Here is a 50683-nt window from a genome sequence, read left to right on the forward strand (position 1 = left end):
GCCCCGCCGACAGCGCGCCACCGGGCCGTCGCAGCCACCCCGTGCGGCCCGTACGCCCCGTACGCCCCGCCGCTCATGCCGCGCTGCCCGAACGCGCCGCGGCGACGTCCTGGGGCAGCAGCAGGCTGAGGTCGGCCAGGTCGGAGACGTCCAGGCGGCTGAGCCGGCCCGCCTGGCGGGTGATCATGCCCTCCAGGGTCTGCCGGGCGGTGCGCCCGTTGCCGAAGGTCCGGTCGCGCGGCATCGCGGCGAAGGCCCCGGTGAGTGCGTCGACGGTGTCCGGCGCCAGGACGTACCCGGCCTTCCGGGCGTGCAGGCCGACGATGGTGACGAGTTCCTCGTCGGTGTAGTGCCCGAACTCGATCTGCCGGGAGAACCGGGAGGCCAGGCCGGGGTTGGAGGCGAGGAAGCCGCGCATCTCGTCCTCGTAGCCGGCCACGATCACCACCACCTCGTCGCGGTGGTCCTCCATCAGCTTCATCAGGGTGTCGACGGCCTCCTGGCCGAAGTCGTTGCCGGCGCCGCCGCGCGGGGTGAGGGTGTAGGCCTCGTCGACGAACAGCACGCCGCCGCGGGCCCGGTCGAAGGCCTCCTTGGTGAGCTGGGCGGTGTGGCCGACGTAGCGGCCGACCAGGTCGGCGCGGGCGGTCTCGACGAGCTGGCCGGTGGGCAGCACGCCGAGTTCGGCGAGCAGCCGCCCGTAGAGGCGGGCGACGGTGGTCTTGCCGGTGCCGGGCGGGCCGGCGAAGACCAGGTGGTGGCTGATCGCGGCGGTCGGCAGGCCGGCCTCCTCGCGGCGGCGGACCTGGGTGATCAGGTTGACCAGGTCCTCGACCTGCTCCTTGGCAGCCGGGAGGCCGACCATGGCGCGCAGTTCGGTGAGGATCTCGGCGCGGTCGACGGCGCTGGCCGGGGCGGCCTCGGGCTCCCCGGTGTCGGCCGCGACCAGCAGCGCGAGGTCCTCGTCGGCGATCTCGGCCTGGCCGGCGAGGCGGGTGGCCTGCCGGTCGACCATCTCCTCGAAGACCTTGCGGGCGGCCCGGCCGTTGCCGAAGTCCGGGCCCTTGGGCATCCGTTCGAACAGCGTGGTGAGCGCCTCCCGGGTGCCGTCGGCGAGGTGGTAGCCGTGCGCGGCCGCCGCCGTCCCGACGATCGTGACCAGCTCGTCCACCGCGTAGTTGGCGAACTCGACGGTGCGGCTGAACCGGGAGGCCAGGCCGGGGTTGGAGGAGAGGAACTCGCGCATCTCGTCCGAGTAGCCGGCCACGATCACCACGATGTCGTCGCGGTGGTCCTCCATCAGCTTGACCAGGGTGTCGATCGCCTCGCGGCCGAAGTCCGGTCCGGTGCCGCCGCCTCCGGCGGACAGGGTGTACGCCTCGTCGATGAACAGCACACCGCCCAGCGCCTCGGTGAACACCTCGGTGGTCTTGATCGCGGTGCCGCCGATGATCGAGGCGACCAGGTCGGCCCGGGCCACCTCGGTCAGGTGCCCGCTGCGCAGCACGCCGAGTTCGGCCAGGATGCTGCCGTAGAGGCGGGCGACGGTGGTCTTCCCGGTACCGGGCGGCCCGGCGAAGATCAGGTGCCGGCCCATCGGGAGGGCCGGCATGCCGGCGAGTTCGCGGCGCCGGGCCAGCCGGTTGAGGTTGACCAGGGTGGCGACCTGCTCCTTCACGGCGGACAGGCCGACCAGCGCCTCCAGCACCTCCAGCGGGCCCTGGGGGGCTGCCGGGACGGGCGCCGGGGCGGCCTGCGCCGCCTCGACGGGTGCTCCCGGCTCCCCCTCCGCGACCTCGGCGGCGGCCTGCGAGGCACCGGAGGCGCTCGCCGACCCGTGCGCGTCGGGGTGGCCGTTCGCCCGGCTGTGCAGGCTCTCCACCGACAGCCGGGTGCTGGGGGTGGTCTGGCGCAGGCCGGAGCCGCGGTTGCCGGTGACGGTGCAGTCGGTGGCCCGGACGGCGTCGGTGGAGTCGACCCGGATGCCGTCGGCCGCGTTGTCCGCCGCCTCCAGCTGGGTGAGCGCGGCACGGGCGCCGGCGCCGATCCGGATGCCGTGCCGGCCGTTGGCGCGGGCCCGTACCCGGGTGCAGGTCAGCTCGCCGCCGTCGTCGACGGCCAGGCCGTCCCCGGTGGACTCGGCGATCTCGCAGTCCCGCAGGGTGGCGACGCCGCCCGCGCCGACCTGGACGCCGACGCCCTCGGCGCCGCGTACGGTGGTGCCGCCGACGAAGGTGTTGGCGCCGTCCTCGACCAGCACGCCGGCCCGGCCGGCCGCCAGCACGGTGGAGTCCTCCAGGCGGCCGCGCCCGTCCCGGAGCACCTCGACGCCGTTGCCGCGCGCGGAGCTGACGGTGATCCGGCGCAGCAGCGGGTTGGCGCCGTCGCCGATCCGCACCCCCGCGCCGCCGACGTCGGAGACCTCCAGGCGGACCAGTTCGGCGGCGCTCTCCCCGCCGAGGTCCACCCCGGTGTCGCCGCAGTCGCGGACGGCGAGGCCGGTCAGCACCGGTCCGGCGGAGTCGTCGACGTGCACGCCGACCGTCTCGGCGCCGCTCACCTCGCAGTCCTCGAAGGTGCCGCGCGAGCGCCCGGTGACGTGGATGCCGTGGCCGCGGGTGCGCACCGCGCGGCAGCGGCGCAGCAGCGGGTCGGTGCCGTTCGCGAGCACGATGCCGTGGCCGGTGGTGGCGGTGACGGTGCAGTCCACCAGCTCCACCCGGGCGGCGGAGCTGAGGTAGACGCCGAGCGCGGTGTCGCGCACGGCGGTGCGCAAGACCCGGGTGGTGCTGTGCTCCTCCAGGGCGATGGCGGGCTTGTCCGTGGTGGAGATCTCGCAGTCCTCGATGGTGCCCCGGGCCTCGCCGTTGGCGCAGACGCCGTTGCCCCGGGCGTCGCGCAGCACGCAGTTGCGCACGACCGGGTTGGCGCTCTCGCCGATCACCAGGGCGGAGGTGCCGAGGTGTTCGATGACGGTGTCCTCGATGACGCTGGCGCCGGTCGAGGTCTCGACGATGCCCGCGCCGGCCGAGTTGACGATCCGGCAGCCGCGCATCGCGAGCGCCCCCTGCTGGCGGGTGAGCACGGCCGTCCAGGAGTTGCCGACCACCTCGCAGTCCTGGAGCGCGGCCTGGCCGCGCGGCACGTCGACGGCGGGCAGCTCGTCGTCCCGGCCGTGCAGCACCAGGCCGGTGAGCTGGACGGCCTCGGCGACCACCTGGACCACGCAGCCGCGCCGCGGGGCGATCCGGACCGTCCCGCGGACGTCCTCGGCGGTGATGGTGACCATCTTGGTGATCACCAGGTTCTCCTCGTACCGCCCCGGCCGCACCGAGATCACCGCCCCGGCGCGGGCGGCCTCCAGGGCCTCGCCGATCGTGCGGTAGGTGCCGCCGGACCCCTGCTCCTGGCACACCGTCAGCACATGGCGCGACATGGCTCGCCTTCCCTTCGCTCTGCTTGCTTCGTACGCTCGGCCGGTCTCCCGGGCTCGGCTGGTCTCCCGGGCCGCGCGCGGTCGTCCGGTGCGGCGCGGGTCATCCGGTGCAGTCGGCCTTCACGGTCGAGGCGGCGAGGTGGGCGCCCGCGGTGCCGCCCCAGTCGATGCCCCGGGTGTGCAGCTGGACGCCGATCCGGCCGCCGCCGAGCTGGAAGGTGCCGACGTCGACCCACTGGCCGCGGTGCTGCGGCTGGTTGACCGTGAAGGAGCCGGCCGTACCGCCGCCGCTGTTCTGGACGGTGTAGTAGGCGGGGGCGCCGCCGACCGCCTTGAGGTCGCCGCTGTTCGGGACGTACACCGAGATCCGGCAACTGCCGGAGGAGACCGGCCCGGTGGAGAAGGTCCAGGACACCGAGTTCTCGTCGTCCTTGTTGCGGTCGCCGGACATCGGCACCGACGTGTAGTCGCCGCCGCAGCCGGTACCGCCGTCGTGGTTGGTGACCCAGTCGCGGGAGCCGCCCGAGTGGCCGTTCTCCCGGTAGCCGGTGCCGCTGCCGGAACAGCCCGGACCGGCCAGCGCGGAGTAGCTCGGCGCGGCGGGCTGCTGCGGGGGCTGTTGGGGCTGCTGGGGCACCGGCTGCGGGGCGGCCGGCTGGGCCGGGGGCTGCCCGGCGGGGCCCTGCGGGGCGGGGCCGGTGCCGGGCTGGGGGCCGGCGGCCGGGCGGTTGGCGGTACCGGTCCCGGTGCCGCTGCCGGTCCCGCTGCGGGCGGCGGGGGCCGGGTCGGCGGCCCGGTCGAGCGGCGCCCCGGCGGCCACCACGGCCCCGGGGGCGGGCTGCTGCTCGGGCGTGCCCGGGGCGGGCGTGCCGGGAGGCGCGGTGGCGGCCGGGTCGGTCGGCGTGCCGCTCGGGGTGGCGGGCCCGGTGGTCGCGGCGGCGGGGGTCCCGCTCGGGGTGCCGGGGCCGGCGGGCTGCGGGACGGGCGTGTCGGGGCGGCTGGTGCCGGTGCCGCCCAGCGGCTCGACGGCGTCGGTGCCGACCTCGCCGTGGCCCATCACCAGCGGCAGGCCCATCAGCACCACGCCGACCGCCGCGGCCGCGACGGCCGGGCGGGGCACCCGGCGGCGGCCGGAGCGCTCCTCGGCGGGGTGGGGCGCTCCGGCTTCGTCGGTCCCGCTGGTGCCGGACCCGGTGGCGGCCGGGCCGGCGGCTGAGGGGGCGACCGAGGCGAGGTGCCTCGCCGCCCGGGACGGGACCTGGGTGAGGGCGCGCTTCAACGCGCCGAGCCGGGCGGGGGCGGGTCGGGCTTCCGGCTCGGGCTCCACGGCGGACGTGGCCGCCTCGACGGACGCGGCAACAGGCTCGGCGGCCTCGGCAACGCCCTCGGCGGGAACGGCGGAGCCGCTCAGCTCCTCCGGCGCCTCCTCCTCCATCCCCCAGGCCACCGTCGGCAGCTGGTACCCGGTCGTCCCGCCGCCGTTCTCGTCCTGGCTCGTGCCCACCACAGCTCCCCGGCTCCCGTCGTCGTCCCGCTGCTGTCCCGTTCCCGGGAGGCCCCGACGGCGTGCCGCCGACGTCTCCGCCACGGAGCACGGACGGACCCCCACCCGCGGTTCACGACCACGGCGGGAAATTTCCGCAGTCCCGCGCACAGCACTGAACCGCCCGGCCGGGGCGGGGCGTTCACCCTGTCGTCCCGTTTCCGGGCCCCGACCGAGGAGTGTCCATGACCCCTGCCCGTGCCGGCCGGCGAACCGCCCTGCGCGCCGCCGTCGCCGTCTCCGCCCTGGCCGGACTGGCCGGACTGACCGTCGGCTGGGCCGCCCCGGCCGCCCTCGCCGCCGGACCGCGCCCGGCCCCCGGCACCGCCGCGCCCGACGCGCCGGCCGGTGACGGGACGGACTGGCTGCACGTCGCCGACGGCCGGCTGGTCTACGGCCACGACGCCCAGGGCAACCGGATTCCCGACTTCTCCTACGCCGGGTACCGCAACGGCACCGCGCCGCTGCCGACCGCCAAGGCGGCCGTCACCCTGGACCCGGCCGCCTCCGGCGACGACGCCGACCGGATCCAGCAGGCGCTGGACAAGGTCGCCGCGCTGCCGCTCGGCCAGGACGGGCTGCGCGGCGCCGTCCAGCTGTCGGCCGGGACGTTCCGGGTCGGCAAGCCGCTGCGGATCAAGGCCTCCGGCGTGGTGCTGCGCGGCGCGGGCAGCGGCACCGGCGGTACGAAGCTGGTCGCCTCCGGCGAGCCCCGCCCGCTGGTCCAACTGGCCGGGGAGGGCGCGCCGCAGAAGACCGGCGCCGAACACGCCGTCACCGACGACTACGTCCCGGTCGGCGCGACCACGCTGACCCTGGACTCGACGGCGGGCCTCAAGGTCGGCCAGCAGATCGTCGTCCAGCGCCCCCAGGAGGACGCCTGGATCAAGGCCGTCGGCATGGACCGCATCCCGCCCCGGCCGGACGGCACGCCGTCCAAGCCCTGGACCCCCAACGACGGCCTGCAGTTCCAGCGCACCGTCACCGCGATCGACGGCGACAAGGTCACCCTGGACGTCCCGCTGACCAACGCCCTGGAGAAGCAGTACACCCACGCCAAGGTGTGGGCGTACGACTTCCCCGGCCGGATCTCCCGGGTCGGGGTGGAGGGGTTCAGCGCCGACGGCTCGGCCTTCGTCTCCGCGCCCGGCTACGAGGAGAAGGGCTACTTCGCCGGCCGCTTCGTGGACTTCGCCGCCGTCCAGGACGCCTGGGCGCGGGACATCGCCGCCGACCGGTTCGGCGCGGGCGTCGGCTCGATCGGCGCCACCGCCTCCCGGGTCACCGTCACGGACACCAGCGCCACCGGCATGGAGCACGCCGTCCCCCAGCGCGCCCCGTTCGCCCAGCCCGGCGCGTACAGCATCGACGGCCAGCAGAGCCTGGTCGTCAACTGCAAGGTCAGCGGCAGCAACGTGCACGCCTGGCTGACCGGCGCCCGGGTCGCCGGGCCCAACGTGTTCTCGCACTGCACCTCGGACAACACCGGCGGCTTCCGCCTGGACGCCGGCCCGCACCAGCGCTGGGCCACCGGCACCCTGTACGACGACATCACCATGCTCCACTCGCGCGGACCGAGCGACGACCTCGCGCTCACCAACCGCGCCAACGCGGGCTCCGGCCAGGGCTGGGCCGGCGCCAACCAGGTGATGTGGAACGCGAACGTCGGCTACTACGGCGTGGAGAACCCGCCCACCGCCCACAACTGGGCCTTCGGCACCCGGGGCACCCCGGTCGAGGGCCGCCAGACCGGGGTCCTGGTCTCCACCGGCACCCCGATGAGCCCGGACAGCCTGTACGCCCAGCAGCTCGCCGAACGCGGCGGCAGCGCGCCCGCCCCGGCCCCGACCGGCGGCCCGACCACCGCACCCGCCACCGCACCGGCCGCCACCCCGGCCCCGAAGCCGAGCGGTACCGGCACCGGCACCGGCACGACGACCGCCTCCCCGACCGCCACCACGACCACACCGACCGGCACCCCCGGCGCCACCCCCTCCGCGAGCCACAGCACCACCCCCGCGGCCGCGCCCGGCTCCTCCGGCAGCAGCCTGGCCGCCACCGGCTCGGAGGGCCTCTCCACGATGCTGACCGTCGCGGGCGCCACCATGCTCGTCGGCGGCATCACCCTCGGCCTGGCCCGCGAACGCCGCCGCACCCGCCACACCGGCCACACCGGCCACACCGGCCACACCGGCTGACCGACGGACCGGCCGGTGAGCTCCTCACCGGCCGGGGCCGGTCAGGCGGCGGGGCCGAAGGTGCGGCGGTAGGCCTGGGGGCCGACGCCCAGGGACGCGTGGAGCTGCTGGCGCAGCGCGACGCCGGTGCCGAAGCCGGCCCGGTGGGCGATCAGGTCGACGGGCCAGTCGGTGGTCTCCAGATAGTGCCGGGCGAGGTCGACCCGTTGCCGGATCAGCCACTGACGGGGAGTGGTGCCGGTCTCCTCGCGGAAGCGCCGGGAGAAGGTGCGCACGCTCATGTTGGCGTGGGCGGCCAGCTCGGCCAGGGTGAGGGGGTCGGTGAGGTGTGCCATCGCCCACGCCTGGGTGGGGGCGGTGCCGGTGGCCGTCGGGTCGGGGACGGGGCGCTGGACGTACTGGGCCTGCCCGCCGTCGCGCCAGGGCGGCACGACGCAGGAGCGGGCGACGGTGTTGGCGATCCGGCTGCCGTGGTCGCGGCGGACGAGGTGCAGGCACAGGTCGATCCCGGCGGCGACGCCGGCCGAGGTGCAGATGTCGCCGTCGTCGACGAACAGCACGTCCGGGTCGATGCGGGTGGTGGTGAACATCCGCTGCAGCCGGTCCGCTTCGCGCCAGTGCGTGGTGGCGGGGCGGTGGTCGAGGAGCCCCGCGGCGGCCAGCACGTAGGCGGCGGTGCAGATGCCCACGATCCGGGTGCCCGGCCGGATGGTGGCGAGGGCGTCGCGCAGTGCGGCGGGCAGCCGGCCCTCCTCGCGAATGGCTCCGAGGTCGTGGGAGGGCGGGATGACGACGGTGTCGACGCGGGCCAGCAGGGAGGCGTCGTGGGTGACGGTGAGGCCGTAGTCGGCCTCGGCCCGTACCGGGCCGCCGTCGAGGCTGCAGGTGCTCACCGTGTAGAGCCGCTCGCCCGCCTCGTCACGGGCCGCGCCGAAGATGCGCGCGGGGATGGCGAGTTCGAAGGGGACGACGCCGTCGAGGGCCAGAACGCCGATGCGGTGCATGGCCGGATCCTTTCAGTCGATGGCCGTCGAGCCGCTACTGGGGGCCCTCCGCTCCCGGCAGTCTTCCGACGTGCCGGGGAACCGGCACGAACAGCGGGCGGAGCCGGGAACGGCCGAGCGGAGCACCGTGGAAAGAGAACACGTCATCATGGACCGCACCACCACCCCCACCATGCGCGCCGTCTCCCAGGAGACCGCCGGGGCCCCCGAAGTCCTCAGGATCACCGAGGTGCGGCGCCCGGCGCCGGGCCGGGGCGAGATCCTGGTCCGGGTGCACGCGGCGGGCGTGAACCCGGCCGACTGGAAGATCAGGGAGCGGGGGGTGTTCGCGGACGGGACGCCGCTGCCCTTCCGCCTGGGGTTCGACGTCTCCGGGGTGGTCGAGGAGACCGGCGACGGCGTGACCGTCTTCCGACCGGGTGACGAGGTCTTCGGGATGCCCCGCTTCCCCCACCCGGCGGGCGCCTACGCCGAGTACCTCGCCGCCCCCGCCCGCCAGTTCGCCCACCGCCCCCGGGGCCTGACCCACGTCGAGTCGGCCGCCCTCCCGCTGGCCGGCCTGACCGCCTGGCAGGCGCTCGTCGACACCGCCGACGTCCGGCCCGGACAACGCGTCCTCGTCCACGCCGCGGCGGGCGGCGTCGGCCACCTGGCCGTCCAGATCGCCAAGGCCCGCGGCGGCCACGTGATCGGCACCGCGAGCGCCGCCAAGCACGACCTGCTCCGCTCCCTGGGGGCGGACGAGCTGGTCGACCACCGCACCCGGGACTTCACCGAGGCCGTCCACGACGTCGATGTCGTCCTGGACGCCGTCGGCGGCGCCGACTGGGCCCGCTCGCTGCGCGTCCTGCGGCCCGGCGGACGGCTGATCTCGCTGCTGCCCCTCGACGGCACCTTCCCCCACGAGCAGGCCGAAGCGGCCGGGGTGCGGGCGGAGTTCATGCTCGTCGAGCCCGACCGGCAGGGCCTGCGCGAGATCGCCGGACTGGTCGAGGACGGCCGACTCCGCGTGATCGCCGACGCGGTCTTCCCGTGGGAGGAGGTCGCCGCCGCCCACGCGCTCGGCGAGGCCGGCCGCACCACCGGGAAGATCGTGCTGTCCGTCACCCCGTGACCAACCGGCTTCGCCCGGGGCCGGGTTGTGCGACCGGCTACGCTGGACGGTGCCGACGACGGAGCGCGAGGCGGGGGCCGATGCAGCAGCGCGGGGGTACGGACGCGGAACGGCAGTTGACGCAGGCCCGGCTGGCGGTGCAGCGGGCCAGGGAGCGGCTGCGCGAGGGCGGCCGGGCGACGGGGGAGGTGCGGTCGCGTCTGCGGTCGGAGCTCGCGGCGGGCCTGGACCAGCTGACCGACCTCCTCAGTGGCCCCGCCGAACTGCCGCGCCGACTGGACGAGTTGGAGGCAGTGCTGGCCGAGCGCGTCGCCCTCGGGCGGCTGGTCGTCCGGGAGGAGGACTGCCGGCCCTGGCTCGCGCAGGCGCTGGTGGAGCAGGCCAGGCTGCTCGGTGTGCGGCAGCGCCGTACGGAGGCGCTGGCGCCCGCCCGCGAGGGCGTCGCGCTCTTCCGGGCGCTGGTCGCCGAGGAGCCGGACGAGTACCGGCGCCTGCTCGCCGCCGCCCTGGAGAACCTGGCGAACCAGCTCTCCCCGTCCGCGACCCGCGTCGAGGCCCTCGCGACGGTGCGGGAGGCCCTGGAGCTGCGCCGGGTCGAGGACCGGCTGCGGCCGGGGCCGGTGAGCGGGAACGGGCTGGCCTCCGCGCTGGCGGACCTCGGCATGCTGCTCGACGAGGCCGGCGCCGCCGCCGAGGCCGTCCCCGTCCTGCGCGAGGCCGTGGTCCGCTACCGGACGCTCGACGCGACCCGCCAGGCGGCGGTGGAGGAGTACTGGATTGCCCTGTCGACGTTCGCGCAGGTGCTGCGGCGCACCGGCGCGGGCGAGGGGGCCGAGGCCCACGTGTGCCGGGAGCTGATGGCGTCGGTCCACCGGCGCCTCGCCACGGAGAACCCCGAGGGGCTGGCCGCCATCGACGCCCTGCTGGCCGGCCGGGGCGCGGTGACGGCGGAGGACGGCATCCGCGCGACGCAGCCCGGCCCCCGGGAGGCGTCGGCGGCCCCGTGGCCGCGGATCGAGGAACTGACCCGCCGCGCGGGCGAGCAGAGCGCGCGGGGGGACGTCGCCGGGGCGCTCGCCACCCACCGCGAGGCGGTGACCTACTGCCGGGGCCTGCGCCAGGACGACTCCCGGGCCGTCCTGGGCCTGGCCGCCGCGCTCCACGACCTGGGGCTGTTCCTCGGGACGATCGGCCGCCCGGCGGAGGCGATCCAGCCGCTGACCGAGGCGATCGGCCTCCACCGGCGACTGCTGCAGTCCTCCCCCGGGCCGATCCGCCCGCTGCTCGCGAACTCCCTCGACGCGCTCGGCACCCGCCTGGGCGCCTGCGGCCGCCACCGTGACGCGCTCGCCGCGACGGCCGAGGCCGTCGAGCAGATGCGCCTCGTCGTCGACGCGCCGCCCGGCCCTCCGCTGCCGGACCCCGACGCGCCGACCCGGGAACTGGCCCGGATCCTGAACAACCTGAGCATCCACCACGCCGACCTCGAGCGCCACGAGGACGCCCGCACCGCCTCACGGGAGTCGGTGGCCCGCTACCGCGGCATCACGGTCCCGGAGGACGAGCTCAGCGGGCTGGTCCACGCCCTCGCCAACCTGGCGCTGCGCGAGGCCCGGCTGGAGCACACCGCCCCGGTCCCGGCGCTGCTCCAGGAGGCCCTGGCGCTGCTCGACCGTCCGGTGCGCTTCCCGCCCGGGGTCCGCCAGGACGCACTCGCGGACTCCCTGCACTGGCTGGCCTGGTACCTCAAGCGCCACCAGCACCGCCGCGAGGGCCGCGCCGCCGACCGCGCCGCGTCCGCCCTGCGCCGACGGCGCTGAGGCCGGGGCGGGGCCGGGGCCGGCCGCTGAGGCCGGGGCGGCGGCGCTGCTCAACTGCCGTCGGAGACCTCCCACACCGCCTCCTGCCCGGCCGCCGGCGGGGCCAGCAGGAAGGCCGCCGCCCGCTCCTGGACGTCCGGCGCGAGCACCCCGGGCGCGCCGGACGCCTCGCCGGACGCCGCGCCGGACGCCGCGAGCCGCGCGCGGACGTGGGCGAGCAGGCCCGCCTCCGGGGCGAGGCCGTAGTGGTGCAGGTAGTGGGTGACGGTGTCGGTCCAGATCCACCGGCCGTCGCAGCGGTAGTTCATCGGCACGCTGCCCGGGCGGTCCGGCGCGAGGACGTCGTCCATCAGCATCGGCGTCATCAGCACCGGCGTCGCCGCCTCCAGGTACCCGACCAGGGCCTCGCGCTCCGCCGCGTCCTCGATGACCGGGTGGTCGTCGGCGAACGCCGGGCCGGTCAGCGGGTCGACGGTGTCGAACACCGCAGCGACGGTGAACTCCTGCGTCATTTCATCAGCTCCTGGAAGATCTGGTCGGCCAGCCCGGCGTCCGGGGGGCCTTGGCGGAACGGTACCGAACCGCGGATGTCGCCGTTCCGGGCGAAGTCCTTCGGGTCGTCGACCCCGAAGTAGTTCTCGGGGCGGGGCGCCGAGTCGCCGCCGGGCGGCAGGTACGGGCCGAGCTTGTGGACGACCGGGGTGAACGTGCCGTCCGTGGGCCGTTCGAACCGGTACCAGTTGGCCCCGGTGCTGATCCCCGGGCGGCCGGTGGTGGTCATGCCCACCTTGTCCGCCACCACCAGGTAGCCGCGGGCCGACTCGTCGACGGTGCCGGTCTGGTCCACCTTCGGCACGAACCAGACGACGCCGTCACCGGCGTAGCCCGGGGCCGTGATCGACGGGTCCTTCCGCCACAGGGCCTCCATCACCTCCGCCGCGAAGCTGGCACCGACCCCGTACCCGAGGCGGCAGGCCACGAACTGGACGGGCTTCGTACCGTCCCAGTCGCCCGTCGTCTTCTGGGCGTGCAGGAGGTCCGCCACGGTGTCGGCCAGCACGGCGCCGCCCCGGTAGGTCGGGACGCCGTCCGAGGTGTGCATGGAGACGGTGAGGAAGCGGGTGTCGTGCGGGAACAGGCTGATCGCCGCCTGCATCTGCATCCGGCTCGCCAGGTCGATCGGCGCGCTGAGACTGAGCACGGTCCGCCCGTGGTCGGCCGGGGCGTCGAGGTCGTCCGGCAGCCCGAGCTCGTGCCCGCTCGGTGTGCCCGGCGTCCCCGGGGTCAGCGGCAGGCCCGGGGTACCGGGCGTGTGCGGGGTGCCGGGGGTGTGCGGCGTTCCCGGGGTGCCCGGGAAGTACGAGCCGCCGCCGAGGCGCGGGGTGCGGGGCGTACCGGGGGCCGGCGCGGCGGACCAGGCCTTGGCCACCGCCTCCGAGGTGACCCGGGTGTGCGACTCCGGTTCCTTGAGCGACTCGACGAGCCTGATCAGCCGCAGGCGCTCCCCCGGTTCGACCTTCGCGGTCTGCTCGGCGCCCTTCAACTTCCGGACGTAGTCGTCCAGGTGGTCCTTCTCCACGACCGTTCCGGCCTTCAGGCCGAGCCCCTCGCGCACCACGTCGGTGACCCGGCGCATGGTCGTCAGCCGGGGGACGTCGAGCATCCTGGCGCCGCCGTGGATGTCGGCGGTCAGCCGGGCGACGTGCCAGGTCCGCAGGCCGATCTCCTTCTGGTCCTTCTCACTCGTGAACAGGAAGGTCCGGGCCGTGGACGGGAGGTGGTCGGCGTTCGGGACCCCGATCGCCAGCCCCAGGGCCCACAGGTTCTTGTGGTTCTCCAGCTCCCGTTCGCCGCTGAGCTGCGCCAGTTGCGCCCGCAGCTCGGCGTCGGTCGCGCGCAGGGCCGCCGACCGCGGCGTGCCGGGCTGGGTCGGCGAGGCGAAGGTGGTGGAGGAGGAGGCCTCCAGCGCGTCGATGTGCAGCTCGCCCTTGCGGCCGAGCCGGCGCTGGATGATCGTGTGCTTGGCGCCCGGGACGCCCAGTACCTCGTCCTCCTGGATCTGGACGGAGAAGACCGAGATGTCCTTGCCCGCGCCGTGGCCCTTGAGGGTCATGTTGACCATCGTCTTCTGCAGGCCGAGGTGGGTCTTCCGAGTGTTCATGAACTTCTCGGCGGTGCCGTACCTGCGACTGGCGCTGGAGAAGTCCTTGTTCACGAGCTCCGAACCCCGGAAGACCGGCGAGAGGCCGGTGAACTTCTTGAAGGAGATCGACGCGGTGCCCCGGTAGACCCGGCCCTCGGCGCCGGGCAGCTGGTCCAGCGCCTCCTTGAGCATCCGGATGTGCTCGCGCATCTCGGCCTTGAGCCCCGGCAGGACCTGCGTCCTGACCAGCCCCGTCAACTGCTTGTAGTGCGCCGCCTCGTCGGCCTTCGAGGCGAAACCCAGCCGCCCGACCAGGTCGCGGATCGCCGGGTGACCGGCGAGCGACTGGGGGAGCTCGGTCCCCCGCAGCACGTGCTCGATCTGGATCAGCAGGACCCGGTCGAGCGAACCGCCGGGCCTCATCATCACGTTGATCAGCGGGAACGCCGGACCGGTGTACGCCGCCACGGCGTAGAAGTGGGCCGGGGTGAGCGACTCCAGCACCTCGGCCGGGGTCCTCCCGTTGACGTCGAGCCACTTCCTGACCCGCGCGACGTCGTCGCGGTCGTAGCCCGAGGGCTCCTTCCCCTCGGCCAGCAGCTCGAAGATCCGGCGCCGCTCGTCCAGGGTGTTCAGGTGGAAGACCCCGGGCTCCCCGAAACCGCCGCCGGGCAGCGTCGCCCGCACCTTCGCCGCGTAGACCTGCTCGTGCGGCAGCATGTTCTCCGCGTCGCCGAGCAGGCGGCGCACCTCCTTGAGCGGGATGCCCGGCAGGTTGCGGTACATCCCCTCCGCCGACTTCAAGGCCTTCGGGTTCAGCGGCAGGGTCGCGCCGACGGCGTCCACGCCCTTGAGGATCTCGTACACCGAGTGGTCGCTGACCGGCAGCATCCAGCCGAACAGCGCCTTGACCATGTCGTCGGCGTGCGACGCGTCGATGCCGAGCAGCTTGAACGCCGTCATCATCTTGGCGGCCGTCGCCGAGACGCCGGCGACCACCCGCATGCCCTGCTCACCGTTCACCGAGCGGTACCACGCCGTGTCCTGGTTCAGCCGGTGGACCGCCTCGCCGGTGCGCCAGCTGAGCGGCTGGTCCGGCCCGATCTCCCCCGGCCGCAGCGGGTCGCCCTCGTGCTCGACCAGCTTGATCACCCGGCCCTCGCCGGTCTCCGGGTCGGTCTCGACGTACACCCCGAGCACCCCGGCCTCCGCGCGGAGCGGGGCGAGGTCGTACTCACCGCTCGGCAGCAGGTGCAGGGACTCGGTCGGGACCTCCTCCGGCCGGATCCCGACCAGCTCCCAGGCCATCGGGTTGACCTTGAGGAACTCCATCTCCCGGCGGCTCAGTTGGAGCCCGAGCCGCTCCAGCTCGCGGGCCGTCGGAGCGGGCACCTCGTGCTCGGGGCGCGGCAGCCGGGACCGGATGCTGCTCACGTAGTCGACGCCGTCGGAGAGCCAGGTCTTCGACTGGGCGAACACGTTGCCGGTGGCGAAGACGTCCTTCTCGAACATCGTGGCGAACCCGGGCTTGGCCAGGCCGAGGCCGTCGTGCAGCGACTTGCGCAGCGGGCCGTCCAGGAACTCCGCCTGCTTCTTGAGCTCCGCCACGTTCAGGCCGAGCGCCTCGGCACGGTCCCACTGCTTGTGCTCGACGATCGTGTTGAGCAGGGACTTGAGGTTCATCGGGGAGTCCTTGAAGAACACCCCGTTGAAGAAGGCCGTCATCACCTCGCGCAGGTTGCCGCTCGCGAGGAGCTGGTCGAACTGCCGCTCGGTGAGCGCCGTTCCGACCTGCCCCGCGGAGGTCGGGTCGTCCTTGAGCAGGGCGGAGAGGTGCTCGGCCGGCGACGCCTCCGGGAAGGCATCCCTGATCACGTCCCGCAGCCGGCCCAGGGCGGTGGCCGCGGCCGCCTTCGCCCCGGGCAGCTCGTAGCAGTACTCCCCCAACTTCCGCTCCAACGAGGCCGTCGCGGCGGCGTACTCCGGCGTGCTGTACAGCAGGGGTTTGGGACCGAACGCGGTCGCGCCGGGGATCTCGTGCAGCACCTCCGGGCCGGGCGACCAGTGCAGGCCCTCCGGCAGCGCCTCGTGCGGGGCCGGGGCGGACAGATCGGACGGCAGGTGGGCGCCGAACTCCTCGACCTGCGGCGCGGGGTGGGGGTGCTCGCCGGATGCGGCCTCCGGTTCTTCCCCCAGCGAGACCTTGAGCCACTTGCCGCCCGGCACGACGACCGGCAGGCCGTTGGCGTCGAAGCCCACGGCGTTGGCCACCACCAGGTGACCCGGGCCCTCCGCCTCCACCTTGAACGGGCCGGTGGGCTTCGGCACGAACCACAGCTTGCCCTCGGGGACGTACGCCTCCAGCGGGCCCTTCACCTTCCCGCGCAGCGCGCGCAACACCTCACCCGCGTACGAGGACGCCCCGCCACTGCCGAACTCACAGGCCGGGAACCGGAGCGGCTCGCCCTCCGCCCAGACGCCCCGCGCGCGCAGCTCGGCCAGGACGCTCGCCAACTCCTCCGGGCCGACCCGCTCACCGTGCCAGGTGGGGGCGCCGTCGGCCTGCTCGGTGTGGAACGCGACGGAGAAGAAGCGCGGGTCCCGGGGGAAGCGGGAGACGGCGCCACCCGTCTCGTGCAGCTGCGCGGCCGGGCTGTCCGGATCGGCCAACCACCGTACGTCGGAGCCCTCGTGGGCGTCGACCAGGGCATCCACCATCTCGTGCACCCGCTCGGGGCCGGGGCCCGGCTGCGGGTCGGGCTGCGGGTCGGGGCGGTGCTCCGGCGCGACGGTCGGCTGCGGCTGCGGCTGCGGCTCGGGGTTGTGCTCGGGGTTGTGCTCCGGTCCGGGCTCGGGCTGCGGGTGGACCGTCGGGTCCGCCGCCGGGTGGTGCACCTCCAGCTCCTGCGGGGCGCCGTGGCGGCCCGCGTCGTCGAAGCTCACCAGCCGTACCGCGCCCGCGTGGTCGGCCAGCAGCAGATCGACGGGCGTCATCAGCATGTCCGCCGTCTGCCGCACCACAGCGAGCGGATCGGGGCCGAGCGCGCCCTCCTCCGCCCGCAGCACCAGCCGGAACGAACCCAGCTCCAGCGAGGACAGCTTCGGCATCAACTTCTCCGCCAGGCCGTCGGCCGTCAACGGGGCACCGTCGGACAGGTCATGGACGTCGAAGCGCTCCGGGGTCCTCCCGTCGGCCGGGGGCTGGTACTGCACCGCGTCCCAGCGCGCCTTCGGACCGCCGGGCGACGCGGGGGCGGGTGCCGGGGCGGGCTCCTCCTCGGCGAGGCCGCGCATCCTGCGCAGGTCGTCCGCACTGAGCAGGTCGGTCGTGGTGACCGGCCGCATCCGGCTGCGGATGTTGTCCTCGGTGAGCGGCCGGCCCTCAGCGAGGTTGTCCCGCACGGCGTCCGCGACGGAGCGCAGGTGCTCGGTGGTCATCCCCTCGCCGGGGGCGCCGGTCCCGTGCAGGTGGTGGGCATAGCTCGCGACGGCCGTCGGGGTCGGCACACCGGGGAACTTCGCGGTCGCGAGGTCCGACAGGGTGCTGACGGTCCGCAGGGTCCGCACGCCCGGGGCGTCCAGCGAGGGCACGCCGTCGCCGTACAGCGAGCGCCCGAGCCGGACCAGGTCGAGCACCTGGTGGTGCCGGACGGCCGCGTCGCCGGGCGCGGTACCGGCGGGCAGGCCGAGGGCGTCGCCGAGGCCGGTGACCAGGGTGTGGTCGGCGGGCCCGGCCGCGGTGTTGAACTCGTCGCCGACCGACCCGGCGGCATACTCCTCGAACCGCTCCATGCCCTCGACCAGGTGGTCGGCGATCTCGTGCACGGTGTAGCCGCCGAGGAACAGCTCGAAGGAGTTGGTCAGCACGGCGGGCCTGAAACCGTTCTCCAGCAGGAACTTCTGCATCAGCACGCTGACGTTGACCCGGCTGTTGGCATCCGTGAACGGCTGCATCATCTGCAACGCCCGGGTCACCCTGCCGATGGCTACGAGCTTCGCGCGGTCGTCGGTCGCGGCCGCGACCTCCGTGTAGTAGCGGTCCAGGACGGCCTGGACGTGACCGGGCGCCTCGCCGTGCGCGTAGTTGATCGAGATCATGCCCTCGCCGCCGGGCCCGCGCTGGAACGCCACCAGCGGTGGCTTCACGTCCCGGAGGGGGCCGGACTTGACGGTGAAGTCCACCATCAGCGGACGGCCGTTGATCACGTCCTCGTGCAGGTCGGAGGCCATGGTGGTGCGGCCGGTGCCGCGCATCGTGGTGAGCAGGCCGTCCCGGCTGCCGGACCACACCGTGGCGACGTTCGAACCGGAGCCCTCGACCAGGTGACGGGTGGCCAGGTCGTGCAGCTGCTCGTAGGCGTGGACGTCGACCACCGACCAGTCGCGGCCGCCGGGCGAACCGTCCAGCACCTCGCGGAACAGCTCGGTCATGCTCTGCCGGAAGCCGGGGTACTTGGTGCGGTCGAGGTGGTTCGCGGCGTCGGCGGGCGAGTGGGCCAGCGCCTCCTGGTGGACGTTGGCGTCGATGAACAGCCGCCACCAGGACGACTCGGGGATCGCGTCCGAGAGCCGCGGGGCGGCCCGGACCGGCTCGGGCTCGGGCACGGGGACGTGCTCGGGCACCGGATCCGGCGTGGGGGCGAGGGAGTTGAACACGTCCTCGGCCGCCTTGCCAAGGTGGTCCGGCACTGGCTGCGGCACGGGCTGCGGCTGCGGATCCGGCTTCGGAGCGGGCGTGACCTCGGGTTCCGGCTGCGCCTCCGGCTTCGGCGCGGGCTGCGCCGCCGGGTACTTGGGCAGCGCCTCGCCCCCCGGCCGGTCCGCGCTGAACGCCAGGTAGTGGTCGCTCATCACCGTGGCGGCGGTGGTCTCCCGCTCGGGGATGTCGACGGTGATCGGGATGACGCCCTTCTCGACGACTTCCTTGTCGCCCTTGAAGAAGACGACCTCCACCTCCGCGAAGCCCTCGTACCGCGCCATCGGCGTGTTGAACTTCGCGTGCGAGACGACCTGGCCCGAGTCGCCGAGCGCCAGGCCCTCCCGGCTCCGGTGCGAGCCGCCCACGACGGCCTGGAACGTCCCCTCGGCGTCGCCGAGCTCCGTCTTGACACCGCCCTGGGCCTGGCCGCCCCAGAGCGACCAGTCCAGCCGGGTCTTCGTGGAGCTGGTGGAGGTCGCGTTGGAGGGGCTGAGCTCGACCTTGCCGTCGCTGCGGTCGTATTCCAGTTGCAGCACCTTGAGGTTGACCTTCACCCCGCCGTCCGACACCAGCAGCCGCCGCCCCGGCGAGGGGGTGCCGAGTTCCTCGCCGCGGGTGGCCGGGCCGAAGTGGCTGGAGAGCTGGGCGTGGTCGGCGGTGGTGCGGGCGAGGCTCTCCATCCGGTCCCAGGTGCGGGCGCCGAAGAACTCGGGCCCGCGAAGTCGCAGGATGTCCTGCACGCCGCCGGTGTCGCCGAGCCAGCGCATGACGTCGATGTCGCGCAGGCCCTCGTTCCAGACCCGGGCGGGCGGCGCCTTGACGGTCGTCTCGACCGGCGGCCCGCTGGGCGCGGGGGCCGGGGCGGGCGCGGTGCGGTGGTCCGGCGCCTCGAAGGCCGTGGGCTTCGGCCCCTTGGCCGGGCGCCCCTCCCCCGCCTCCACCGAGGCCTCGAAGCCGACCTTCGCGGTGTCGACGGTGTGGATCGTCGTACCGAGCTTGCGCATCCCGCGCCAGGCCTGTCCGGCGGCCGACTTGACCTGCTCGAAGGCCGTCCCGGGCGCGTGGCCGCCGCCGGGCGGCACCAGCCGGTTCGGGTCGCCGAGCGGGAGCAGCGGGCGGCGTTCCATCCGGAAGTACAGCGTCGCCTCGCCGGTGTAACTGCTGCCGGCGAGCTTGGTCTTGGTGGCCGCGCCGGCGGTGCTGCGCTGGGCCTGGACGTCGAGCTGGTCGTGTCCCCGGGAGTGGGTGACCGAGCCGCCCGCGGTGACGGCCGGGCCGATCGGCAGCGGGTTGCTGGTGCCCTGGAGGGAGACGGTGACGGTGTTGCCGTTCCCCGCGCCGTAGCTGGTGACGCCGTCCGAGCTGGCGACGGTCTTCTGCACCTGGGTGCCGGTGTTGAACTCGGTCTGGGCCGTCTCGCCGGTGTGTTCCAGTCGGGAGACGGCGGCGGTGATCCGGACCGTGCTGCGGCCGTGCTTCACCACGATCTCGTGGCCGGCCGTCATCGACTTGAGCTGCGGCTGGAGCCTGGTGACGTCGAGTTCGGCGAGGAGCTTGCGCTTCATGCCGCCCCAGTCGGAGCCGAGCGCCTTGGCCCCGCGCCGGTCGAGGCCGGCCACGGCCGTCTCGCCGACCGAGCGGTGGTCCTCGACCGGGTTCCCGTGAGCGTCGCGCGGGCGCAGCGGGTGGACGTCGGTGACGACGTCGGAGGAGCCGAGGCGGTGGGTCCGCTCGATCCGGGCGGGCACGTCGAGCGGCTGCTTCGGCGGTGCGGGCTCGGTCTCGCCGTGTTTCGGGGTGTCGCGAAGCGGGACGGCGACGGTGGTGTGCACGGGCACGGTGAGGTCCGGTGCGGTGACCTGCTGACCGAGCTTCCTCGACTCGATGTGGACGGTGAACTCGGCGGTGCCGCTGAACAGTCCGGCGGGTTCGACGGTCTTGCCCTTGCTGACGGTGGTGCCGGTGGTGTCGACGGCGGAGCCGTGCACGAAGTCGTTGCGGTGGGCGAGGTTGAGGCCGAGGTCGACGTAGGGCAGCTTGAAGCGGAGCGGGGCCGAGACGGTGTCGCGGATGCGCCGGTCCTTGCTGGCGCCGGTCGTCGCCCGGGTCTGGGTGCCCAGCTCGAACTCGAACTTGTCCACCGTGTCGGTGTGCCGGAAGTCCTTGGCCAGACCGGCCGTGACGGTGACGGTGGTGTCCCAACCGTGGACGGTGACATGTTCGGTGAGCCGGCCGCCGCGGGACAGCTTGGAGAGCTGCGGTTTGAGGGCGATCGGGTCGAACCGCCCCTTGATCTTCATCAGGACGTCGTCCGGGACGGTGCCGAACTCCCGCCGGAGGGCGCGTTCGATGCCGTCCAGGACGGCGGTGTCGCCGTTGCCGAGGCTGTGGACGACGTCGGAGGCGCTCAGCGCGCCGCGGTCGGTGATCCGGCGCGGCGGGTCGTGCGGCTCGGCGGGGCCCTGGTGGGTGACCGGGGTGCCGGTGCCGGGGCCGGTGAAGCGGGCGTGGCCGTCCGCGCCGACGGTGTAGCGGCCGGTGTCCTTGGCGTCGAGGCTGATCTCGGCCCGGATCGGGACGGTGATCGTGTGGTCCCTGCCGTCGACGGTCAGCTTGACCTCGACGCCGATCCCGGCGTCGTAGATCTCCTGCGGGCGGGCGTACTTGCCGTTGGCGTAGACCTTGTGGGAGCTGCCGTCCCGCCAGCCGTCCCGGTCGCGGACCTGCCGGGAGTAGCCGCCGCCGACGTCCATCGAGGTCTTGCCGGGCAGCGGCACGGTGCCGCCGCCCGCGAACTGGACGGACTTGGTGTCCGAGAGCAGGGTGCGGCCGGAGGTGAAGGAGGTGGTCTCGTCGACCGGGTTGAGTTCGGCCTTGGCGTTGGGCCGCTGGTACGCCAGCTCGGTGACGTGGGCGGTGGCGGACACCTTGACGCCGTGCCTGAGCAGGGCGGCGGCGGTCTGCTCGGGCAGTTCCAGCCGGGTGCCGCGGGTCATCGCGGTCAGGTGGGAGGCGACCAGGGGGTGGCTGAACAGCTGCTGGACGTCCTGCCGGACGTCCTTCCAGGCGCCGCCGAGCACCTCCTGGCCGAGCAGTTCGACCTGGTGGTGCAGCGGGGCGACGGTGGGCAGGTCGCGGACGGTGGCGGTGTCGCCGAAGCCGCCGCCGGTGCCGTCGGGGCGCCGCCAGACGGCGTCGGGCGGGCTGGGGACGGTGCTGCCGGGCTCGAACGCCTCCGTCCGGTGCGGCGGCGGGGCCTCGGTCGCGACGAAGAGGGTGGGGTCGCCGGTTCCGGTGTCCTGGACGCGGCGGGCCTCGGCCTCCTCGATCAGCGCCCGGAAGTCGACCGAGGTGGTCGCGGTGCCGCCGGCCTTCCCGAGCGGGGAGTCCTTCGCGAACGTCAGAGTGAGTTCCGCCCGGCCGTCGTAGACCACGCCGGGGCCCTTGGTCTTGGTGGTGAGCAGCACCTCCTGGCTGCTGCCGGAGATCCGCACCCTGTCCTTGATCAGCTGGAGGCCGCCACCGCCCGAACCGGTCGACTTGTCGACCGCGCTGCCGGAGACCACGCCGGGCAGCGGGAGTTGGAGGCCGTTCCCGTCCCCCTCCTGCTCGGTGCGGACGCGCTGGACGCCGGTACCGACGTTGAACTCGGTCTGCGGGGTGTTCCCGTGCTGCCACATGGCCTTGACGGTGGCGGTGACCTCCACCGAGCCGGTCACCAGGCCGGTCCGGTCGACCACCTCGATCCGGGTGGGCTCGCCGGACATCATGCTCTTGAGGTCCTGCTGGAGCCGGGTGGTGTCCAGCTCCGCGGTGAGCTTGTCGCGCAGCGCCGGCCACAGGCCGCCGAGCACCTCCTCGGCGGTCTGCTCGACGCCGTCCAGGACCTCCTGCATCGGCTGGTAGGCGTCCGGGCGGCCGTGCCGGTGGGTGGAGACGTCCAGCACGATGTCGGAGCCGCCGAGCCGGTGGCCCTCCAGTACGCGCCGGGGCGGGGCGAACAGCTTCTCCTTCGCGAGCGGTACGGGCGCACCGTGGACGTCCAGGGTGTCGCGGACCGGGATGCCGACGGTGGCGCCGATGTCCAGCCGCCGCACCCGCTCGCCGGGCTCGGCCGGGACGGGCTCGCCGTGGTGGGTGAGTTCGGTGAAGTCGATCGCCAGGTGGAGCTTCCCGGCGAACAGGGCGCCCGGCTCGACGGTCTTGCCGCGCGCGATCGACCGGCCGACCTCGACCGTGCTGCTGCCCTTCACCGTGTCGTGCTGGTAGCCCAGGGTCTCGGTGACGTCGGCCTTGCCCGCCTTGACCTTGGCCTGGAGGGCCACGTTGAGGCGGTCCAGGGTGTCGCCCTGGAGGCCCACGGAGGCGTGCCGGTCCGAGCCGTTCTCGAACTCGACGCTCTTCGCGGTCTCCTGGTGGACCAGGCCGTCCACGTCCACCCGGACGGAGATCCTGCCCTTCCACCCGTTGGTCTCGAACGGCGCCTCCCAGACGTCGCCCCGGGAGAGGGCGGTCAGCCGGGGGCGCAGCGCGGCCGGGTCGAAGAAGTCCTTGGCGACGGTACGGGCGGCGGGCAGGTCGTCGCGGAAGGCGTGCTCGAAGAGCTTGACGATCTGCTGGTGGACGGCGGTGTCACCGTGGTGCAGGCCGACGACGAGGTCGGAGGCGGAGAGCCGGCGGTGGTGGGTGATCCGGGTCGGCGGCAGGCGCAGCTCGTCGGGGCCGAGTGGCTTCGCCGGGGTGAAGGCGGGGTCCTGGAGGGCGTGGCCCTCGCCGGACTCGGAGGAGAAGACGGACATGGCGAGCACCGAGGCCGGCGGGGACTCCGGCGGGGAGGCCGGCGGGGCGGGGTGGAGCAGCGGGTCGTGGTCCGCCTCGGTGATGACGATGCTCGGCACCTCGGGGCGGTGGGGCTCGGGCTTCGACTCGGGCTTCGGTTCGGGCTTCGGTTCGGGCTTCGGTTCGGGCTTCGGTTCGGGCTTCGGTTCGGGCTTCGGTTCGGGCTTCGGTTCGGGCTTCGGCTCCGGCCGGTCACCGACGCCCCCGCCCCCGCCCCCGCTGACGGTGCGCACGCCGTGCGGGACGGGCGGCAGTACCGGCCCGTCGTGCCCGGCCGGGCCCTTCGGCCCGGGGCTGCTCACCGTCGGTGCCGCCACCGGCGGGCGGCTGCCGTCGTAGTGGTCGGTGCCGTTGTAGTAGACGGTCACCGGGTGGCCGTCGGTCGGGCCGTACCGCAGGTACTCGGTGTGGCCGCCGAGCCCGTCCGGGCCGAGGATGCGCAGCCGCAGGCCGAGGGCGTCGGCCAGCAGCGGCGGGAAGGCCTCGCCGTAGCCGAGCCACCAGGACCGCTCCCAGTTCCGGACGGCGTCCCGCAGCCCCGCGAACTCCTCCGCCGAGAGCGGCGCGTCGGAGATCGTCCGGTGCCGGACCTGGAGGTCGGCGAGGCCCGCGTCGGAGAGGTCGTGCAGCCCGATCCGCTCCGGGCGGCCGAGCAGGAACTCGAACTGCTCCCGGGAGCCGACGGCGCCGTCCGCGAGGTTCCAGCCCACCTCCTGCTCGACCTTCGTCCGGTCCTCGCCCTGCGCGACCCGTTCGTCGATGTACTGCCGGCGCAGGTCGTGCGGGTCCGCCGCGGGCTCCTGTCCGTGGTCGCGCAGGTACGTCTCGGCGGCCCGCCGGGCGGCCGGGTCCTTGAACTTCCAGGGGACGGTGCGCTCCGCCTGTGCCGTGGCCGCCGCCAGGTCGCCGTCGGGGCCGGCGAGTTCCTTGGCGAGCGCGGTCACGTAGCGGTCGCGCAGCAGCGGCGCCGGGACGACCTCGTGGGTGTCGACGTCCGCGACGCCGAGGTCCCGCAGGCCGTCGAGCAGTTCGGGGCGGCTCCGCCCGGCCAGTTGCTCGCCCAGGTCCTCGGTGGCGGTCCTGCGGTAGCCGCGCACGACCTCGGGCGGCAGCTTCCCGGGGCCCTGCTTCGCCAGGTGGTCGGCGACGGCGCCGCGCATGGCCTCGGGCGTCATCGGGTGGTCGGGGCGGCTGACGGCGACCGAGTTGAGCAGGCAGAGGCCGTCGCCGTCGACCCGGACCCGTTCGCCCGGCGGCGCGAACGCCGTCTCCGGGCCGACCGGTTCGGGGCGTACCGGCGTGGGGTGTACCTCTTCGGGGCGCACCTCGTCGGGTGCGGAGTGCCCCGGGCCGTCGGTGCCGGTGAAGGCGTTCGCCGGGGTCGGGTGGGCCGACCGCTCGTCCGGGTGCTCGGCGGCGGAGTTGAACGGGCCGTCGCCGCGCAGCGGCCAGGTGTCGGCGTCGTGGGCGATCGCCCAGACCCGGGTGACGTCCTGGGGCAGCGGGCGGTCGCCCGGGGAGTGCAGGCCCTGCTGGGCGTCGACCCAGACCAGCCCCTCGCCGGGGACGTTGACCAGGTTCCAGGCGTGGCCGCGGCCGTCCCCGGTCCAGGCGAGGACGATCGCCGCCGAGCCGGGCCCGCCCGCGGCGACGCGCAGGGCCACCTCGTCGAGGGCCGCCCCGCCGAGGCCCAGGTACTCGGCGGACTGCCCGGCCCAGTGCTGGAGGTCGCCGGCCGCGCCCGGGTGGGGCTCGGACAGGGTCGGCGCGACCTGGGGTTCGCCGCGGAAGGTGGAGTGGAAGGCCATCGCGGCCGCCACGCAGTTGACGTCGCCGAGCAGGCTGTGGTCGCCGTCGGGGTTGACCAGCTCGACGAACTCCCTCGGGTGGGCGAACTTCTTCGGTCCGTCCGGGCCGGTGACGGCCTGTTCGAGGGCGTGCCGGGCCGCCGGGCCGGGCTCGCGGTACCCGCCGTCGGAGAACTCGCGCAGGAAGGAGTCCAGTGGGCGCGGGGGCTCGTCCTGCCCGGTCCTGGGGCGCTTGGGGGGCTCGGGCGGCAGCGGGAGGTCGCTGCCGCCGTGGTCGGCCTCGTACTCGTCCCGCCCCCGGCGGCGGGGGGACGGCTGCGGCGTGGCGGTGGCCCCGGCGGTGGCGTGCTCGGCCCCGTCGACGCCGCCGACCGTCCGGCCCGGCCGCGCCGGGCGGACCGGGTCGTCGACCAGGGTGGTGCCGCTCCCACTGTCGTCCGTACGAACGGGCTTCGGCCGCCCGGCGGGGTCCTTGGCCGTCCCGCCCTCGGTCCGGACGGGTGCCGGTCGGTCGAGCTTCGTACCGCCCTCGTCCGGCCGGCCCTTCGCGGTGGTGGCGGCGCCGCCCCCGCCCGAGGTGGTCGGGACGGGCTTCGGCGCCGGGTCGGCGAACAGCGTCTCCAGGTCGGCGTGGCCGAAGGCCTTGGCGAACAGCGCGGCGTACTCGACGTCCGGTGCCCCGCCCAGCCCCCGGGAGTAGGCCAGGACGTGGCCCGCGTTGACCACCTCGTCGGTCGGCCCGCGCCGGGGGACCGGGAAGGGCGCGGCGTGCCCGGCGAGGTTGCTCGCCAGCGAGAACAGCGTCAGCGGGTGGTAGGCCGGGTAGTAGGCGCCCTTGCCGTCGTCCACGGCCTTGGTCTGGATGTGCTCGATGTAGGAGGCCCATTTGTGCCCGACCCCGCTGAGGTGGACGAGGTGGTGCACGCCCTTCCCGACCAGGCCCATCGCCAGGCCCGCCCCGAAGGTGTTGAAGCCGGTCGTGAACTGGTGCTTGTCGTCGAAGACCAGGTTGTACAGGCCCTCGGAGAGGTTGCCCTGTCCGGCCTCCACCAGCTGCTCGCCGAGCATGGCGCCCAGCCGGTAGAGCCGGTTCCCCTCGCCCAGGTGGGCGGCCAGGTTCGGCAGGTGGTCGGCCAGCGCGGAGATCCCGTGCTCCCCGAGGTCCGCGCCGCCGTGGTCCAGGACGCCGCGCAGCACGGTGCTCAGCGAGTCGTTGGCGGCGCCGTGCTTGGTCCACCCGGCGACGAACGCCTCGGCGTACTCCTTGCCGAGGTTCCTGGCCGCGTCCTTGCCCAGCACGCCGCCGAGGTGCTTCTCGAAGCTGCCCGCGAGGTTCCCGGTGAACTTCTCGACGAGGGAGTCGGCGCCTCCCTTGCCGAAGCCCGCCTTGAGGAAGGGTTCGATGTGGTTCATCTCCTGGCCGATCGACTTCGCGAAGGCCTTCGCCTCCGCGTCGCCCAGGCCCGTGCCCGCGCCCTTGCCCGCGCCCTTGCCGAGGCCCTTCCCGAGGCCCTTGCCCGCGCCCTCGCCCAGGCCGTCCCCGACGCCCTTGCCGAGCCCCTTCCCGACCCCCTTGCCCACGCCCTCCCCGACACCGTCCCCGAGGCCCTTGCCGATCGCCTTGGCCCCGGCCTTCTCCAGGTCGGCGAGCGCCGTGCCGCCCACGTGCCGGGTCGCCGTGTCCAGGAGGTGCTTGAGCGCCTCCTGGTCCCCGCTCTTGAGGACCGTCTCCAGTTCCTTGGCGAGCACCGACCCGCCGCTCTTGCCGACCAGACTGCCGATCAGCTTGCCGAGGCCCATCCCGAGCACGCTGACCGGGCCGGAGATCAGTCCGCCGACGAAGCCGTTCAGCACGCTCTGCTTGAACGCGTCCAGGTCGTAGCTGTGCCGGTCGCCGTCGGCCATCTGGATGCCCTGGATGATCGAGTCCATCAGCGCGCCCTTCACCAGGCCGGTGAAGGTGTGCATCAGGATCGTCTTGAGCAGGTACTTCAACAGCAGCGTCAGCGCTTCGCGGGTGAAGAAGTACTTGAGCGACAGCCCGGCGAAGTCGGCGCCGAACGTGAACGGCGCCCAGAACGTGGCCATGGCGATCTCGAAGAGCAGGTCGACCAGTTGGGCGATCGCCATCCACTTGGTGTACTCGACCTGGTTGGCGACGTCCCCCGCGCAGTCGGCGAGCGCCTGGGCGGTGTCGGCGGCCGCCGAGACGTAGTCGGATCCGCCGCCGACGCCGATGAACTGGTTCATCGCCAGGCTGAACTGCTGGGCGGCCTGCCCCTCGAACTCCTGCCGGGCCTTGACCGCGACCGTGGCGATCAGCCGGCGCAGATCGGGCAGGTCCTTGGCCAGTTGCTCGTACGCGTCGCGGATCTCCCGCATGTCGCCCTCGTTCGCGGCCGGCCAGGGCGAGCCCGAGACCACACCGAAGAAGTCGGCGAGCCTGGGGCCGGGGTCGATCGACGAGTACGACAAGGGGGCTTCTCCTAGAGGCTGTTGATGATGTCCGTCGCGGTGTCCTCCGCGTAGTCGAGGTCCGCGACCAGGTTGATGCCGTTCTCACCGGCCTTCGCGACGACCTCGCTGATCTTCTGGACCAGGTCCTCCAGGTCCTTGGTGGCCTGGTCCACCTGCTGGTGGTACTGCTTGCCGATCTCGTCGTCGCCGCCGACCTTCTTGTTGGCGTCGTTGATGTGCTTGACCTCGTCCGAGATCTTGTCGATCAGGGTCTTCAACTCGCCGAACTCCGCGAACCGCCGCTTGAGGTCCTGGGTCTTGGCGAAGACGTTGTCGGAGGAGCTACTCACGGAACTCCTCCTGACGCCCGGCCCGGCGGCGCTGCGACTCGGCGTCCGCCCCGTACCCGGGCCGCATCGAGCGCAGCGGCTCCAGCAGCCGGTCCAGGTCGCTGCCGCCGGTCATCGACATCCGGAGCATCTCGCCGACGCCCTCGAAGCCCTTGATCGCCTGGACGACCTGCTCGCCCATCTTGGCCCGGGCCTCGTTGAGCAGGTCGGTGAGCAGGCTGCCGAGCTGGGCGGGGGCCAGCTCCTGGTAGGCGGTGGTGTGGAAGGTCAGCGCGAGGACCTGGCCCTGGGGGCCGACCTTGGCGGTGACCATCCGGTCCTTGGAGGTGACCGTGGCGGAGGACGCGGCCAGTTCGGCCTGGGCGGCCTCGGCCTTCTCCTTCTGCACCCGCAGGGCCTCCATGGCCTGTTCGAACTCGGCGCTCATCGAGCCGAACAGGCCGTCGGGGCCGAAGGGGTCGGCGGTGGCGGGCATGGTGCTTCCTTTCGCGGTGGCGGGGGTGGCTGGTGGTCAGCGGCCGATGACGCCGCTGACGGCGGTGCTCTCGGTGCCCCAGACCTCTTCGTCCTCGGCCAGCCAGGTGGTGCGCTGGCGGTCCTTCTCCTTCTGGCCGGGCGCGCCGGCACCGGCGCCCGCGCCGGGCGGCATCATCGGCGGCATCCCGCCGGTGGTCGACATGCCCTTGCCGGTGAGCGCGGCCCGTTCCGCCTCGGCGGCCGCCTTGGCCGCCGCGGCCTTCTCCGCCTCGGCGGCGGCCTCCGCGGCCGTCCGGGCCTGGAGGGTGTTCGGATCGCCGCCGGCGGCCAGTGACTTGGCGCTCATTCCGCTGCGGCCGCCGGGCAGCAGGCCGCCGCCGGGCAGGCCCCCGCCGAGACCGCCGAGGCCGCCGGAGGAGTCGCCGAACGACAGGCCCGACGGGTGGTAGCCGCCCGACCCGAAGTCGCTGCCGGGGAGCAGCCCGTCACCGCCCCCGCCGCCGCCGGAGCCGAAACCGCCGCCGAAGCCGGAGTCGAAGGCGTGCCGCTGGTCGGCGAGCAGCTGGGAGACCTCGGAGACCGGTCGGCCGTCCGGCCCGAGCAGGGTGCCGTCGGAGTCGACCCGGGAGCCGGGTTGGACGACCACCGGGTTGCCGTTGCCGTCCAGCACGGGCTTGCCGTCGGGGCCGATCACCCGGCCCTGGTCGTCGACGGTCGAGCCCGGCGGCACCTTCATGTGGTCGCCCGATCCGGCACCGACGCTCGCCCCGTCGGGCGCGGTGATCGGCTTGCCGTCGCGACCGAGGACGGGCCGGCCGTCCGGGCCGATCACCTGGTGGGTGGTCGGGTCGACGTGGCTGCCGGGCGGCACGGTGACGGGGTTGCCGTCGGCGCCGTAGATCTGCTTGCCGTTCTTGTCCAGCAGCGGCACTCCGGACCCGCCGCCGTCCCCGAGCGAGGGCAGGCCGCCGTGGTCCCCGAGCCCGCCGATCCCGCCGGGACCGGTGGTCAGGCCGGGCCCGGGGCCGAGGTCGGTGGAGCCGGGGCCCTTGAGGCCGTCCGAGCCGCCGAGGCCGCCCGGGCCGCCGGTGAGGCTCTTGAAGTTGTCGCTCATCCCCTTGCTCATGTCGCTCAGCGACTTGTTCATGTTGTCGTTCATGGTGCTGAGGTTCTTGCCGAGGTCCGCGAGGGGGTCCGTCTTCGACGGGTCGTCCGTCGGCGGCGGGTTGTACGGCGTCCGCATCGACGGCGTCTTCACGCCCGCCGAGAGGGCCTTGATCGCGGGGACGTACGCCTTGTCGAGGGTGGCCGTGGCCTCCTTCGCGGCCTTGTCGAGGTGGTCGGCGACGTTCTTGAGCCAGATCTCCTTGGCCCGCTGCTCCGCCTTCTTCCAGAAGTCGTCGCCGTTCGGGTCGCCCCAGGCGGTGGTGACCGTGAAGTTCGGGGTGCCGTAGACGGTGATCGTCGGCCCGTCGGAGGTGGAGTTGGTGACCGAGGTCTCGGCGACGGTGACGTGCGCCGAGGACATCCCCTCGATCAGCGAGTCGAAGAGCGGGTTGACCGGCCAGGCGTCGCGGCTGTTGCGGTAGTTGTCCTGGCCGTACCACATGGACAGGACGGCGTTGCCGACGGCGTCGCGGGCGTCCTTGAGGTAGCTGTACACGTGCTTGTCGTGCAGGTCCTTGGCGAGGTCGTCCAGTTCGCCGCCGAACATGGTGAGCATGGTCCTGAACGCCCCGGCCGCGCTGCCCTGCCAGTCGGCGCCGGGGGCGGCGATGTCACCGGCCCAGCCGTTGACCGTCGGCGCCCAGGTCTGGAGCAGCTGCTCGGCGCCCTGGAGCGTCGCGGCGGCGGTGTCGAAGCTCCAGACGCTCATGGTGTCGTTCTCGGCGGGCGAGTGGGCGAGCGGCATCAGGACGTCGTAGCCCTGCTGGACCCACTTCCCGAGGTCGGTCGTCCCGGCCTCGAACTGCGGCCAGTTGAGGTTGCAGCCGATGACGTAGCTCCACTGCCCGCCGTCGGTGCCGGTGAAGTTGTACGACCACCAGCAGTCGTAGCCCTCGTTGCCGCCGGTCTGCTTGAAGTAGTTGAGCGTCTCGCACTTGTGGTTGGCGATCCACTTCACCTTGTCGTCACCGGTGACGGCGGAACGCTGGACGAAGGTGGTCTGGGTGCTGCTCGCGAAGACCGGCAGCACGTCTTCCCAGGTCTTGTCGGCCATGCGGTCACAGCTCCAGGGCGTCGGGGCACGGGGCGGGCCGGAGCTGTGGCCGCCCCGCCCCGTGGGCAGGGGGGGTGACGGCGCGGGCGCCGTCGGAGGGGGTCGGTGCGCGGGACGGAGGGGGTCGGACCCTGAGTCAGGGTCGGACCCTGAGTCGGGGTCAGACCTTGAGTCCGCCGCCGCCGAGGACGTCCTGCACCAGGTACATCATCTGAGCGGCCGAGAGGGCGTCGTCCGCTCCGTTCTTGAGGTCACGCTCGGCCCTCGACAGGTCGTCGATCATCTTCTGCACCTGGTCCTCCAGCGACTTGAACTGGTTCTCCAGGGACTGGCAGTACTTGGCGAAGCTCGACTCGATCTGCTTGACGCTCGGCAGCGCCGTGCCGCCACCGGCCAGCAGGGTGGCGTAGTCGCCGGAGAACTGCCCGCCGCCGATGCCCAGGACGAACTGCTGGAGCGCCACCCGGGTGGGGTGGGTCCGCAGGTCCTGGAGCATCTTGACCAGCTTGGTCTGGGCGAAGTCGAGCAGGTACGAGTCGGTGACCGTGAAGGTGTTGCCGTCGTCCTCCCCGCCCGGCTTCTTCTTCGGGTCGTCGGCCGGCTTCTTCTTCGGATCGTCGTCGGCCGGCTTGTCGTCGGACACCGCGGCTCACCCGGTCCTAGTAGGTGAAGTTGGAGCCGGCGCGCTTGTCCGAGTCCCGGATCAGGCCGTGCACCTCGTCCAGGGCGGCGGCGGCCTTCGCGACGTCGTCGGTCATCGCCGCGTCCGCGCTCGACAGGATGTCGGAGTAGGCCTTGCCGCCGTCGGCGTAGTCACCGTGCAGCTCGTGGCCGAGGCCCTGGGTGAGGAAGGTGCGGGTCTGCTCCATCATCTCGTGCATCATCTGACTCTGCTGGCGCAGCATCGCCGCGGCCTCGTCGATCTGCTGGTGGTGGAGTTCCATCCGGTCGTCTGCCATGGTGCGTTCCCTTCGGTCAGCGGTGGTGGGGTGGTGCGGGCTCGGCCGCCCGCCGGCCCGGTGTCGGCTCAGGCCGGTGTCGGCTCAGGCCGTTATCGGCTCAGGCCGTTATCGGCTCAGGCCGTTGTCAGCTCAGGCCGTTGACGATGGCGTCGCCGGCGCCGAGGCCGGAGACGATCTGGACGGAGTCCTGGCCCGCGCCCTGGATCAGGCCGGAACCGCTGGTGAGCAGGTCGTGGAAGGTCTTGTACTGCTCGCGGACCTTGTCGTACTTGGCCTGCCAGTCCTGCATCTTCTCCACGAAGACGGTGCTCGCGGCCGCCTGGAAGTGCGCGGTGATCTCCTCGACCACCGCGTGGATCTGGCGCTGGGTCTCCTGCATGTGCTGGTCCTGCGCCTCCACGGTGGTCAGCACCTGCTGCACTACCGCCGGATCGTTGAGCATGCTGTTGCCGGCCATGCGTCGTCCCTTCTCGGGGTGCGGGCACCGGTCGTTCGCCGGTGCCTCGGGATGGGGCGTGCGCGGCCCGGCATCTTGAACGGGCGCGCACGGCTGTCGGGTTCAGCCCCCGCAGGGGTTGGTCGGGTTGGTCGGGTTCGCCGCGCCGCCGACGCCCCCGCCGCCGGTGCCCCCACCACCGACCACCCCGCCGGCGGCCAGCGCCGCCGGGTCGAGGCCGGGGCCGGTGGGCAGCAGGCCGAGCAGGCGGTTCGGGACGCCGGCGGGGGCGACCTTGTCGTAGCCGAGCTGCTTGGCCGCGGCGGCGGAGGGCAGCGGGTACTTCACCCCGGCGTCGGTGACCAGGTAGACGGTCGAGCCGGCGCCGGAGCCCGTCACGGCCCGGACCAGGGCGCCGCCACCGGGGCGCACCGCGATCAGGTCGGCGCCGCCGCAGGCCGGGGCGACGCCCGGCTGGGCGGCGGGGGGCCGGCCGTCGGCGGCGTCCGCCAGGGTGAGGGTGACCGCGCTCGGGTCGGCCGTCGGGCCCAGTTCGGCGCACGGCGCCTGACCCTGGCCGACGGCCGTCGGCTGCGGGGGCCGGGCGGGGAGTCCGGTGCCGGCCCAGGCGGCCGCGGTGGTGGCGGGCGCCTGGTGGGCGGCGAGGTCGGCCGGACCGACCGGGCCGGGGGTGACGGCCGCGCCGCCGTAGGCGTCCCGCTGGGTCCGCGGGTCCTCCTGGACAAGCCGGAACAGCGTCTCGCCGAGCGGCACCAGGCCGTCCCCGGCGAGCAGGTAGTGCTCACCGCCGGGCCCGGCGAACAACTGGCCGACCTTGCTGGGCAGGCCCGCGATCGCCGGTCCGGGGGTGCCCCGGCCGGGCAGGTCCGGGGCCTTGAGGTCCGGTCCGACCGGGAGGGCGTCCAGGAAGCCGGCCGTCACGGGGTACGGGGTGGCGGCGGCCCGGCCGAGCGCCCGCAGGCCCCCGTTCGCGGTGTCGATCCTCAACCGGTGCCCGTGCCAGAGCAGTTGGGGGGTACCGTCGGGCCCGGCCGCCAGTACCGACTGGTCGTCGGCGAGCGGGCGCCCGCTGCGGCGCAGGCCGACCGAGAGCGTCAGCTGCGGGAGCATCCGGGTGCCCTGGATGGCCGTGGTGGCGCAGGCCGACCAGTCGGCCGGGCCGAGGTCGCGCACGGCCGGGACGGCGTCGGGGGCGCCGAGGATCCCGACCGCGGGACCGCGCGGGGTGCCGGCCAGCGAGGCGGCGCTGACCTCCGCGAGGCGGAACTGGTCACCGGCGAGCAGCCGGGCGCTGGACTGGTTGAGCACCGGGCGCAGCAGGCCGTCGGCGTACAGGTAGCGGGCACCGCTCTCCTTGACCACCACCAGCGTGCCGGGCTTCTGCCAGGCGGTCGCGCCGCCGGGCCTGACGAGCCCGTAGACGCCCACGCCGACGCCGATCAGCAGCCCGACGGCCAGCCCGACCGTGGCGCCGCGGGTGGTCCGGGCGACGGGTGTGTCGGGGGCGTCGGGTTCGCCGCGCAGCATTCCGGAGGAGACCCGGCTCATCACGAACAGGTGGGCCTGCACCTGGTCGCGTCTGGACTGCATGGGAGGTCTCCCGGGGTCGGTGGTTCGGGTCGAGGGGTGTGCGCGGTCTGCGCTGTCTGCGCGGACTGCGCTGTCTGCGCCGTCTGCGCCGTCTGCGGGCGCTACGGCCGGTCAGCCCGCCACGCCGCGCAGCGCGTGGTAGAAGCCGAGCGTCTGGAGGGCGAGCGGCAGCAGCGCGACGGCCGCGAGCGAGTGCAGCAGGTCGGCGGCGCGGCCCCAGTAGGGCAGCAGTCGGCGGCCGGGCACCGTCCAGGCGACCACCAGCAGGGCCGCGGCGACGGCCAGCAGCCCGGCCAGCAGCGTCAGCCGGTCCTGCGGGTCGCCGCGCAGGCCGAGCCGGCCGGCCAGCAGCACCAGCCCGTACAGGCCGGGCAGGATGACGGCGAGCCGCTGCCGGAGGCTGCCGATCTCGCGGGCGTGCAGCAGGAGCAGCACCGACAGGTCGGCGGCGGTCGCGGCCGGGCCCCAGCCGTCGGCGCCGGCCAGCAGGGTCAGGCAGGCGGCGCAGGCCAGGCCGGTGGCGGTCAGGAAGCCGGTGAGGTAGCCGTCGGCGACGCCGCCGCGGGCGAGCACGGACCCGGCCGGGAAGGGCTCGATGTCCTCCTGGAGCTCCTCGGCGTTGCGCGGCAGCGCGGGCAGCCGCAGCCCGGCGAGCTTGAAGGCGAGTCCGGGCAGGAAGGCGCCGAACAGCACGGCGGCGCAGGCTAGTACGGCGGCGGAGTGCTCCGGCGGCACGTCCTGGACGGCCATCGCCCCGGCGCCCACGGCGACCACCGCGACCAGCAGCGCGGCGAGGAAGAACGGTGCCGAGGCGCCGGCGACGGCGAGGGCCAGGACGGCCGCGCCGGCCCCGGCGGAGCCGCCGGCCAGCAGCCGGTCGGCGGCGCCCAGCCCGGGCAGCAGGGTCGCCGCGGTGACGGCGTACCCGATCCCGGCGGCGCCCAGGGCGGTGCCCGCGCCGGCGTCGCCGACGGTGCGGGCGGCCCCGCCGGCGCCGACCAGCAGCAGCACGGCGGCGGTCGCGGCGGCGGCGCAGCGGGCCGGCCCGGGGCCGGGCAGGAGCAGCAGCGCGATCCCGCCGGCCAGGGCGACCAGGGCGGCGGCCACCGCGAGGTGGTGGGTGAGTGCGGGGCGCCAGGAGTCGGGGCGTTCCAGCATGCCGCTGCGCACCCCGTCGACCAGGTCGTCGAAGTGGACCGGCGGCAGTTCGGCGGTGCGCGGGCGCAGGTGCAGTTCCTCGCCGTCGTGCAGTCCGAGCGCGTCCGGGGTGCGTTCCTCGTCGAGGGGTTCGCCGCCGAGCCGCTGGAGCACCCAGCCGGAGTGTTCGCCGCCGGCCTCCTCGGTGTCGGCCCCGGCGTGTCCGAGGACGGCCGGCATCAGGTCCGCGAGGACCACGTCGGACGGCACGGCCAGTTCGAAGGCCGTCCCGGGCGCGCGGAACCTCAGCCTGCACAGGCCGGCCACGGCTGCACCACTCATGCTCTCCACTCTCCGCTCCACGGGCTTCCGACGACCGTCCGACGACCTTCCGACGGGCTTCACGTGCGCTCCGGCGGAAAGGTTCACGGGCCGGTGAACCGCGGCGGGGGCGCGGCCCGTGCGATGGGTCGACAGATCCACGCGTGTGTGAGGAGAGCCCCGTTGAGCCAGGTCGTGGTCGACCGTCCGCCCCGGCGCTCCGGGCCGGAGATGCCGGACGGGGACATCCAGTTGCAGGAGCCGCCCGGTCTGCCGGAACAGCAGAGCGGGCTGGCGATGATGCTCACCATGGCGCCGATGGCGCTGAGTTCGCTGTCGATGGTGTTCATCTTCCTGAACCCGAACACCGCCAACGGGCCGCTGACGTACGTCGCCATCGGCATGATGGGCCTGTCCGCCGTCGGCATGCTGGTCACCCAGCTGATCCGGGGCGCGAGCGACCGCAAGCGGCAGCTGCGCGGCGAGCGCCGGGACTACCTGCGCTACCTGTCTCAGATCCGCCGGCAGGTCCGCCGGCACACCGTCGAGCAGCAGCGGGCGCTGGCCTGGCGCCACCCCGAGCCGGCCGCGCTGGCCACCATGGTGGGCAGCTCGCGGCTGTGGGAGCGGCGGGCCGGCCACCCCGACTTCGGTGACGTGCGGATCGCGGTGGGCGCCCAGCGCCTCGCGGTGCGGCTGGCGCCGCTGGCCACCAAGCCGGTCGAGGACCTGGAGCCGCTGTGCGCCCACGCGCTGCGGCGGTTCATCCACGCGTACGGCACGCTCCCGGAGCAGCCGATCGCGGTGCACGTGCGCGGCTACGCCCACGTGCTGCTGCGCGGGCCACGGGAGGAGGCCGACGACGGCACCGACGAGGCGGGCGGAGGCACGGGCACCGGCGGACACCCGGCCACCACCGAGGAGGACGGCGCCGACGGCGAGGCCCGACGCGCCCTGGCCCGGGCGGTGGTGGCCCAACTGGCCTTCTTCCACGCCCCCGACGAGCTGCGGATCGCCCTGGTCACCAGCCCGGAACGGCGGGCCGACTGGGACTGGACGAAGTGGCTGCCGCACGCCCTGCACCCGAACGAGACCGACGGCGCCGGCCCGGTGCGGCTGGTCGCCGCCTCGATGGCCGAGCTGGAGCAGCTGCTCGGCAGCGAGTTCGCCGCCCGCGGCCCCTGGGAGCCGGACGTCCAGCCCGGCCGGGAGGAGCCGTACGTCCTGGTCGTGGTCGACGGGGTGGCATTGCCCTCCGGGGGCCGCGCGGCGCTGGCCGGCTACCGCAACGCGACCGTGCTGGACGTGGGCGGCGCCCTGGAGTGGGAGCACGCCAAGCACCGGCTGCGGCTGCGGATCACCGCGGCCGGCGCACTGGAGCTGGTCGGCTCGGACCGCAACCGCCGGGACGCCGTCACCGCGCTCGGCCGCCCCGACGCGCTCGGCCCGGCCGCCGCCCGCCGCTACGCCGCGCAGCTGGCGCGCTACCGCCTCGGCACCGGCTCCGACGGCACCGAGCCGCTGGCCACCGACTTCGACCTGACCTCGCTGCTGGGCGTCAAGGACCTGCACCGGCACGACGTCCGCCGGGCCTGGTCCGAGCGGCCCGCCGAGCAGCGGCTGCGCGTCCCGCTCGGCCTGGGCTCGGACGGCGCCCCGGTGGACCTCGACATCAAGGAGTCCGCCCAGGGCGGCATGGGCCCGCACGGCCTGCTGATCGGCGCGACCGGCTCCGGAAAGTCGGAGCTGCTGCGCACCCTGGTGCTGGCCCTCGCGCTGACCCACTCCTCCGAGACGCTCAACTTCGTGCTGGTCGACTTCAAGGGCGGCGCCACCTTCCTCGGCCTGGACCGCCTGCCGCACACCTCGGCCGTGATCACCAACCTGGCCGACGAGGCCGCCCTGGTGGACCGGATGCGCGACGCCCTGCACGGCGAGCTGATGCGCCGCCAGGAGCTGCTGCGCTCGGCGGGCAACTACACCTCACTGCTGGACTACGAGGCCGCCCGGGCCGCCGGCGTCCGGCTGGACCCGCTGCCGACGCTGTTCGTGGTGGTCGACGAGTTCTCCGAACTGCTCGCCGCACACCGCGACTTCATGGAGCTGTTCATCATGATCGGCCGGCTCGGCCGCTCGCTCGGCGTGCACCTGCTGCTCGCCTCCCAGCGCCTGGACGAGGGCCGGATGCACGCCCTGGAGTCCCACCTGTCCTACCGGATCGGCCTGCGCACCTTCTCGGCGATGGAGAGCCGCGGCGTGCTCGGCGTGCCCGACGCCTACCACCTGCCCTCCCAGCCCGGCAACGGCATCCTGCGCAGCGACATCTCCACCCTGACCCGCTTCAAGGCCGCGTACGTCTCCGGCCCGTACCGTCCGCAGCGGCCGAGCCCGGCCCGGCAGGCCGCGGTGGCCGGCCAGGTCGTCGCGTACGGCACCGAGTACGTCGCGCCGCGCCGGGAGCCGGTGGTCGAGCCGGTGGCGGCGGCCGAGGAGGCGCCCGAAGCGGAAACGACCCACACCCTGCTGGAGCTCGCCGCCGAGCGCCTCACCGACGCCGGCCCGCCCGCCTACCGGGTCTGGCTGCCGCCGCTGGACGTGCCGCCCACCCTGGACGAGCTGCTGCCCCCGCTGGCGCCGCACCCCGAGCACGGCCTGACCACCGAGGGCGGGCCGCGGCGCGGCGCCCTGACCGTGCCGGTCGGCGTGGTGGACCGGCCGTTCCAGCAGCTGCGCGACCTGCTCACCGCCGACCTGTCCGGCGCGGGCGGCCACGTCGGCATCGCCGGCGCCCCGCAGAGCGGCAAGAGCAACCTGCTGCGCACCCTGGTCACCGGCCTGGCGCTGACCCACACCCCGCGCGAAGTGCAGTTCTACTGCCTGGACTTCGGCGGCGGCGGCCTGTCCGCGCTGCGCGGCCTGCCGCACGTCGGCGGGGTCACCGGGCGGCACGACCCGGAGCGGGTGGGCCGCACCGTCGCCGAGATCAACGGCATCATCGCCCGCCGCGAGCAGAGCTTCGCCCGGCTGGGCATCGACTCCGCCGCCGCCTTCCGGCGCCGCCGGGCGGCCGGGGACCCGGAGCTCGCCGACGACCCGCACGGCGACGTCTTCCTCGTCGTCGACGGCTGGAACACCCTGCGCCAGGAGTTCGGCGAACTCGTCCAGGTGCTCGGCCTGATCGCCGGCCGCGGCCTCAACTACGGCGTCCACCTGGTCGTCACCGCGACCCGCTGGGCCGAGGTCACCAGCGCGCTGCGCGACCAGCTCGGCACCAAGTTCGAGCTCCGGCTGGGCGATTCGGTCGACTCCATGATCAACATGCGGGCCGCCGCCACCGTCCCCAAGGTGCCCGGTCGCGGCCTCACCGACGAACAGCTGCACTTCCTCACCGCCCTGCCCCGGATCGACGGCACCGGCGACCCGGACGACCTGGCGGACGGCGTCGCCGACCTCGTCGAAGCCGTCAACGACCACTGGACCGGCCCCCGCGCACCCCAGGTGCGGATGCTGCCGCTGCTGCTGGAACCCGCCGCCCTGCCCGCCCCCGAGGGCCGGCTGCGGATCGCCCTCGGCCTGGAGGACCGGGAGATCTCCCCGCTCTGGCACGACTTCGAGGACTCCCCGCACCTGATGGTGATCGGCGACAGCGAGACCGGCAAGACCAACCTGCTGCGCCACCTGGTCAACGGCATCACCTCGGCCTACACCCCCGCCGAGGCGCGGATCATGCTGATCGACTTCCGGCGCGGCCTGTTCGACCTCGTCCCGGAGGAGTACCGGCTCGGCTACGCCGTCGCCGTCGACGTGCTCAAGCAGATCGTCCAGGGCGCGGCCCGCGCCATGGAGGGCCGCGTCCCCGGGGAGTCCATCACCCCGGCCCAGCTGAAACTGCGCGACTGGTGGACCGGCGCCGAACTGTTCATCCTCGTCGACGACTACGACCTGATCGCGGCCCCGCTCACCGGCCACCCCTTCGCCCCGCTCCTCGACCACCTCGCCCAGGGCACCGAACTCGGCCTGCACCTGATCGTCGCCCGCAGCGCCAACGGCGCCGGCCGGGCCCTGAGCGACCCGCTGCTGCGCCGCCTGCACGAGGTCAACACCCCGGCGGTGCTGCTCTCCTGCCCGCCCAGCGAGGGCGTGCTGTTCGGCAACGTCAAGCCGCGCCAGCTCCCGCCCGGGCGGGCCCTGCACATCACCCGCCGGCGGACGGTGCAGCTCCAGACGCCGCTGGTGCCCGAGCCGGCGGAGGGGGCGGAGGGGGTGCGGAAGGAGTGACGGCGCGGGTGCCGGCGCGGGTGCCGGACCCGGGAGCGGCGCCGGTGAACCGAAGGCCGTACCCGCGCCGTACAGCCTGCCGGGGCGCCGCCCGTACGGGTCCCGACGACCGAACAGGGAGGCGTACGCCGATGGTTGAGGTGGGGCCCCGCCCGTCCACCGCCCGGGCCGTGCTGCCCACGGCCCGGGAACCGCGATGAGCGCGGCGCGCCCCGGCGGCGGGGCGGGGACGGCGGCCGGAACGGCGGGGACGGCAGCCGAGCCGGGCGCCGGTTCGGCGCTGCGCCGCCGGTTCGGCCGCCGCTCCGCCGCACCCGCGCCGGCCACTCCGACCGCGACGGCCACGACGCCGCCCGCGCCCCGCACGCCCTCCCGCTCCGTGCTCCGCCCCTTCGGCCCGCACTACGTGATCGCCCCGCGCGAGGTCAGCGACGCCGAACTGTCGGCCGCGATGGGCAGCCTGCGGCCGGTGCCGAACGCCCTCGTCGTGGTCGCCGCGGCGGCCGACGCCGCCCCGGTGCTGCGCGAGCAGATGGCCGAACTCGGGCTGATCGCCCGCACCCGCGGCGCCGGCAGCCTGATCCTGGCGGCCTCCGGCCTCGCCGCCCTCGGGCCCGGCGGCCGACGGCCCGCCGAGGTGGTGGCCGACAAGGCCGGCATCCCGGTGGTCGCTCCGGACGGCCTGGTCGCCATCCAGCCCGACGGCACCCTCAAGGTCACCGCGCCCGCCGGTTCCGCCGAACCCGCGACCTGGTGGCACTGCCCGCCCGGGGGCCGGCCCCGCCGGCTGCGCGAGACGGTCGAGGCGACCGGCCCCGTCCCGTCGGTCCCACCCGGGCCCTCCGGTCCCGGCCTGCCGCCGCCCGCCGTCCCGCCCCGGACCGTCGCCACGCCCGGGCCGACCGTTCTGCCCGCCTCCGTCGCCGTCCACCGGCTGGCCACCGGCTACTGGCTCAGCCACGTCACGGCCCGCCCCGAACCCGCGATGCCGTTCCTGCGACAGCTCGCCACCCCGCCCGGCACCACCCCGCTGGTGGTCGGCACCCCCGCCCAACCCGTCCTCGCCCCCGAGGAGTTCGCCGACGCGGCGCTCTCCCTGCCGACCGGCCCGGACCAGCTCCTGGTCACCGCCCCCTGGGCCGACCCGGGCACCCTCGCCGCCCTCTCCGGCACCCTCGCCGAACGGCTCGGCCGCCCCGTCCACGCCTCGATCGGCCTCCCCGTGGCCCACCAGGGCGTCCACACCACCCGGATGCTCGACCACCACGGCGCCACCACCTGGGAGCCGTACCTGATCCGGCTCACCTCCACCAACCGGCACGACACCGTCGGCGCCGCCTGGCGCAACGGCGGCGCCGCCTGGCGCACGGTCGGGCCCGGCGTGTTCGAGGCCTTCCCGTTCTGGTGCCTGGAGGCCGTCCCCGCCGGGCTCTGGCTGCGCCCCGAACCGCCGTACGCCTGGGCGCCCCGGCTGCTGCGGCCCGATCCGGCCCGTCCGCTGCTCGTGGTCGGCGAGCGGGCCCGGCTGATCCCGCACGACGCCTGGGAGCAACTGGCCGCACTACTGGACCAGTTGCCCGCCCCCGGGGTGCGGGGGTTCGGGCTGCTGCTGCACGGGCTGGTCGACGCGGCCTCCGAGAGCAGCGCCCGCTTCTTCGCCCGGATGCACGGACTGGTCTGGCTCAACCCTCCTGCCCGGGCCGGGCTCTCCGGCCCGGCGCCGGTCCCGGTCCCGGCCTCGCCCACGGCCTACGCGGTGGGCGGCGGCCTCGGCCTGCCGTCCGCGCCCGCCACCCTGCCGACGGGCGCGGGCACGGAGTCCGTCGCCGTACCGTCACTTCCCACGGCCGCCGACCCTGTCCTGCTCCCGCCGACGGCACCACCGGCCGGGCTCGCCATCAGCAGCGGCGGGGCCGCACCGGCGGGCGTGCCGGCCGCACCCCAACCGCCCACCGCCGAAGGCCCGTTCGCCGCCGAGGCGACGGCCACGGCGGCGGTCGGCGCTCCCGTGCTCGGACGCCCGGCCGAGCGGCCCACCGCTGCGGCGGAGCCCGCGCCACCGGTGACCGCTGAACCAGCCGTCGCCGCACCGGAGTCCACCCCGGAACCCGAGCGGCCCGTCGAGGGCGAGACTGCCGAGGGTGAGACCGCCGAAGCCACACCCCTCGCCTTCGCCCTCGCCGCACGCTACTTCGGCGCCTCCGACGCCCTGCCACTCGCCCCGGTGAGCAGCTCCGCCGACCGGGACGCCTTCCGCACCCTGCTCGGCGAGCACTACCACCGCGGCGCCGGACGCGTCGAACCCGCCGTCACCCGGCTGCCGGGCCTGCGCTCGACCGGCCGGGACGACCTCAAGCCCGACCTGGTCGCCGTCCTGCTGCACCACGAGGGCACCGACGTGCCCGCCGCCCGGGAGGCGGTGGTCGCCGCGGCGCGCGGCGGCACCCCCGGCCCGCTCGCGCCGTACCTGGCCTGCCTGGCCTCCGGCCTGCGCCGCCTGCCGAGCCATCACGGCGCGGTGCTGCTGGGTACGGACCTCCCGCCGGAGGTGCTGGAGGCGTACCCGCCCGGCCTCGCCCTGGTCGAGCCGGCACCGGTCACCGGCCTCTCCTCCCCGGCGGCCGACCTGGGCAGCGCCGTCGAGTTCGTCGTCTGGTCGACGACGGGGCGCCGGACGGCCGTGTTCGGCGCGGACGGCGAGGTGCCCCAGGTCACCTTCGCCCCGGGCACCGGCTTCGTCGTGGTCGGGACCGTCCCCGGCGACGGCGCCGCCCGGCCCGCCCGGGTGCTGCTGCGCGAGACCGGCGGCCCGACCACGCCGGACGCCGACCGCGACCGCAGCGCCCGGGACCGGCTCCGGGCCTGGCTGGAGCGCCGCGACAAGGTGGCGCCCGCCGACCGCCGGGCGGTCGGCCGCCCGGAGCGCTTCCGGCTGACCCCCGGCGCGGCCCTGCCCGTACCGGGGCCCGCCGCCGGACTCCCCCCCGTCCCCGAACTCCCCTCCGTCCCCGAAATCCCTTCCGTCCAGGCCGATCCCGACCCCGAGCCGGCCGCCGAGGCCTGACCGGACGACGGACGGCCCCTCCCCACTCGACCCCGGAGCACGCATGCCGCCCGCCCACGCCCGCACGTCCCGGCCGAAGGCCCTGCACATCGCCACAGCCGCCGTGCTGATCACCGCCGTCACCGCGACCGCGGCCAGCGCCCGCCCGCACCGCACCACCCAGCCGCAGCCCGGCGCCACCGCCACCCCGGGAGCCACCTCCTCCCCCGGCCCGGCGGCCGGGCTGAACGACCCGCACCTCAAGGACATCGCCCAGCAACTGGTGTCCAGCGCCGAGAACTCCTCGCTGAACTGGAAGGCCCAGTTCGCCTACCTGGAGGACATCAAGGACGGCCGCGGCTACACCGGCGGCATCATCGGCTTCTGCTCGGGCACCGGCGACATGCTCGACCTGGTGAAGCACTACGGGCAGCTCAAGCCCGGCAACCCGCTCGGCACGTACCTGCCGGCGCTGCAGAAGGTCAACGGCTCCGCCTCGCACGCCGGCCTCGACCCCGACTTCGCCGGAGCCTGGAAGAAGGCCGCCCAGGACCCCGCCTTCCAGCAGGCCCAGACCGACGAGCGGGACCGCGTCTACTTCAACCCGGCCGTCATGCAGGCGCAGACCGACGGGCTGCGCGCCCTCGGCCAGTTCATCTACTACGACGCCATCGTGATGCACGGCCCCGGCGACGAGCCGGTCAGCTTCGGCGGCATCCGCGCCGCGGCGATGCGCAAGGCGCGGACCCCCGCCCAGGGCGGCGACGAGAAGACCTACCTGGCCGCCTTCCTGGACGCCCGCCGGGCCGCCATGAAGACCGAGGCCGCCCACGAGGAGACCGACCGGGTGGACACCGAGCAGGAGGTGTTCCTGCGCGCGGGCAACCTGGACCTGCGGACCCCGCTGGTGTGGAAGGTCTACGGCGAGTCGTACCGCATCGACAACTGACCGCGCCACCACGCACGAAAGGGCGGCCGCTCACGCGGCCGCCCCTCCCCGTTCACGCCCTTGCGGTCACCAACCGGCCCTGCCCGCGGTGGACTTGCTGTCCACCGCCTCGACCTGGGGGCCGGAACTGGTCCGGATCAGCGGTGTTCCCGCCGGGGTGATCGCCTCCCGCACCGTCCGTACCGGTCGCGCCACGGGCTCCTCGGCCCCGAACGCGTCCAGCCGCAGCACCAGGTTGTGCGGCAGGCCCGGCCGCGGCCGCCCCGGCCAGTAGCAGTCCGTCGCCCGGACCTCCCGGCTGCGGCGGCCGCCCGTACCGGTCACCGGCCCGGGCACCACCTCGACGTCCGGCCGCCATCCGCGCCCCGGCCACAGGTGCTCCAGGCGCAGCTCCCAGGTGTCGGCGTCGACGACCAGGGACTCCCCCACCGCACCGGCCAGCACCAGGACCCCGTACGGGGTGCGGACCACCGCCCGTTGCTCGAAGTCGGCGTCCTTGCCGACCACCGTGATCCGCCACGCTCCGTCGACGAACATCCGTCGGACCGTCAGGCCTTGCGGCGGGCGGCGACCCGGCGCGCCGCCACGACGATCCCGGCACCGGCGACCAGGGTCGCGGCACCGGCCACCGCGAGGCCGGTGTTGCCGCCGCCACCGGTCTGCGCGAGCGCCGGCGCGGCGGAGGCAGAGGCGGAGGCACTCGCCGAGGGCGAGGCGCTGGGGTGCGCGGCGGGCGAGGACGGGCTCCCGCTCGGGGTCGGCGTCGCCGTCCGACTGGCGGTCGGCGTCGGCGTCCCAGGCTTGGTCAGGGTCGGGGTCGGCGTCGGGGTGCCCGTCGGCGTCGCGGACGGGCACAGCGGCACGTCGGCGATCTGCTGGTCGATGTGGGTGTCCGCCAGGGTGTAGCGCCACCGGTCGCCGTGGCCCGAGTAGCCGACCGTCACCTTGGTGGTGCCGTGCCCGGCGATGGTGCCGTGGTGCTCCTCGGTGCCGCCGATCAGGCTGAGCGTGTAGTCGCCCGCGTCCTGGTAGTTGTTGCCGAGGACGACCTCGACGTGACCGGCGTCCGTCCGGCAGCCGACCGTCAGCGAGGCGTCGCTGGGGTGCCAGGCGAAGGCCTGCCCGGTCCCGGCCAGGGCCAGGGCGGCGACCGCACCACCGGTGACCGCGGCAGCGCGGCGTACGTGCTTCATCTGTGCTTCTCCTCGGAGGGTTCAGGGCGTTCGTGGGGGCCACGAGGGCCACCCCGGCCGCGCCGTCCGTGGGAATCGGCGGGCACCCGGGGCAGCACCGGGCGGCCCCGACGGGCCGCCACCGTCAAGTACGGCCCACCCCCGCCCGGGGGTTCATCCCCGCACGCACCACCGCACCGAACCGCTCAGAACCACCAGCCGGCGAAGGTGACCATGCCCAGCACCGCGAAGGCCCCCAGCAGCAGGCCGACGAGGCCGATGCCGAGGCAGAACCACGGCCCGCTGTCGTCGTCGGACGCGTTCGGCCGGTAGGGGTCGGACACCTGGCCCCACTGGACCGGGCGGCCTTCCTCCGCGGAGGCCGCGGCACGCAGTTCGGCCAGCCGGGCGCGGGCGGTCTCGGTCGACGCGGTGCGCTCGGAGGTACGCCAGGCGAGCGCCCGCATCCGGCGCCGCGGATCGGCGTAACGGCCCTCGAAGGCCGCGGTCTCGGCCTCGTCCCGCTCCTCCTCCAGGTAGGCCCAGCGGCCCGCCTCGACCGGCTCCCCGTACAGCCGGTAGACCTCGGCCAGCCGGCGCCGGACCGTGAGGTCCGCCGGGTAGCGGCCCACCAGGCTGCGCAGGCGTTGGCGGGCGACGGGTATCCGGCCGGCGCGGAGGTCCGCGTCGACCTTCGCGAGGGTGGTCTCAACTGTCACCGGAGCATCGTGATCGACGAAGAAGCGCTGGTCAAACGGGTTTCGACGGGTCGGTCACCAGGGCAGCGGGCCCTCGGCGTCGCGGTAGGTGCCGGTGGGGCCGTCCGGGGTCAGGCAGGCCATCCGGACGATGATCTCGGCGCCCTGTTCGACGGTCTGGATGCCGGTGTTGCCGTTGAGGTCCGTCCTGGTGAAGCCGGGCTCGACGGCGTTGATGCGCATGTGCGGGAACGCCTTGGCGTACTGCACGGTGATCATGTTGACGGCGGCCTTGGAGGCCGGGTAGGCGACGCCGGGGTACGCGTAGCTGGGGGTGCCCGCGGTGGTGACGCGGGTGAGCGAGGCCAGGCCGCTGCTCAGGTTGACGACGACGGGGGCGGCGGAGCGCTGCAGCAGCGGGAGGAACGCGTGGAGGACGCGTACCGTGCCGAAGACGTTGGTCTCGAACGTGCTCCGCATCAGGTCGGCGGTGACGTCCGCGGCACCGATGACGCCGTTGTCCGCGTCCCGCTCCTCCACCCCGGCGTTGTTGACCAGCACGTCCAGGCCGCCGTCGGCCTCGATGCTCCTCGCCGCCGCGGCGACCGAGGCGTCGTCGGTGATGTCGATGACGACCGGCCGCGCGCCCAGCCGCTCGGCGGCGCGACGCCCGCGCTCGGGGTCCCGGCTGCCGATGTACACGGTGTGGCCTGCGGCGACGAGTTGACGGGCGGTCTCGAAGCCGAGGCCCTTGTTCGCTCCGGTGATCAGTGTGGTGGTCATGCCTCCACGATGCTGCGCGGCGAAGCCGTCAGCCAGGCGTCCGGTCTTCCTGGGACTACCGGTACCAGGCACCTGCGGGTGGGACGGTGCACAGTGGTGGCATGGCGACCACGGAGTTCGGGCGGACGGTGCGGCGCCGGCGCGACCGGGTCCCGCCGGAGGCGGCCGGCCTACCGGCGGGCGGCCATCGGCGCGCGGCCGGACTGCGCCGGGAGGAGCTGGCGCTGCTGGCCGGGATCTCGGTCGACTACGTCACCCGCCTCGAACAGGGCCGGGCGGCCAACCCGTCGGAGCAGGTCGTCGAGGCGCTGGGGCGGGCGCTGCGACTGAACGCGGAGGAGCGTGAGCACCTGTTCCGGGTCGCCGGGCTGGTGGCGCCGGGACGCGGCACGGTGCCCGCCTACATCACGCCCAGCGTGCAACGGATGCTGGACCGGCTGACCGGCACACCCGTTGCCGTCCACGACGCGGCGTGGACGCTGCTGCTGGCCAATCCGCTCTACACCGCGCTGATGGGTGAACGGCACGGCAGGGAGCGCAACGGGGCGTGGCGGAACTTCCTCGGCTCGGGCGGCCGGGTCCGCCACACCCCGGAGTCCCGGCGGGCGTTGGAGACCGCCGTCGTCTCCGACCTGCGGGCGACGGCGAGCCGCTACCCGGCGGACCAGCGGCTGCGGCGCCTGATCGCCGACCTGCGCGGCACCAGCGAGCGGTTCGCCGAGCTGTGGGACTCCGGCGCGGTGGGGCACCAGGAGGCCTCGCGCAAGACCGTCGACCACCCGGAGGTGGGACCGCTGACGCTGGACTGCGACGTGCTCAGCGTCGCGGGCAGCGACCTGCGGATCATGGTCTACACCGCCGAACCCGGCACCGAGGACGCCGAACGGCTGGCCCTGCTGGCGGTGATCGGCACCCAGGCACTGACAGGCCGCCCCAGCACCGGCGTCGGCGTCGGCGTCGGCACACGCACCGGCACCGGCACCGGCACCGGCACCGGCACCGATTCGTGACGTGCCCCTGCCTAGTTCGTTCGCGCCCCGGTGTGGTGGGATGTGCTCGAAGGGTGACGAACGCAGGTGGGGGTGCGTGGTGCGGAGCGGACGACTGCTGGGGCTGGACGGGGACGCGGCGAATCTGGTTGCCGTGGGGCTGGTCCGGCTGGGGACCGAGGAATGGCTGGGGGCGACGGGCGGGGCGCCCGCCTGGGTGGGCGGGCTGCGCGCGGCCTCCTTCGCGGACGCCTGGCTGTCCTTCGGCGACACGGCCGTCCCCGGGCTGCGGGTGCCGGCCTCGGCGGTGGTGCCCGCCGTCGTCGAGCAGGCCGCCGAGCTGCTGCTGCGCTCCTGCGGGGACGACGCGGCGACGGCGCTCGGCTGGCTGGGCCAGCGGTCGGCCGAGGCCCGCGAGGAGGCCCAGCGGGAGGACCAGACCCACCCCGCCGAGCCCTGCGCGCTGACCCTGGTGTGGCACGGCGTCCAGGCACTCACCGCCGAGGACGGACCGGCCCACCGCCTCCGCGCGCAGGAACGGGCCGAGGCCTACGTCCGGGAGCGCCACCGCCGCCAGGACACCCTGGCGCTGGTGCTGTGCTGCGCCCGGATCGCCGCGGCCGCACTGGTGGAGCTCAGCGAGGGCGACCCGGCCCGGGTCGACGGCTGGCTGGAGCAGGACGCCGCCCGCGCGATGCCCCTCGCCGCCCCCGTCCCCCTCTGGGTACCGGGCCGCCCCTGACGGCCGGCCCCTGGCCCCGGCGGGCCGGGGAGCCGCCTCGGCCCCTGCTCGAAAGGGTTCAGGCGCTCGGCAGCAGGAGCCGTGACAGCCCGTACTGGGACCGGCTGTCGAAGGAGTCCGCGACCATGAGGTGATGCGCCGGCAGGAACGGCCCTCCCGGCTCAGTCCCCGGTCACCTCGACGCCGGGGCCTGGCCTGCCAGCCAGGCCCGCCAGACACGACGTGTGTTCGGCAGGTCGGGGCGGTCCAGGAGCCAGCGCACGTACCCTGCCTGGCAGCGGGCCCACGGGCTGTCGGAATCGACCGCGCGGTCGAGCCTGCCACGCAGGTCGGCGCTGTCGACGGCCCGGGCGACCCGCACGTACTCGCGGTCCTTGCAGCGGTACGCGCGGTGGACGACGATCTCGACCAAGTCGGTGAGCTTCGCCCTGATCGCCTCCGGATGGTGGGCCAGGGCCAGGTCCCGGAGAAGACTCTGCTTCGTACCCCACGCCTTCGCATGGCGGGTCCACTCCTGCGGATATCTCGCTTCCCACTCCAGGAAGAGCAACGCGTAGGGCAGCCCGGGCCAATGCGCCAGATCCCCGCTCGCGGGGCGACCCCACAGCCCGTCAGGCAGCGAACGTCCCTGCGCTCGGCCATACCTCCGGCGCGCCTCGCGGAAGGCCGGCTCCTGGTACTGCTCCTCCGCCCCCAGGGGCATCGTCAGCCGCCACAGCTCATTGCACCGATCGAGCGCGTCCTCGACCTGCCTCTGTGCCTCAGCCAGTTGGTCAAGCGCTGCACTTCTCACCGCCGGATCATCCGCTATCAGTCCGAACGCCCAGCCCAGCCGCTCGCCCCAGGCACAAGCGTCGTCCGCACCTGGACCACCTACCTCTTCCGTCACGCAGGGGATCATCCCCCAGCACCGTCCGCTCGCTCCACTCGATAGTGCGCGGCGGGCCGGTCCCCGTCCGCAGTGGACGGGGACCGGCCCGGTTGTGCGGGGAGCATCGCGGGAACGGGGTCGGGCTCCGCCGGCGGAACCCGTCGGGGCAGCGGTCAGCGCGGCCCGGGGTCGCTGATGCCGGGGCGGCCGTTCTCCAGGTGCCCGGCCCAGCGGCGCCGGTAGGCCGGCCCGTCCGTGGCGGCGACGGCGACGTCGTACCAGCGGTTCTCGTCGCGCAGTTCGAAGGTGAACCGGACGTCGTCGCCGGGCCGCAGGGTGCGGCCTTGCTTGGCGCCCTTGGCGTACGCGTTCTCGGCGGTGACGGTGCGGGTGGTGTCCCCGTGGTTGGACACCGTCACCCGCACCTTGTTCTTGCCGGGTTCGAAGCGGGCGACCAGGCCGCCCACCGTCTTGCCCTCGAACTCCTGCACCGAGCCGTTCGGCCCGTGGGCGACGAGGTGGTAGCCGCCGTCGACCAGCGGCCAGTGGTCCTCGAAGCTGTCACCGGCCGAGATGGTGTAGCGGCGGGGGGCGGCCGTCGGCGCCGTCCGGTCGTAGACGTAGAGCCAGGCCCCGGCAGCGCCCCGGTTGTTCAGGTTGAGCTGGAACACCGTCGCGTCGTCGGTCTCGTCCTCGTTGACCCGCAGGTCGTACGGGAGGGCGCGGGCCGGGCGGGTGCCCGGCTCCTGGGTGGGCATCCGCTGGGGCAGCGGCACCTGGTACGGCTTGCCCTGGGAGGCGATCGGCGCGGGCACGGGTATCGAGATCTTCCCCCGGTCGGCACCGGAGAAGTCGAGCGCCGAGGTGAGGTCACCGCAGACGGCCCGGCGCCAGCCGCTGATGTTGGGCTCCTCGATGCCGAAGCGGGCCTCCAGGAACCGCAGCACCGAGGTGTGGTCGAAGGTCTCCGAACAGACCCAACCTCCGCGCGACCAGGGGGAGATGACAAGTAGCGGCACACGCGGGCCCAGCCCGATCGGCTGCAGCCCGCCGCGGTCGGCGCCGGGCACCAGCGGGCTCATCTCGCCCGGGTACTTGGCGAGGTCGAGCAGTTCGTCGCCGAGGCTCGCTTCCAGGTCGGTGGAGACCATGCCCTGACCGCCCGGCCGGCTGACGACCGGCGGCATCGGCGGCACGACGTGGTCGAACAGGCCATCGTTCTCGTCGTAGTTGATGAGGAAGACGGTCCGGCCCCAGACCTCGGGGTTGGAGGTGAGCGCGTCCAGCACCAGGTTGATGTAGTACGCGCCGTCGGTGGGGGTGGCGGAGGGGTGCTCGCTGTACAGGTACGGCGGGACGATCCAGGAGACCTGCGGCAGCCGGCCGTTCTGGACGTCGGCCCGGAACTCCTTGAGCGTGTGGTCGGTCGCGCCCTTCTCCACCAGCGGACCGGAGGCGCCCTCGGCGACCTGGTAGCGCTCGAAGAACATCAGCGAGTTGTCGGTGTAGTTGTCCGTCGGGGTGCCCGGCTCACCGGAGCCGCCCTGGTACAGCTTCCAGCTGACCCCGGCCTGCTCAAGCCTCTCGGGGTACGTCGTCCAGGTGTAGCCGTTCTTGCCGTTGCGCTCCTCCAGACCGGGCCCGTTGGGCTTGCGGCCGTAGGCGTTGCGCGGGTCGCTGGTGCCGGTCCACAGATAGATGCGGTTGGGCGCGGTGTCGGCGTGGACGGAGCAGAAGTACGAGTCGCAGACGGTGAACGCGTCGGCGAGGGCGAAGTGGTACTGGAGGTCCTGACGCTTGAGGTGCCCCATCGTCATGACGTCCTGCTTCTGGTTCACCCACTGGTCGTGGCGCCCTTCGTTCCAGGCGAGGTGACCGCTGCTCCACCCGTGGTCCGTCCCGGCCTGGTGCTCGGTGGTGTTCCTCGGGTCGATGTACCAGGGCAGCACCTCCTTCTCGGAGGCCGGCAGGCCGCGGTCGTGGTAGCGCCCGGTCTTCACCGCGGCGGCGGGCTGGTGCCAGTTCGGCCGGCCGTCGGGCAGGGCCGTGGGACGCGGGTCGTCGAACCCGCGCACGCCGCGGAGGGTGCCGAAGTAGTGGTCGAAGGAACGGTTCTCCTGCATCAGGATGACGACGTGTTCGACGTCCTTGATCGAGCGGGTCCGGCTGATCGCGGGCAGGGCCAGCGCCTTGCCGACCGCGGGCGGCAAGGCGCCGAAGCCCGCGGCAGCGGCGGACGCGCCGCCCAGCTGGAGGAAACGGCGCCTGTCGATGGAGGCCACGTGATGTCCTTCCCAGTCGTGCCATGCATGGGTGTTCCGAGAAGGCTCGAACATAGGGCAGTGCACACCGGCCGTACACAGTGCGACGGCGAACGCCACGTGAGCTTTCGGCCAACTGTTGTCCAGTCAACTTCCCGCCGCGGCGGCCCACTCCGTTTCCCGCCGCACACCGGCCGTCCGGAAACGCGAAAAGGCCCCGCCGGGTTCACCCGGCAGGGCCTTTTCTGAATGATTGTTCGGCGGCGTCCTACTCTCCCACAGGGTCCCCCCTGCAGTACCATCGGCGCTGTGAGGCTTAGC

At 74.4% G+C, this 50683-nt stretch carries 27 protein-coding genes; 8 read left to right on the forward strand and 19 right to left on the reverse strand.

All coding sequences use genetic code 11. The annotated features are described in order from the left end of the window. Nucleotides 1-73 precede the first annotated feature (73 nt). Both ACFV8H_RS30290 and ACFV8H_RS30295 read right to left on the reverse strand, forming a co-directional pair. The gene (locus ACFV8H_RS30290) at nucleotides 74-3436 is read right to left on the reverse strand and encodes a right-handed parallel beta-helix repeat-containing protein (protein ID WP_380406352.1); all 3363 of its coding nucleotides are present in this window, start codon (nucleotides 3434-3436) and stop codon (nucleotides 74-76) included. A gap of 100 nt (nucleotides 3437-3536) precedes the next feature. Next, on the reverse strand, nucleotides 3537-4940 hold the full coding sequence (locus ACFV8H_RS30295) for a hypothetical protein (protein WP_380406355.1): 1404 nt from the start codon (nucleotides 4938-4940) through the stop codon (nucleotides 3537-3539). Between the two features lie 224 nt (nucleotides 4941-5164). Here ACFV8H_RS30295 and ACFV8H_RS30300 point away from each other — a divergent pair, with 224 nt between their 5' ends. Next, complete coding sequence (locus ACFV8H_RS30300) at nucleotides 5165-7177, forward strand: hypothetical protein (RefSeq protein ID WP_380406358.1); 2013 nt, start codon at nucleotides 5165-5167, stop codon at nucleotides 7175-7177. Between the two features lie 41 nt (nucleotides 7178-7218). Here the strand turns inward: ACFV8H_RS30300 and ACFV8H_RS30305 are convergent, their stop codons facing one another. After that, a complete protein-coding gene (locus ACFV8H_RS30305; RefSeq protein WP_380406361.1) occupies nucleotides 7219-8181 on the reverse strand; it encodes a GlxA family transcriptional regulator in 963 nt (320 codons plus the stop codon). A gap of 148 nt (nucleotides 8182-8329) precedes the next feature. Here ACFV8H_RS30305 and ACFV8H_RS30310 point away from each other — a divergent pair, with 148 nt between their 5' ends. Both ACFV8H_RS30310 and ACFV8H_RS30315 read left to right on the forward strand, forming a co-directional pair. Continuing rightward, entirely contained in the window at nucleotides 8330-9295 is a 966-nt protein-coding gene (locus ACFV8H_RS30310; RefSeq protein WP_380406364.1) for an NADP-dependent oxidoreductase, read from the forward strand. 80 nt (nucleotides 9296-9375) lie between these two features. Continuing rightward, nucleotides 9376-11115 carry a tetratricopeptide repeat protein gene (locus ACFV8H_RS30315; protein ID WP_380406367.1) on the forward strand — a complete coding sequence of 580 codons (1740 nt, stop codon included), beginning with the start codon at nucleotides 9376-9378 and terminating at the stop codon, nucleotides 11113-11115. A gap of 50 nt (nucleotides 11116-11165) precedes the next feature. Here ACFV8H_RS30315 and ACFV8H_RS30320 read toward each other — a convergent pair whose 3' ends face one another. The 10 genes from ACFV8H_RS30320 to eccD form a co-directional block, all read right to left on the reverse strand. Then, the gene (locus ACFV8H_RS30320; protein WP_380406370.1) at nucleotides 11166-11627 is read right to left on the reverse strand and encodes a hypothetical protein; all 462 of its coding nucleotides are present in this window, start codon (nucleotides 11625-11627) and stop codon (nucleotides 11166-11168) included. After that, the gene (locus tag ACFV8H_RS30325; RefSeq protein WP_380406373.1) at nucleotides 11624-27079 is read right to left on the reverse strand and encodes a toxin glutamine deamidase domain-containing protein; all 15456 of its coding nucleotides are present in this window, start codon (nucleotides 27077-27079) and stop codon (nucleotides 11624-11626) included. Before ACFV8H_RS30325 ends, ACFV8H_RS30320 begins: the two co-directional genes overlap by 4 nt. Nucleotides 27080-27090: 11 nt before the next feature. Then, the gene (locus ACFV8H_RS30330) at nucleotides 27091-27411 is read right to left on the reverse strand and encodes a hypothetical protein (RefSeq protein ID WP_375884073.1); all 321 of its coding nucleotides are present in this window, start codon (nucleotides 27409-27411) and stop codon (nucleotides 27091-27093) included. Next, nucleotides 27404-27886 carry a YbaB/EbfC family nucleoid-associated protein gene (locus ACFV8H_RS30335; protein ID WP_380406376.1) on the reverse strand — a complete coding sequence of 161 codons (483 nt, stop codon included), beginning with the start codon at nucleotides 27884-27886 and terminating at the stop codon, nucleotides 27404-27406. The genes ACFV8H_RS30330 and ACFV8H_RS30335 overlap by 8 nt, the downstream gene beginning before the upstream one ends. 36 nt (nucleotides 27887-27922) lie before the next feature. Then, complete coding sequence (locus ACFV8H_RS30340) at nucleotides 27923-30109, reverse strand: hypothetical protein (RefSeq protein WP_380406379.1); 2187 nt, start codon at nucleotides 30107-30109, stop codon at nucleotides 27923-27925. A gap of 160 nt (nucleotides 30110-30269) precedes the next feature. After that, complete coding sequence (locus tag ACFV8H_RS30345; protein WP_380406382.1) at nucleotides 30270-30752, reverse strand: hypothetical protein; 483 nt, start codon at nucleotides 30750-30752, stop codon at nucleotides 30270-30272. A 16-nt stretch (nucleotides 30753-30768) separates the two neighbouring features. Continuing rightward, nucleotides 30769-31068 carry a hypothetical protein gene (locus ACFV8H_RS30350; protein ID WP_375884065.1) on the reverse strand — a complete coding sequence of 100 codons (300 nt, stop codon included), beginning with the start codon at nucleotides 31066-31068 and terminating at the stop codon, nucleotides 30769-30771. Between the two features lie 127 nt (nucleotides 31069-31195). Then, nucleotides 31196-31528 (reverse strand): WXG100 family type VII secretion target, encoded by a 333-nt coding sequence (locus ACFV8H_RS30355; protein WP_375884064.1) that lies wholly within the window; start codon nucleotides 31526-31528, stop codon nucleotides 31196-31198. A 102-nt stretch (nucleotides 31529-31630) separates the two neighbouring features. Continuing rightward, entirely contained in the window at nucleotides 31631-33118 is a 1488-nt protein-coding gene (gene eccB / locus ACFV8H_RS30360) for a type VII secretion protein EccB (protein ID WP_380406385.1), read from the reverse strand. 111 nt (nucleotides 33119-33229) lie between these two features. After that, nucleotides 33230-34597: a type VII secretion integral membrane protein EccD gene (eccD, locus tag ACFV8H_RS30365; protein ID WP_380406388.1), complete on the reverse strand. Its 1368-nt coding sequence runs from the start codon at nucleotides 34595-34597 to the stop codon at nucleotides 33230-33232. A 210-nt stretch (nucleotides 34598-34807) separates the two neighbouring features. Here eccD and eccCa point away from each other — a divergent pair, with 210 nt between their 5' ends. The 3 genes from eccCa (at nucleotide 34808) to ACFV8H_RS30380 (ending at nucleotide 42846) form a co-directional block, all read left to right on the forward strand. Further along, on the forward strand, nucleotides 34808-38854 hold the full coding sequence (eccCa, locus tag ACFV8H_RS30370) for a type VII secretion protein EccCa (protein ID WP_380406414.1): 4047 nt from the start codon (nucleotides 34808-34810) through the stop codon (nucleotides 38852-38854). 196 nt (nucleotides 38855-39050) lie between these two features. Continuing rightward, a complete protein-coding gene (locus ACFV8H_RS30375) occupies nucleotides 39051-41918 on the forward strand; it encodes a hypothetical protein (protein ID WP_380406390.1) in 2868 nt (955 codons plus the stop codon). A gap of 43 nt (nucleotides 41919-41961) precedes the next feature. Continuing rightward, nucleotides 41962-42846 carry a chitosanase gene (locus tag ACFV8H_RS30380; RefSeq protein WP_380406393.1) on the forward strand — a complete coding sequence of 295 codons (885 nt, stop codon included), beginning with the start codon at nucleotides 41962-41964 and terminating at the stop codon, nucleotides 42844-42846. A 66-nt stretch (nucleotides 42847-42912) separates the two neighbouring features. On the opposite strand, the gene ACFV8H_RS30385 is transcribed toward ACFV8H_RS30380, so the two are convergent. From ACFV8H_RS30385 to ACFV8H_RS30400, 4 genes are all read right to left on the reverse strand, one after another. Beyond that, the gene (locus ACFV8H_RS30385; RefSeq protein WP_380406396.1) at nucleotides 42913-43383 is read right to left on the reverse strand and encodes a hypothetical protein; all 471 of its coding nucleotides are present in this window, start codon (nucleotides 43381-43383) and stop codon (nucleotides 42913-42915) included. Between the two features lie 11 nt (nucleotides 43384-43394). Then, on the reverse strand, nucleotides 43395-44039 hold the full coding sequence (locus tag ACFV8H_RS30390; RefSeq protein WP_380406399.1) for an LPXTG cell wall anchor domain-containing protein: 645 nt from the start codon (nucleotides 44037-44039) through the stop codon (nucleotides 43395-43397). A gap of 185 nt (nucleotides 44040-44224) precedes the next feature. Continuing rightward, nucleotides 44225-44737 carry a DUF6584 family protein gene (locus ACFV8H_RS30395; RefSeq protein WP_375884050.1) on the reverse strand — a complete coding sequence of 171 codons (513 nt, stop codon included), beginning with the start codon at nucleotides 44735-44737 and terminating at the stop codon, nucleotides 44225-44227. Nucleotides 44738-44791: 54 nt separating this feature from the next. Continuing rightward, entirely contained in the window at nucleotides 44792-45499 is a 708-nt protein-coding gene (locus ACFV8H_RS30400) for an SDR family NAD(P)-dependent oxidoreductase (RefSeq protein ID WP_380406401.1), read from the reverse strand. Between the two features lie 101 nt (nucleotides 45500-45600). Between ACFV8H_RS30400 and ACFV8H_RS30405 the strand changes: the two genes are divergently transcribed. Further along, nucleotides 45601-46509, forward strand: coding sequence for a helix-turn-helix transcriptional regulator (locus ACFV8H_RS30405; RefSeq protein ID WP_380406404.1), 909 nt, complete (start codon nucleotides 45601-45603; stop codon nucleotides 46507-46509). A gap of 76 nt (nucleotides 46510-46585) precedes the next feature. Further along, nucleotides 46586-47230 (forward strand): hypothetical protein, encoded by a 645-nt coding sequence (locus ACFV8H_RS30410; RefSeq protein ID WP_380406406.1) that lies wholly within the window; start codon nucleotides 46586-46588, stop codon nucleotides 47228-47230. Nucleotides 47231-47402: 172 nt separating this feature from the next. Here ACFV8H_RS30410 and ACFV8H_RS30415 read toward each other — a convergent pair whose 3' ends face one another. Both ACFV8H_RS30415 and ACFV8H_RS30420 read right to left on the reverse strand, forming a co-directional pair. Then, entirely contained in the window at nucleotides 47403-48119 is a 717-nt protein-coding gene (locus ACFV8H_RS30415; protein ID WP_380406409.1) for a hypothetical protein, read from the reverse strand. 155 nt (nucleotides 48120-48274) lie between these two features. Beyond that, the gene (locus ACFV8H_RS30420) at nucleotides 48275-50383 is read right to left on the reverse strand and encodes a phosphocholine-specific phospholipase C (protein ID WP_380406411.1); all 2109 of its coding nucleotides are present in this window, start codon (nucleotides 50381-50383) and stop codon (nucleotides 48275-48277) included. Between the last annotated feature and the right edge of the window lie 300 nt (nucleotides 50384-50683).

The organism is Kitasatospora sp. NPDC059827, from assembly GCF_042731675.1.
Classification (GTDB): domain Bacteria; phylum Actinomycetota; class Actinomycetes; order Streptomycetales; family Streptomycetaceae; genus Kitasatospora.

Coding starts and splice junctions, on each gene's coding strand:
- ACFV8H_RS30390 (WP_380406399.1), bottom strand. CDS start 44,039: ATGAAGCACGTACGCCGCGCTGCCGCGGTCACCGGTGGTGCGGTCGCC.
- ACFV8H_RS30380 (WP_380406393.1), top strand. CDS start 41,962: ATGCCGCCCGCCCACGCCCGCACGTCCCGGCCGAAGGCCCTGCACATC.
- ACFV8H_RS30340 (WP_380406379.1), bottom strand. CDS start 30,109: ATGGCCGACAAGACCTGGGAAGACGTGCTGCCGGTCTTCGCGAGCAGC.
- ACFV8H_RS30400 (WP_380406401.1), bottom strand. CDS start 45,499: ATGACCACCACACTGATCACCGGAGCGAACAAGGGCCTCGGCTTCGAG.
- ACFV8H_RS30300 (WP_380406358.1), top strand. CDS start 5,165: ATGACCCCTGCCCGTGCCGGCCGGCGAACCGCCCTGCGCGCCGCCGTC.
- ACFV8H_RS30320 (WP_380406370.1), bottom strand. CDS start 11,627: ATGACGCAGGAGTTCACCGTCGCTGCGGTGTTCGACACCGTCGACCCG.
- eccCa (WP_380406414.1), top strand. CDS start 34,808: ATGCCGGACGGGGACATCCAGTTGCAGGAGCCGCCCGGTCTGCCGGAA.
- eccD (WP_380406388.1), bottom strand. CDS start 34,597: ATGAGTGGTGCAGCCGTGGCCGGCCTGTGCAGGCTGAGGTTCCGCGCG.
- ACFV8H_RS30375 (WP_380406390.1), top strand. CDS start 39,051: ATGAGCGCGGCGCGCCCCGGCGGCGGGGCGGGGACGGCGGCCGGAACG.
- ACFV8H_RS30305 (WP_380406361.1), bottom strand. CDS start 8,181: ATGCACCGCATCGGCGTTCTGGCCCTCGACGGCGTCGTCCCCTTCGAA.
- eccB (WP_380406385.1), bottom strand. CDS start 33,118: ATGCAGTCCAGACGCGACCAGGTGCAGGCCCACCTGTTCGTGATGAGC.
- ACFV8H_RS30385 (WP_380406396.1), bottom strand. CDS start 43,383: ATGTTCGTCGACGGAGCGTGGCGGATCACGGTGGTCGGCAAGGACGCC.
- ACFV8H_RS30290 (WP_380406352.1), bottom strand. CDS start 3,436: ATGTCGCGCCATGTGCTGACGGTGTGCCAGGAGCAGGGGTCCGGCGGC.
- ACFV8H_RS30350 (WP_375884065.1), bottom strand. CDS start 31,068: ATGGCAGACGACCGGATGGAACTCCACCACCAGCAGATCGACGAGGCC.
- ACFV8H_RS30310 (WP_380406364.1), top strand. CDS start 8,330: ATGGACCGCACCACCACCCCCACCATGCGCGCCGTCTCCCAGGAGACC.
- ACFV8H_RS30405 (WP_380406404.1), top strand. CDS start 45,601: ATGGCGACCACGGAGTTCGGGCGGACGGTGCGGCGCCGGCGCGACCGG.
- ACFV8H_RS30315 (WP_380406367.1), top strand. CDS start 9,376: ATGCAGCAGCGCGGGGGTACGGACGCGGAACGGCAGTTGACGCAGGCC.
- ACFV8H_RS30335 (WP_380406376.1), bottom strand. CDS start 27,886: ATGCCCGCCACCGCCGACCCCTTCGGCCCCGACGGCCTGTTCGGCTCG.
- ACFV8H_RS30355 (WP_375884064.1), bottom strand. CDS start 31,528: ATGGCCGGCAACAGCATGCTCAACGATCCGGCGGTAGTGCAGCAGGTG.